Below are 55,512 nucleotides of genomic sequence, written 5' to 3' on the forward strand. Positions count from 1 at the left end.
GTCACGAACACCCCGCCGGGCCGCAGTACGCGGGCGCACTCGGCGACCACCGCGGGCGCGTCCGGCAGCAGGTGCAGCAGCCACACCGCGCTCACCGCGTCCAAGGACGCGTCGGCGAAGGGCAGCCGATGGCAGTTGCCCAGCACCACCGACGTGCCGAGGCGCTCGGCGGCCACCTGGGCCATGCCCTCGGAGGAGTCGACGCCGAACACCCGCAGTCCCGGCCGGTCGAGCAGCCCGGTGACCAGACCCGTACCGCAGCCGATGTCCAGCAGTGTGCCCGCGCGTTCGGGCACCAGGGCGAGGATCGCGCGGGCCGCTGACCGGGCCCGCGGCACACCGCCGCGCGTGGCGTCGTAACGCGCCGCCTCCACGTCGTAGTCCAGCATGTGCGAAATGCTAGAGGCCCCAGGTGAACAGGGGTTCACCCGGGACCTTGCGCGCCGGTTACGTGGTGAGGCCAGTGTTACGTCTGGCCGAAGGGTCCGGATCCGGCCCGAGGCGGGTACCGTTGTCCGGATTCACCGGTTCCGCGCGGCCGGGCCCGACCGGCCCGAGCGCGGCGCGCTCCAGCGCACCGCAGGTGCCGCCGACCGCCCGTCCCCCGCACGGCGCGGACGGGCGCGGCGGGAACCGGACACCGCGATGGCTCGCGCACGCCCTTCGGCCCCACGTCCCGTCAGCGCGCCGCACGTTTCCGTATACGCGTCACACGGCGCCCCTCGGGCTCGGTGGGGGCCCTGCGGGGCTTGTGGGTGCGGAATCCCACGGCTCGGCGGTGAACCCGCCCTGAGAAACGGCGCGTTACCGCGACCGGACGTGACGGCGGCGCGGCAGCCGATAACCTCGCCGGATGACTGAGCTGGACGGCGGCGGTACGCCGACGGGCGCGTCCGGGACCGGGCGGCGGCAACGGCAGGCCCGCGATCTGGGCGGCAGGCCCTTCCCGGACATCGCGGTCGACGGACCGGACGGGCAGCGCGAGGCGCTGGCGCGGCTGCGCGCCTGGGCCGAGCAGGAGGCGCAGGACGCCATCGACTGGTACCAGCGCGACAAGCGGCGCAAGCGCACCGCCTCCCGCACGCTCCAGGCGCTGGCCATCGCCCTCGCGGTGGCCGGTACGGCCGTGCCGCTGGCCACCGCGGCGAGCGGCGGCTCCGGGCAGGGCTGGGGATACGTCCTGCTCGCCCTCGCCGCGGGCTGCAAGGGATTCGACCACTTCTTCGGGCTGTCGGCGGGCTGGATGCGGGACATCACCGTCGCCCACGCGCTGCGCGGCGAGCTGAACGCCGTACGCCTCGAATGGGCCGCCGACGTGCTGCGGGCCGGGCCGGGAGGAGCCGCCGCCCGTACCTCGGGACCGCTCGAACCGGCCGAGGTCGAGCGCCAGTTGGCCCTCATCGCCCGGCTCGTCACGACGGTGCGCGGCCACGTCGAGTCCGAGACCGTCGACTGGCGTACGGACCTGAGCGCGCGCATCCGGCAGCTCAACGAGGCGGACGGCGGCCTGTCAGGCGCTGCGGTACCGGCCGCACCAGGCGGCCCGGCCGCATCCGGCGACCGGCAGCCCCTGGCGTAGGGCCAGCCCCTGACGTGGGCTTCCTGACGCAGGCCCGGCGGGCCGGGCTCCCGTCTCAGCCCCGGTAGAGCGCCTCGATCTCCCGCGCGTACGCGTTCTCTATCGCCCGCCGCTTCAGCTTCAGCGACGGCGTCAAGGTGCCGCGCTCCTCCGAGAACGGCGCCGCCAGGATGCGGAAGGTGCGGATCGACTCGGACTGCGAGACAAGGGTGTTCGCGGCGACCACGGCCCGCCGGATCTCCGCCTCCAGGTCCGGGTCGTGCACCAGCTCGGTGGCGGGCAGATTCGGCTTGCCGCGCATCCGCAGCCAGTGCTCGACGGCCTCCCGGTCGTAGGTGATCAGCGCGGCGACGAAGGGCCGGTTGTTGCCCACGGCCACGCACTGCGCGACCAGCGGGTGCGCCCGGACCCGCTCCTCCAGCGCGACCGGCGACACGCTCTTGCCGCCGCTGGTCACCAGGATCTCCTTCTTGCGGCCGGTGATCGTCAGATAACCGTCCTCGTCGAGCGCGCCCAGGTCCCCGGTGGCGAGCCAGCCGTCCCGCAGTACTTCCTCGGTGGCCTTGGCGTTGTTGAGGTAGCCGTGGAAGACCTGGCCGCCGCTCAGCCAGATCTCGCCGTCGTCGGCGATGGCCACGGTGGTGCCGGGCACCGGCTGGCCGACGGTGCCGAAACGCGTCTGCTCCGGCGGGTTCGCGGTCGCGGCGGCCGTCGTCTCGGTCAGGCCGTAGCCCTCGTAGATCGTGACGCCCGCGCCGGAGAAGAACAGGCCGAGCCGCCGGTCCATCGCCGAGCCGCCCGAGATACCGTGCCGCACCCGGCCGCCGAGCGCGTCGCGGACCTTGCTGTAGACCAGCTTCTCGTAGAGCTGGTGCTGCATCCGCAGGGCCGTGCTCGGACCTGGTCCGGTACCGAAGGCTCGCGCCTCCACCGCCTCCGCGTACCGCACCGCGACGTCGACCGCCTTCTCGAACGGCCCGAGCCTGCCGTCCGCCTCCGCCTTGCGGCGCGCGCCCTGGTAGACCTTCTCGAAGACGTACGGCACGGCCAGGACGAACGTCGGCCGGAAGGCGGCGAGGCTCGGGATGAGTTCGGCGGCCGTCATGCTCGGCTGGTGGCCGAGGCGGATCCGGTGCCGTACCGCGGCGACCTCTACCATGCGGCCGAAGACGTGCGCCAGCGGCAGGAAGAGCAGTGTGGACGGCTCCTCGCCCGGCTTGCTCCGGAAGACCGGCTCCCAGCGGGCCACCACGTTCTCGGTCTCCGCCATGAAGTTGGCGTGCGTGAGGACACAGCCCTTGGGCCGCCCGGTGGTGCCCGAGGTGTAGATGACGGTGGCGACGGCGTCGGGCGTGACGGCGAGACGGTGCCGCTCCACGACGTCGTCGCCGATCTGCCGCCCGGCCTCCGACAGTTCGGTCACGCAGTCGGAGTCGAGCTGCCACAGCCGGGTCAGCGCGGGCAGTTCGTCCACGGCCGCGCCGATCGTCATGGCGTGGTCCTCGTGCTCCACGACCGCCGCCACCGCGCCCGAGTCGTGCAGCATCCACCGCACCTGCTCGGAGGAGGAGGTCGGATAGACCGGTACGGACTGGGCGCCGATCGCCCACAGCGCGAAGTCGAACAGCGTCCACTCGTACCGGGTACGGGACATGATCGCGACCCGGTCGCCGAACCGTACGCCCTCGGCCAGCAGCCCCTTGGCCACCGCGAGCACCTGGTCGCGGAATTCGCTCGTCGTCACGTCCTGCCAGACGCCGTCCTCGTCCGCGCGGCCGAACACCACCTTGTCGGGGGCCTGCCGTGCGTTGCCGAACACGGCATCCGCCAAACCTCCGGCCTGTGGCGTCGTGGCCATGGGGGGGACGGTGAACTCGCGCAACGGGTGCTCTCCTCATACCGCACAGTGCGGGGCCCGTAAGCTATCCGATCCGCCGCACGGGCGGGAGGGCCGTGACAGACCCGTGTTATCGGACATCTGTGCTGGTGGCGGGCGTATGACCGCGTCTCACAAGGGAGTCGTGCCCACGCGGCCGTTTCCGATGCTTCCGCCGCCGTACTTTTATCTCCACCAAATCTGCGCCGACCGGTCACTGGCGCTCCACTGTCCCAGGGGCCCCGTGCGCCCCGCGCCCGGCCCCGCCCGCGGCTCCGCGTCGTTCGGCCCCGCGCCCGGCCCCGCGTCATCCGCCCCGCGTCCGGCCCCGCGCCTGGTCAGGGCAGCGGCTTGTGGAGCCGGTCGCCGCCCGCGAGGATCGCCGCGGCCAGCGCGTCGGCCGCGTCCTGGGCGCGGGCCTGCCGCCGCCCGTGCAGCAGGACGAAGTCCACCGCGCCCAGTTCCGGCAGTCCGGACCGGGCGGGCAGCCGTACCAGCCCGGCGGGCACCAGGCCCTGCGCGTGCGCCATCACGCCGAGGCCCGCGCGGGCCGCCGCGACCAGACCGCTGAGCGAGGCGCTGGTGCACGCCACCCGCCAGGCCCGCCCGTCGCGCTCCAGTACCTCCAGCGCGCGGGCGCGGGTGATGCCGGGCGGGGGGAAGGCGATCAGCGGCACCGGACGGTCCGGGTCCAGGCGCAGCCGCTCGCCGCCGATCCACACCAGCTTGTCGCGCCACACGAGCTGCCCGGGGCCGTTCGGCCCCTGCCGCTTGGCCAGGCACAGGTCGAGCCGTCCCGCGTCGAGCCACTGGTGGAGGGTGCCGGACAGTTCGACGGTCAGCTCCAGGTCGACCTCGGGGTGCTCGCGCCTGAAGCCCTCCAGGATCTCCGGCAGCCGGGTCAGCACGAAGTCCTCCGAGACGCCGAAGCGCAGCCGTCCGCGCAGCCGGGTGCCGGTGAAGAAACCGGCCGCGCGCTCGTTCGCCTCCAAGATCGTCCGGGCGAAGCCGAGCATGGCCTCGCCGTCCTCGGTCAGCTCCACGCCGTGGGTGTCGCGGGCGAAGAGCCGGCAGCCCGCCGCCTCCTCCAGGCGCCGCACATGCTGGCTCACCGTGGACTGCCGCAGCCCCAGCCGCTGCGCGGCCTGCGTGAAGCTCAGCGTCTGCGCCACGGCGAGGAAGGTCCGCAGCTGCACGGGATCGAACATGCCCGCCAGTCTAGTCCGGCTATCGCGTTCCGTGATGACAGTGAGTACGGCAACCGGGCTTCCCGATCGCCGACGCCCCGACGATGCTGGAGCGGTGCCATCAGATACCGCGCCGCAGGACCCGCCAGACACCGCGCCGCAGGCCGTGACAGATACCGCGCCGCGGGCCGCCGCGACGGACTCCGCGCCGCGGGCCCCGAAGCGGTCGGGGCTGCTCAAGCGGCTGCCCGTCGACCCGTACATCGCGGCCCTGCTCGCCACCGTCGCCTTCACCGCGCTGCTGCCCGCGACCGGGACCGCCGCGCACACCGCGAGCCGTGCCAGCAACGGCGCGGTCGCGCTGCTCTTCTTCCTCTACGGCGCCCGGCTGTCCACCGGCGAGGCGCTGACCGGGCTGCGCCACTGGCGGCTGCACCTCACCGTGCTCGCCGCCACCTTCGTCGCCTTCCCGCTGCTGGGCCTGGCCGCCCGCGGCCTGGTCCCGTACGTCCTGGCGCCGCAGCTCTACCCCGGCTTCCTCTTCCTGTGCCTGCTGCCGTCCACCATCCAGTCCTCGATCGCGTTCACCTCGATCGCCCGCGGCAACGTCGCCGCCGCCATCTGCGCCGGGTCCTTCTCCAGCCTCGCCGGGATCGTCCTCACCCCGCTGCTGGCCGCGGCCCTCATCGGCGGCGACTCCGGCGTCGACGCGCACGCGCTGCTCGACATCTCCCTCCAGCTGCTCGCGCCCTTCGTCGCCGGGCAGGTGCTGCGCCGCTGGATCAACGGCTTCCTCACCCGGCACCGCAAGGTGCTCGGCTACGTCGACCGCGGGTCGATCCTGCTGGTCGTCTACACCGCCTTCAGCGCGGGCATGGCCGAGGGCATCTGGCACAAGGTCGCGGTGCCGCGGCTGGCGGAACTGCTCGTCCTGGAGGCGGTGCTGCTCGCCCTGATGCTCGGCCTCACCTCCTTCGGCGCGCGCCGCCTCGGCTTCGGCCGGGCCGACCGGATCACCATCGTCTTCGCCGGGTCCAAGAAGAGCCTGGCGTCCGGACTGCCCATGGCCACCGTGCTGTTCGGGTCCGGCGCCGGGCTCGCCGTACTGCCGCTGATGCTCTTCCACCAGATGCAGCTCATGGTCTGCGCGGTGATCGCGAAACGCTGGGCACGCCAGCCCGACCCGGAGGTAGCGTGGCGCGATGACCAGGACGACGACGCCACGCGACCAGCCGGACCCGCCGCCGCTCCGCGGCGACCTGCGCCCGCCGGGGCTGAACGCGGATGAGCCGACGACGCTGCTGAGCTTCCTCGACTATCTGCGGGAGGCCGTCGTCGCCAAGGCGGAAGGCGTGCCGGACGAGGTCGCGAAGGCGCCGGGCGTCACCTCGGGCACCAGCCTCCTCGGCCTGGTCAAGCACCTCACGGCCGTCGAGTTCAACTGGTTCGTCTGGGCCTACGAGGGCGCCGACCTCCCGCTGCGGGACGACGAGATCCCGCCGTCCGACGACGAGAGCGGCGCCGACCTGATCGCCGCCTACCGCGCCGCCGCCCTGCGCAGCAACGAGACCGTCGCCGCCTGCGCCGACCTCGAACGCCCCGGCGCCCGCTCCCTGCGCGAGACCCCGCCGCCGTCCCTGCGCTGGGTGCTGGTCCACATGATCGAGGAGACGGCGCGGCACGCGGGCCACGCCGACATCATCCGCGAGCGGTACGACGGGGACGTCGGCCGCTGACGGCCCTGTTCAGCGGATCACCCGATGAGCCGGTGACCCGATTACCAGGTCACCCGGTGTGCTCCGCCGCGAGCGCGATACGGGACTCGCCCGCGTACACGTTCATGGAGTTGCCGCGCAGGAAGCCGACGAGGGTGAGACCGGACTCCGCGGCCAGATCGACGGCGAGCGAGGAGGGGGCGGAGACGGCGGCCAGTACGGGGATGCCCGCCATCACGGCCTTCTGCGCCAGTTCGAACGAGGCGCGGCCCGAGACCATGAGGATGTGTCCAGCCAGCGGCAGCCGGCCCTCGCGCAGCGCCCGGCCGACCAGCTTGTCCACCGCATTGTGCCGCCCCACGTCCTCCCGCGCGTCCAGCAGCTCGCCGTGCTCGTCGAAGAGGGCGGCGGCGTGCAGCCCGCCGGTGCGGTCGAACACGGCCTGCGCGGCGCGCAGCCGGTCGGGCAGCGAGGACAGCAGCGCCGGGGTGAGCCTGGGGGAGTCCGGATCGGTGATCGGCAGCCGCGTCGCCGTACGCACCGCGTCCAGGCTGGCCTTGCCGCACAGCCCGCAGGACGACGTCGTATAAACGTTCCGCTCCAGCGAGATGTCCGGAAGCGGGACACCGGGCGCGAGCTGGACGTCCACGACGTTGTACGTGTTCACGCCGTCCGCGGTGGCGCCCGCGCAGTACACCACCGACCTGACATCGTCGGCCGCGGCGAGCACGCCCTCGCTGACCAGGAAGCCGGTGGCCAGCGCGAAGTCGTCGCCGGGCGTGCGCATCGTGATGGCGAGCGGCTTGCCGTTCAGCCGGATCTCCAGCGGCTCCTCGGCCACCAGCGTGTCCGCGCGGTGCCCCGCCACGCCGTCCCTGATCCGCAGTACGCGGCGCCGCTCGGTGACCCGTCCCATGCCTCAAGAGTGACATAGGTAGGGTGATCGGGAACTCGCCGCCGAGCACCACGGACCGACCAGGATGGCAGACCGAGATGAGCGACCAGCCGACCGCCGAGCACTCACTGGTGAGCGACGAGGAGGCGTTGGAAAGACTCCGCGCCCTGCGCGGCAGCATCGACAACCTGGACGCGGCGCTGGTGCACCTGCTCGCCGAGCGCTTCAAGTGCACCCAGCAGGTCGGTGAGCTGAAGGCCGCCCACCACCTCCCGGCCGCCGACCCGGCCCGCGAGGCCGACCAGATCGGCCGGCTGCGCCGCCTCGCGGAGGACGCCAAGCTCGATCCTGCCTTCGCCGAGAAGTTCCTCAACTTCATCATCGACGAGGTCGTACGGCACCACCGTGCCATCGCCGCCCGTCCGAAGCAGGCCCCGAACAACGGTTCCTGACCGGCCCCCTGAACGGCCGCTCCTGACCGTGCGTCAAGTGCCCGGCGCCCGCACCCCGAAACCCGGTGGTGGGGCGCCGCGTTGAACCTGGCACAGCACACGCACACACAGGGAGCCACCACATGAAGCTCACGATCTTCGCGGCGACCGGGGGGATCGGCCGGCTCCTGGTCGATCAGGCGGTCGACGCGGGACACGACGTGACGGCCGTCGTCCGCAATCCGGCGCGACTCACCCGGGACGTCCACTCCGTCACCGCCGACCTCACCCACCCCGACGCCGACGCGCTGCGCGGCGCGGTCGAGGGCGCCGACGGCGTCCTGTCCGCGTTCGGTCCCAGCTCACGGGCCCAGACCGGCATCACCTCGGTCGGCACCCGCGCCATCGTCGAGGCCATGCAGGCCACCGGCGCCCGCCGGATCGTCGTCGTCAGCGCCGCGCCGGTCTCCACCACCCCGTCGCCCGGCCGTCCGAACCCGCCCAAGCACGACCCGGGCGAGGGCCCCCTCATGCGCTATGTCGGCGCCCCCATGGGCAAGCTCTTCCTGGGCAAGCACTTCGCCGACCTCGCCCTCATGGAGGACATCCTCCGCGACAGCGGCCTCGACTGGACCTCCGTCCGTCCGCCCCGCCTCACCGACAAGCCGCTCTCCACCACCTACCGCACCGCCGTCGACCAGAACCTCCGGGGCGGCGCCCTCGCCTCCCGCGCCGACGTCGCCCACTTCATGCTCCACGCCCTCTCCGACCCCGCCACCGTCAAGCAGGCCATCGGCATCGCCACCTGAGCCCCCACCCGCCCCCACCTGCTCCGCAGCGTCCGTCCGGGCCCCGCACCCGGCCGGACCGCCCGCCGCAATCCCAGGTGAGAAGCACTCCGAATCCTTGGTATCGTTGACCCCGTCACCACGACCCGGCGGGTCGCGGTGCCACACCCCGTCCGGGTGGCGGAATGGCAGACGCGCTAGCTTGAGGTGCTAGTGCCCTTTATCGGGCGTGGGGGTTCAAGTCCCCCCTCGGACACCCATGGTTTTCCTGAAAAAGGCCGCCTTCGGGCGGCCTTTTTCAGCCCCCTGCTGACAACGATGTCGCATACGTGTGGTGTGCGGTATCAGGCAATTCGCTGACAGCCGCCGCTCGGGTGTGGGGACAATGGCTCCATGAGCGGGGACGAACCCACAGCGTCAGAGAACCTGATCATGAACGTCCAACTAGGCGGCCACCCCGTCGAATTGGCCGCCGAGGCAGACCGCAGAGACGCCGCGCAGCGGTACGGGCACTACATCGTCCGCGGCCCGCTCTTCGCCCTGGCGGCGTGCGCACCGGGCGACGTCGGATGGCGGTTGCTGACCCCCATGACGGACGGGTTCCCCCAGGCGTCGCGCGACGCCCTCAACTCCCGCCTCTGGTTCCGGGCCAAGGAGGACACCGACGACCCGGCGCTGCGCCGGGAGCTGCTGTCGGCGGTCGACCGCCTGGAGTCGGAACCCCTCGACGAGCTGACCGTGGCCGGGACCCGCTACCGGGTCGTCCGCGGCGACGAGTTCTTCTACACCCACGACGGCAAGGTCGAGCCGCCGCGCCCCACCGACCCCGATCCCGCGGTCCTGGACTGGGACGACCGCGCCGCGGACCCCGAGCTGGACGGCGACGTCGTCATCGACCACGCCGCCGCGACCGGGGTGATGGCGAGCGCCGAACGCCTCGCGCTGCGCGACCTGCACTACCGCAGCCTCCGCTACCCCGCCGACGTACGGGCCGACTCGCGGTCCGCGCTGCGGACGCATCCGGGAGTCGTCCTGCTCCCGGCGGCGTTCCGGGTGGTCGAGCGGACGGACGTCGGCTGGGAACCGGCCATCAACATCCTGGCCACCCCGCACGCCGCCCGCCGGGCCCTGGCCGACGCGCTGACCACCATGTGGCCCCGGATGTACGAGCTGGACGCGGACGAGGAGGCCGACTACGCCCGCGCCGCCGAGGAGTTCCGCGCCGCCGGCCGGGCGAACGAACTCGAGGTCGGCGGCCGGCAGTTCTCCGTGGCCCGCGTCGCGCGGCTGATCCGGGTCGGCGCCGACGGCCCCGAGCCGCCCCGCCCCTCCGACGTCGACCCGTACGGCCCGTCGAAGATCCACCCCACGATGGACGAGCACGGGAACATCACCTACGACGAGTGACCACCGGCCCGGTGCGGCGACGTGCCCACCGGGCCGCCGGGGATTCGTGTGACGGATGCGACGACCGCATTCCGTCTGTCTTGATCATGCTTCTCGCGTGTCACGGGGGCGTCCCGGTGGGATTCCCCGCGCAACCGCCGCCCCTGCCGGGTGCCTCCATCAGCGCAGAAGGTCCGCGACGGGCGGGCCGGCACCCGACTTACGGAGTAGCAATGCGCAGCAGCAAGAGGCTCTCGGTTCTCGCCCTCGTCGTCGTGGCCGCCGGAATGTCGCTCACGGCCTGTGGCCCCGACGACTCCAGCGCCTCCGGTACGACGGCGTCGCCCAGTGCCCCCGGCGCCACGTCGTCGCCCAGTGCCGCGCCCGGCCAGGACAGCTCCTCCGGTGGTTCCGGTGACGGCTCCAGCGGCGGTTCCGACAGCGGCTCCAGCGGCGGTTCGAGCGACGGTTCCGGCGGTACGACCGGAGGCTCCGGGTCGTCGAACGGCGGCTCGTCGAACGGCGGTTCCTCGAACGGCGGGTCGGCGGCCGGCGCCATGTGCAAGACCTCGAACCTGGCCATCTCGGCCGAGCACGGCATCTCGGGCGAGGGCATGGAGCTGATCCACTTCAAGAACACCGGCTCCGGCTCCTGCACGATGCACGGCTTCGCGGGCATCGACCTGAAGAGCGGCACGGACACCGTGAACGTCGCCCGCCGCCCCGGCAGCGAGGTGCCCACCGTCACGCTGGCTCCCGGCGAGCGCACCGAAGCCGTCCTGTACTACCCGTTCAACAACAGCGGCGGCAGCGGCTACACCTTCACCACGATGACCGTCACGCCGCCCAACGAGACCCACTCCACGAGCGTCGGCGCGACCATCAACATCCCGCTCGACAACCCCGACGAGAACGTCCAGACCACTCAGATCCACATGAACGCGGTCGGCGCGGGCAAGTGACCGCATGCTGTGTCCGGTTCAGCCCAGCGACGCGCTCGCCGCGCGCAGCTCATCGAGGGCCGTGACGAGATGCCCGCCCAGGTCGTCCCCGGCGTCGCGGTCGCCCTCGGACCAGACCGCGTAACCCCGCTTGAAGGCGAGGAGGCCGAGTTCGCCCGCGAGAGCGGCGGTCGGACCGGGAATCCCGCGCGCCGCCAGAGCGCTGGTCATCGCGTTGGCGAGGCTGACGCTCTTGAGCGCGTCACGTTCCTGGAGCTCGGCGCTGGCGGCGACGGCCGTCTTGAGGCGGGGGGCGAAGTCGCGGTTCATGGGGCCCATCGCGGTCGAGGCGCGCGCGAGACCGGCGGCGACCGCCTCCAGCGGGCTGGCGTCCGCGGGCGCCTCGGCGATTCCCTCGGCCAGCAGCCGGCTCAGCGTCTCCTGCCCCGCGACCAGCAGCTCGCGCTTGTCGGGGAAGTGCCGGAAGAAGGTGCTCTTGGTGACCCCGGCACGCTCGGCGATCTGCGTGACGGTCGTGGCGTCGTACCCCTGCTCGGTGAACAGGTCGACGGCGGCCACGACGAGGCGTTCGCGCGCCCCTGGTTCCCACCGGCTCATGAGGTCATCCTATCTGACGGGACTCTTGTCCCATCAGTCTGTTACGGTGATGGGACAAGAGTCCCGTCACTTGTGGGAGTGTTTCCATGCGCGTCTTCGTCACCGGCGGCACCGGTCTGATCGGCTCCGCCGTCGTCGCCGAACTGCTCGGCAACGGCCACACCGTCCTCGCACTCACCCGTTCCGACGCGTCCGCGCGAGCCGCGGAGGCGGCCGGGGCCGAGGCGATCAGGGGAGATCTCGCCGACCTGGACGCCCTGCGTACCGGCGCCGGGCGCGCCGACGGGGTGGTCCACCTGGCGTTCGCCAACGACTTCAGCAGCGCCGAAGCGGTCGCGAACGCGGTCGCCGAGGAGACCGCCGCCCTCGCGGCCCTCGGCGAGGCGCTGGTCGGCAGCGACCGCCCCTTCGTCACCGCCTCCGGCACGCCCTACGTGCCGGGCCGCGCCTCCGTCGAGAGCGACCCGGTGCCGACCGAGGGACCCGTCGGCGGTCGCGGTCGGGCGGTCACGGCGGTCCTGGACTTGGCATCGCGCGGGGTCAGGAGTTCGGCCGTGCGCCTGCCGCGTACGGTCCACAACGAGGGCACGGGCGGCTTCGCCGGTCTGCTGACCCACATCGCGCGCCAGAGCGGCGTCTCCGGCTACCCGGGCGACGGCACCCAGCGCTGGCCCGCCGTGCACGCGCTCGACGCGGCGGTGCTCTTCCGGCTCGCGCTGGAAGGCGCGGAGGCCGGGACCGCCTGGCACGCCGTGGCCGACGAGGGCGACCAGGTCCGGGACATCGCCGCGGTCATCGGCCGCCGGCTGAACCTGCCGGTCGAGTCCGTGCCCGCCGAGACGTACGGCACTCTCGGCCCGATCTTCGCGGCCGACCAGCCCTCGTCCAGCGCCCACACCCGCAAGGTGCTCGGCTGGGAGCCGAAGCACCCCGGTCTCCTGGAGGACCTGGAGAACATCCAGCCCTGAGCGGGCGGCGACCCGGTCGGCTTCCCGGTCCGAGGTACGCCAAGGCACTCAGCGACCTCGGCAGCCTCAGGGTTTCGGGGCTCGGTGTTTGCGGGTCTCGTCCCGGTTGGTGCCCGTCCCTACGCCTCGGCCGCTCCGAGCAGTCCCCGGACCTCCTCCGCGGTGGTCTCCTGGAGCTCGTCCGTGACGAGGAGCCAGCGCGTCACACCGATCGACTCCAGGAACGGCAGATCGTGGCTGGCGACGAGCAGGGCGCCCTCGAAGGAGTCCAGGGCGCCGGTGAGTTGACGCAGGCTGGCCAGGTCGAGGTTGTTGGTGGGCTCGTCCAGCATGAGGAGTTGGGGCGCGGGAGCGGCGAGCATCGTCGCGGCGAGCGCGGCGCGGAAGCGTTCGCCGCCGGAGAGGGTGCCCGCGCGCTGCTCGGCCCGCGCGCCCTTGAAGAGGAACCGCGCGAGCTGGGAACGGATGTGGTTGTCGGTGACGCCGGGCGCCCGCCGGGCCACATTCGCCGCGACGCTCAACTCCTCGTCCAGCACGTCGAGTCGCTGCGGCAGGAACCGCAGCGGTACGTGTCCGACCGCCTCGCCGGACAGCGGCGCCAGCTCACCGGCGAGGGTGCGCAGCAGCGTGGTCTTCCCCGCCCCGTTGCGTCCGACCAGCGCGACGCGCTCGGGGCCGCGTAGCTCGAAGGTGCCGTCGAGCAGCCGGCCGTACCGGGGGCGCAGCGCGCGCAGGCTCAGGACCGTACGGCCGGCGGGCACGGCGGTGTGGGGGAGGTCGACCCGGATCTCGGCGTCGTCACGGACCGCGTCCGCTGCCTCCTCGCGCCGCTCGCGCGCCTCGTCGAGCCGGTCCTCGTGCACGCCGCGGAGCCTGCCCGCCGACTCCTGCGCCGACCGCTTCTTCTCGCCCGCGACGATCCGCGGCGCCCGCCGCTGCGCGTCCAGCTTCTTGTCCTGCTTCTGGCGCCTGGCCACCTTGATCTGCGCCTCCTCCAACTCCCGCTTCTGCCGCCGCACATCGGCCTCCGCGGCCCGCAACGTCCGTCCGGCCGCCTCCTGTTGCGCGGCCAGCGCCTCCTGGTACGCCGACCAGCCGCCGCCGTACCAGTTCACGGAACCCGTCCGCAGTTCGGCGATCCGGTCCACGCGCTCCAGCAGTTCACGGTCGTGGCTGACCACGACCAGCACGCCGGAGCGCCAGGAGTCGACGGCCTCGTAGAGCCGCCGCCTGGCCACCAGGTCCAGATTGTTGGTGGGCTCGTCGAGCAGCAGCACATCGGGGCGCTCCAGCAGGAGCGCGGCCAGCCGCAGCAGTACGGTCTCGCCGCCGGACATCTCGCCGACGGCCCGGTCGAGGCCGATGCCGCCGAGACCGAGCGTGCCGAGCGTCGCCAGCGCCCGCTCCTCGACGTCCCAGTCGTCGCCGACCGTCTCGAAGTGCTCCTCGTCCGCGTCACCGGCCTCGATCGCGCGCAGGGCGGCCCGCCGCTCGGCGATGCCGAGCGCCTGGTCGACGCGGAGGCCGGTGTCGAGTGTGATGTTCTGCGGCAGGCAGGCGAGGGTGCCGCCGACGCTCACCGAGCCCCGCGCGGGGCGCAGTTCGCCGGAGAGCAGCCGCAGCAGCGTGGACTTGCCGGTGCCGTTGGCGCCGACGAGCCCGGTCCGGCCGCGGCCGATGGTCAGGGACAGGCCGTCGAACACGGGCGTGCCGTCCGGCCACTGGAAGGACAGCCCCGAGCAGGTCAGGGACGCGCCGGGCGGGGTGGCGGTGGGATGGGCCATGGTGGGTCTCGCAGTCGAAAGCGCGGTGGATGGGGGGCTTCGTATGCGAGCACCACGCGGCGACCTGGCCGGACAGCGGGAGGGTGCGGGCCTCCGTGAGGTGACGGACGGCCCAGGGCACCGAGGTCGCATCTGCGCGGACGTCACGGCGCGGCGGGAACGCCGACTGCCACGTGACGCGTATACGGCGAAGCGAAGGCCGTACCGCGCGATGATCGCGGACCTCAGATGCGCAACGTCCACCTCTATCGGAGACAACAGGACCTGATCACGGTACCGCAGAGGTCCGGCACGACGAACCCGATTTACGGCCCCCGGCCCCCAGCCCCCGCGCCTCCCGGCCCCCCCGCGCCTCCCGGCCCCCGGCGGGCTCGGCCTCCCGGCGACGCTCGCCCCCCTCGGCGCCCCGGCTTCCTCGGGCGCCCTCTACGGCGCCGCGCCGCGCGCCCCCGTCACTTGGTGAGGGACAGCCTCATCTGCTCCTCCTCCACGATCCGCCGCGCGAGCGACTGCTCCGAGATGTCGACCGCGTCGGGAGTCGACTCCGCGAGGTCGCTGCGGCGCGCGTAGGCGTCGAAGAGCACCTGCTTGGTGCCGAGGATGTCGAGCATGCGCTGGTCGACGCTGTCGGCGATCAGCAGCCGGTGCACGCGCACGTGGCGGATCTGGCCCATGCGGTGGGCGCGCCCGATGGCCTGGGCCTCCAGGGTCGGCTTGACCTGCGGCTCGCAGAGGATCACCACCGAGGCGGCCTGCATGTTCAGCCCGGTGCCGCCCGCCTGGATCTGGCTGAGCAGCACCGCGTGGCCGGGCACCGCCGCGAAGGCGTCGACCATTTCCTGGCGCTCGGTGGCGGCGACCGCGCCGGTCAGCGGGCCGAAGGCGGCCGGGCCGAGCGCGTCGTGCACGGTGGTCAGCACATCGCGGAAGAAGGAGAAGACGACGACCTTCAGCTCGTTCTCCTCGGCCTCCTTCACCAGTTCGCGCAGCCGCTGGAGCTTCGCCGAACGATGGGGCGCCGCGTAGGCGGCGCGCCGCATCGCCATGAAGTTCCCCTCCGCGACCGCCGTCCGGTAGGCGGCCAGATCCGTACGGCTGAACTCCTCCCACTCGTCGGACTGCGCCAGCTCCGGCAGTTCGGTGAGCACGTCCTGCTGATTGCGGCGCAGATAGGCCGGGGCGACGGCCCTGCGGAACGCCTGCGAGCCCGCGACCGCGTCGCTGTGCCGGATGTGGGGGAGCAGATCGGGCTGGAGGTGGTGCACCAGACTGCGGAATTCCTCGACGCGGTTCTCCATCGGGGTGCCGGTCAGGAACAGCACGCGGTCGGTCCTGGCCGTCCACAGCGCGACGGTCCGCGACCTGCGCGTGTCCGGGTTCTTCACGTAGTGCGCCTCGTCCACGACGAGCATCCCCAGCGGCACCCCGTCGGGCACGTCCAGCGAACTCAGCGCGTCGTACGTGGTGACGGCCACGCCGCCGTCCCGCACCCAGTCCGCCAGCGCCGCCTTGCGGTACGGGCCGTGCAGCCGGTACGCGTCCAGGGCGCTGCGCGACTCGATCTCCCGCGACCAGTTGACCAGCACGCTCGCCGGGCAGACGACGAGGAAGTGCGTACGGCCCTCCGCCCGCAGGTGGGCCAGGGCCGCGATGGCCTGGATGGTCTTGCCCAGGCCCATCTCGTCGCCGATGATCACCCGCCGCTGGGCCAGCGCGAAGCGCGCGCCGAACGCCTGGTAGCCGCGCAGCGACACCCGGCGGTGCGTGTCGTCAAGACGCTGTCCGCGCACCCGCTCGGAGACCGACGACGGCAGGAAGCCTTCCGCCGCGTCGATGTCCGGGGCGAGTTCGGCGATCTCCGCGAGCAGGACGGTGTACTCCGACGGCCTGACCTCGAAGTCCAGCCACGCCTCGGCGGCGGGCGCCGCCGGGCGCAGCAGGTCGGTGCTCGCCTGGGTCAGCAGCAGCCCGGTGCCGTCGGCGGTGTGCTCCGCCAGCAGCTCCTCGATCCGCCGCACGGCGTCCTGCGCGCGCAGCCGCCCGAGCCTGCCCGCCAGCAGCATCCGCAGCCGGGCGCCCGCCGGGCGGGCGGCGGCCAGCAGCGGTGTCAGCTCGGCGTCCACGCGCGCGGCGGTCTCCACGGCCCGCGGAATCTCGGGACCCGCGTTGACCAGCCGGTTGAGCGCCATCACCAGGGCGGTGGTGTCCGGGTCGTCCCGGTGGGCCGGATCGATACGGACGGCCACGTGCTCCTCGGCCGCCGACGCGATCTGGCGCGCCGCCGCTATGGCCTGGTCGGCGCTCTGCGCGCCCACGCCGGGGACCAGCCGCAGCTCGTACGACCGGGCGCCGTAGACCTTGCCGACCGTGTCGTACCCGGCCTGTTCCATGGCGCCGAGGCGCAGCCTGCCCTCGGTGACGTCCTTGAGCCGGGCGACCGGGATGCCGTCCAGCTCGCGGCGGACCCGTGCCTCCCGCAGCGGGACCAGCGCGGCCCGCACGTCCGCGCGCACCCGTGTGTGGTCCGCGGTGACCGTACGAGCCGAGGCGACGAGCTTCGCGGCCTGGCCGGACACCTTCCGCGCCTGCTTGCCGACCGGCGCCTGCCGCGCACCCGCCTCTTCCTGTCCGACACCCCCGTCCGCGTCCATGGCTCCCCGTCTCCCGCCGATTCCGATGCCGATGCCGATCCCGATGCGGCCGATGCGCGTGTCACCACGGATGCCGGGCCCGTCCGCTGCGGCACATGATTCCACCCCCCACCGACACCGCGACGGCCCCCGGCCAAATCTCCGGTGGCCGGGCTGCCCGGACTCCCGGACCGCCCGAGCCGCCCGCGCGGTCCGGGAGCCGAAAACGGGTGGGCCCAGGCCCCCGCGCCCCGGCAGACTCACCACCCATGAGCGCCCACATCACCCGCGTCAATCCTCCCGCCCTCCACCAGACCCCCGGCTACCACCACATCACCGTCGTCGAGGCCGGGCGGACCGCCTACCTCGCCGGTCAGTGCCCGCTCGACGCCGAGGGCCGGATCGTCGGCCGCGGCGACTACGCCGCCCAGGCCCGCCAGGTGGCCGCCAACGCCCTGATGGCACTCGAAGCCGTCGGCGCCGGGCCGGGCGACGTCGTGCGCTCGGTCATCTACGTGGTGAGCGACGACCGCGAGACGCTGTCCACGGTGTGGGACGCGCTGAACGCCTCGCCGCTGGGCGACGCCTTCGACACCGCGAGCACCCTGCTCGGAGTGGCACAGCTCGGCTTCACCGCGCAGTTGGTCGAGCTGGACCTGACGGCCGCGCTGGCCGGCTGACGGGCCTGTGTGCCGGAAGGGCGGCCGTGCCTAGGGTGAGGTCATGACGCAATCACCGTTCATCGAGATCGACGGCCGGGCCGCGACGGTGGAGGCCATCGCGCCCGCGCTCGGCGGCTACGGCCACTTCACGGCGATGCAGGTACGCGGCGGAAAGGTGCGCGGCCTGGCGTTCCACGTCGAACGCCTCGACGGCGCCACGCGGGAGCTGTTCGGCGCGGGCCTGGACGGCGAGCGCGTACGGGCGCACATACGGCACGCGCTGGCCGGGTCGGGGCGCGCGGACGCCTCCGTGCGGGTCAACGTCTTCCAGCCGGTGGAGGGCGCCGACGAGCCGGTCGCCGTCATGGTCGCCGTCCGCCCGCCCGCCGGTGTCGAACCCGGCCTCAAGCGCCTCAAGTCGGTGCCCTACCAGCGCCCGGCCGCCCACCTCAAGCACGTCGGCGGCTTCGGGCAGGCGTACTTCGGCCGCCAGGTGGCCGCCGCGGGGTACGACGAGGCGCTGTTGGCCGGTCCCGGCGGCGAGATCGCCGAGGGCGCCATCACCAACGTCGGCTTCATCGACGGCGACACCGTCGTCTGGCCGGACGCCGCCCCGCATCTGCGCGGCATCACCCTCCAGGTCCTGGAGCGTGAACTCGTACGGGCCGGTGTCCCGCAGGACCGCCGCCCGCTGCGGCTCACCGACGTGGGGTCGTACGACGGCGCCTTCCTGGCCAACTCGCGCGGCACGGCGGTCATTTCGGAGATCGACGGCGTCCCGCTGCCCACGCGGGCCGAACTCCTGACGCGGGTGGGGGAGTTGTACGAATCCGCGCCGTGGGACGCCATCTGACGGCGCCGGTCGGGCGCTCCGCGACGTGACGGCGGGGGCGCGGTCAGACGGCCCCCATTACGTCTCCGGCCGCCCGCCGACCACGGTCACCGCCTCCGCTCCGGTGCGGCAGCCCGCCGCGAGCGACGCGGCGAGGTCCGCGCCCGCGAGACGAGCGGCCAACAGGCCGCCGGTGAAGGCGTCTCCGGCGCCCGTGCTGTCCACCGCGACGGCCGGGACGCAGGGCACCCGTACCGTCACCTCGCCGTTCACGGCGGCCAGCGCGCCGCCCGCGCCGAGGGTGACCACGACCGTGCCGCCGCCGCGCGCCGCGCTCAACTCGGCCGCCGCGCGGGCCGGTTCGGGCGCACCGGACAGCAGCGCCGCCTCCGCGTCGTTGGGCAGCAGCAGATCCGTACCTGCCACGTCGGCCAGGAAACGGGCCACGCCCGCCTCGCGCAGGAAACCGGCGGAGGCCGGATCGACGCTCACCGGCAGCGACCGGGCGCGCGCCGCCTCGGTGACCACGGCCGCCAACTCGCGTCCCCACTCGGAGAAGTAGAGATAACCGGAGAGGTGGACGTGCCCCATGCCGTCCAGCAGCGCGTCGTCCCAGTCGGCGGGGCCGAGCCGGAAGGCGGCGCCGCTGTCGGTGACCAGGGTCCGTTCGGCCGCCGCGTCGACCAGGGCGATCACCACGGCCGTCGGCGCCTCGTCGTCGACCCGCAGCGCCGGCTCCACGCCCGCGGCCTCAAGGGCGGCGCGGTGCCAGTCGGCGGAGTCGGCGCCCGCGCGGGCCAGCAGCCGCACCCGCGCGCCCCGACCGGCCGCCCAGCAGGCCACGTTGGCCCCCGCGCCGCCCGGCCGCACCGCGATCCGGGCGGCGGTGTCGGTATCGGCGGCGAGGGGCCGCGCGTGCCGCGCCACCACGTCGGTGACGACGTCGCCGACGACGAGGAGTCCGGGAGGCACCGGCTCCACGGCGGCGGGTCCGGCGCTGTCGGACGGCCTCGTGCCATCCGACCGTCCCGTGCCGTCCGACCGTCTCGTGTCGTCCGCCGGTCCCGTGCCGTCGCCCGTCCCGTCGCCCGGTCCGGCGCTGTCGTCGGTCATGCGCGCTGCGACCAGCGCACCGCGATCCCGGCCGCGAGCCGGACATTGCCGCGTACGGCCGCGAGGTTGGACTCCAGGGACGCGCCGCCGGTGTGCTCGGTGAGGTAGCCCAGCAGGAACGGCGTGATCGCCTGTCCCGTGACACCCCCGGCCTCGGCGGCGGCGAGCGCGTCCGCCAGCACCCGGTCGTGCAGCTCCGGGTCGAGCTGAAGCTCCCGCGGCACCGGATTGGCGACGATCAGCGCCGAGTCGTGCCCGCCCAGCGCGTCCTGCGCGGCCATCACGTCCGCGACCTGCCGCGCGGACTCGACCGTCCAGTCCACGGGCTCACCGGAGTCGCTGAGGTAGAAACCGGGGAAGCGGTCGGTGCCGAAGCCGAGCACGCCGATGCCCAGGGTCTCCAGCCGCTGGAGCGTCGCGGGCACGTCCAGGATCGACTTCACGCCCGCGCACACCACCGTGATCCGCGTCCTGGCCAGCAGCCCCAGGTCGGCCGACTCGTCCTGCACGGTCACCCAGTCGCGGTGCACCCCGCCGAGGCCGCCCGTACCGAACACCCGGATTCCGGCCCGCGCGGCCAGGAACGCCGTCCCCGACACGGTCGTCGCCCCGCTCGCACCCGCCGCCAGCGCGGGCGCCAGGTCCCGGAACCCCAGCTTGCGCAGCGACGCGTCCTCGGCGACCCGCTCCACCTGCTCCTTGGTGAGCCCCACCCGTGGCACCCCGTCGAGTACCGCCACGGTCGCGGGCACCGCGCCCTGCTCCCGGACGATCTCCTCCAGCTCGCGTGCCACCCGCAAATTGCGCGGCCGTGGCAGGCCGTGCGCGATGATCGTCGACTCCAGCGCCACCACGGGCGCGCCGCTCGCGACGGCGTCCCGCACCTCGTCGGAGAGGGTGACGGCCGGGATTGCGTTCGCTGCCGTGTTCGGTCCTGATCCAGATGTGCTCATGATCCCTACCTGGCGCGGCGGCGCCCCCGCCAAACCTCCCGGCGCCCTGTGCGCGCGGCGGCCATCGCATCGATTTGGTGTGAGCGCCGGCACCCCGTAGGGTGGTGTTCATCGACGCGGGGTGGAGCAGCTCGGTAGCTCGCTGGGCTCATAACCCAGAGGTCGCAGGTTCAAATCCTGTCCCCGCTACTGAAGAGGAAGGGTCCGGCACTCAGGTGCCGGGCCCTTTCGCTTGTCCCGGGCGCGCACCCGCGGTCGCCGGACCGGTCCTCAGTGCTTTCCCGCGTGCGGCGCCGCCGGGCGGTACGGCGGGGTCGTGCGGCTCGGCTGGTAGCGCGAGCCCTGCCGCATGCGGCGGACGACCAGGACGGCGTCGATCGCGGCCAGCAGCGCGACGGCGGCCAGTACCGCGGCCCAGACCGGCAGACCGGCGAGCGCGAAGCCCACGGCCGCCGCGGTGCCCCAGACCACACCGCACAGCGCGAGCCCTAGCCGCAGCCGCAGCGGGCTGCGCGCCTGGACGGGTTCGTATCCGCTTCTGCGCATCCGTGCCATCTCCCTCACCTCCAGCATCCACCTCGGACGGGCCTGGCGGGAGCCTCTGCCCAGGTGAGCCGGAAATTCGGGGGCGGTACGCGGCGGCGCCGCGTAGGGTGCGGGCCGTGAAGGTGATCATCAGACAGTACGGTCCGGCGGACGCCGAAGCCGTCGCCGCCGTGGGCCGCGAGACCGTCCCGTACATGGTGACGACCGCGCGGACCGTGCACGCGCAGGTCACCGACGCACCCGAGAAAACCCGCTTCCTGATGCTCGTCGCGCAGACCGGCGACGGCCGGATCGTCGGCAGTGCGAGAGCCGGGCTCTTCGCGGACAACGACACCCCCGGAACGGCCTTCGTCAATCTGAACGTGCGCGCGGGGGAGCGCGGCCGGGGCATCGGCGGCGCCCTGCTGGCCGCCGCCGAGTCCCATGTCGCCGGCCTCGGGGCGAGCACCGTCTACGCGTGGGCGATCGACGAGCCCTCGGCGCACGCCTTCGCCGCCCGGCACGGCTACCGGCGCGGCCGGTCCGCGAGCTTCCTCCGCCTCGACCTCACCCCCGGCGCCCCGCTGCCCGGCGTGCCCCCGCTGCCGCCCGGCGTGCTGCTGCGCCCCGCGTCGGACTACGCCGCCGACCCGCGCCCGGTGTACGAGGCCGACGCCGAGACCATCGAGGACGAGCCGGGCGATGTCGCCACCGGCGTCCCCGGCTACGCGGACTGGCGCGCCACCTCCTGGGACCGGTCCGACTACGACCACGACCTGACGACGGTCGCCGTCGTGGACGGTGTGGTCGCCGCGGTCGTCAACGTCCAGACCGACGGCCACGACCGCTACTGGTCGGGGGGCACCGGCACCCGCCGGGCCTTCCGGGGCCGCGGACTGGCCAAGGCCGCCAAGGCCCACTCCCTGCACCGAGCCCGCGCCGCGGGCTACACCGAGGCGTTCACCAGCAACGACGACGGCAACGCCGCGATGCTGGCCGTCAACCGGTGGCTCGGCTATCGACCCTGTGGCAACGAATGGCGGTACTTCCGTGACCTCTCCGATCGACCATGACATCCCCTGGTCCGACGCGACCTGGCTCAACCCGCCCGCCGAGGCCGTCGCCGACAGCACCGGTCTGCACGTCACCGCCAACGAGGGCAGCGACTTCTGGCGCACCACCAGCTACGGCTTCGTCCGCGACGACGGCCACGCGCTGCTCACCCCCTTCCCGTCCGGCACCGCCATCGAGGTCACCTTCGTCGCCGACTTCACCGAGCTGTACGACCAGGCCGGTGTCCTGGTGCGCGTCGACGCCGAGTCCTGGATCAAGGCGGGCGTCGAGATCTCCGACGGTTCGCCCCAGGTCGGCGCCGTCGTCACCCACGGCACCTCCGACTGGTCCCTCGCCCCGGTCCCGGACTGGGCGGGCCAGGAGGTGACCGTCCGGGTCAGCCGCTCGGGCGACGCCGTGACCGTCCGCGCCCGCCGCGCCGACGACCCCTGGCGCACCATCCGCCTGGCCTGGCTCGACCCCGCCGCCGACGCCCGCGCGGGCCTGTTCTGCTGCGCACCCCAACGCCCCGGCCTGCGCGTCCACTTCACCCGCCTCTCCTCGGGACCCGCCGACACCTCCCTGCACTGATGCCGCCCTCACCCGCAGGCCGGGCGCCGACTCCGGCCGCCGCTAGGGCTGTTCGCGCAGGACCGTGTCGAGGACGCGGGACCACTGGCGGACGATTCCCGCGCGGCGGGCGGAGTCGTCGCTGAGGAGGTTGGCGAGGCCGAGGCCGCGGGCCATGTCGAGGGTGGCCTGGACGGTCTCCCTGACGCCGGGCAGGGATTCGTCGGCGCCGAGGAATTCGACCGCCAGGCGGTGGGCCTCGCGGCCGATCCGGGACTCCAGCGCGGCGACGCGGGGGCGGAGCTGTTCCTCGTCGGAGGCGGCCACCCACAGGTGCAGAGCAGCCCGGAACAGCGGGCCGGTGTGGACCGCGACCAGCATGTCGACGACAGCGTAGGTGCGGTCCTGGCCCGCGCGGGGGAGGGCCAGGGCGCGCTCTCTGACGGCGGCGACCCACTCCTCGGCCATGTGCGCGATGGCCGCGGTGAACAGCTCCTCGCGGGTGCGGAAGTGGTGCTGGGCCGCCCCTCTGGAGACACCGGCGCGGGCGCACACCACGGCGACGGTGCTGCCCGACCAGCCGTGCTCGGCGAGGCACGAGACGGCGGCCTCCAGTATCCGCCGACGGGTGGCGCGGCTGCGGTCCTGTTTGGGGGAGCGGTCGGTCACCAGGTCCATGACGGGTCCGGCCGTTCGGTGCGGGCGGCGGCGCCCTCCGTGGTCCGCGCGACCGCGCGGAAGGGCGCTGCGGCGCGGGTGCGTAGTGGTGCGGTGGTCACGGGCGCCTCCTCGGCGGTGTGTCGTCAGTAGGACTTCGGCAGTCCCAGTGTGTGGTGCGAGACGAAGTTGAGGATCATCTCCCGGCTGACCGGGGCTATCCGGCCGACACGGGACGCGGTCAGCAGCGAGGCGAGACCGTACTCGGCGGTGAGGCCGTTGCCGCCGAGGGTGTGCACGGCCTGGTCGACGGCCTTGGCGCCGGCTTCGGCAGCCGCGTACTTCGCCATGTTCGCGGCCTCGCCCGCGCCCATGTCGTCGCCCGCGTCGTAGAGGTAGGCGGCCTTCTGCATCATCAACCGGGCCAGTTCCAGCTCGATGTGGGCCTGGGCGAGCGGGTGCGCTATCGCCTGGTGGGAGCCGATGGGAGCCTGCCACACCTGCCGGGACTTGGCGTACTCGACCGCCTTGTCCAGGGCGTAGCGGCCCATCCCGATGGAGAAGGCGGCGGTCATGATCCGCTCCGGGTTGAGCCCCGCGAAGAGCTGGAGCAGGCCGGCGTCCTCGTCGCCGACGAGCGCTTCCGCAGGTAGTGCGACATCGTCGAGGAAGAGCTGGAACTGCTTCTCGGGTGCGGCCAACTCCATCTCGATCTGCCGGAATTCGAAGCCCGGTGTCTCCCGGTCCACGATGAACAGGCAGGGCTTGAGCTTGCCGGTGCGGGCGTCCTCGGTGCGGCCGACGATCAGTGTGGCGTCGGCGATGTCGACACCGGATATGAAGACCTTGCGGCCGGTCAGCCGCCACCCGCCGGTGTCGGGGTCGCGCCGCGCGGTGGTGGTGATGCGGTGCGAGTTGGACCCGGCGTCCGGTTCGGTGATGCCGAAGGCCATCCGCAGCGAGCCGTCGGCGATCCCCGGCAGCCAGCGCCGCTTCTGCTCGTCGGTGCCGAAGCGGGCGATGACCGTGCCGCAGATCGCGGGGGAGACGACGAGCAGCAGCAGCGGGCAGCCAGCCGCCCCCAACTCCTCCAGCACGATGGACAGTTCCGCCAGACCGCCGCCCCCGCCGCCGTACTCCTCAGGCAGGTTGACCCCGAGGTATCCGAGGCCGCCCGCCTCCTGCCACAACTCGTCGGTGTGCTTGCCCGCACGTACGGTGGCCGAGAAATATTCGCGACCGTAGCGGCGGGCGAGGTCCCCGACGGCCTTGCGCAGGGCGCGCCGCTCGTCGCTTTCCAGCAAGGCGCTGTCGAAGGTTCCCTGAACGGTGCTCATGGCGTGGTTTCCTCCTTGACGACGGCGAGTACGGCGCCGACGTCGACCTGTCGGCCGACCTCGGCGGTGAGCTCCGTGAGTGTCCCGGTGGCGGGAGCGGCGATCACGTGTTCCATCTTCATCGCTTCGAGCCAGAGCAGCGGGCGGCCTTTTTCGACCCGGTCGCCCGGTGAGAATTCACCTATCCGGATGACCGTGCCGGGCATCGGCGCAAGCAGCGAACCCCGCGGCGTCAGATCCTCCGGGGCGGTGAAGCGGGGCAGAGCGGTCAAAGCGCATGACACGAACGGGGAATCGACGAACACCCGTTCGGCGTAAGCGGCGACGTCGAACACCCGCCGCACACCGTCGATGTCGAGGACGACACGCCGGGCCGACGCCGACACCAGCCGGATACCGTCGGCGCCGGTCGCCTCCAGACCGGCGCGGCCGAGCCGGTAACCGACCTCGTACTCCCGGCCGTCCGGCTCGCTGCGGAAGCGTTTCACCTGCGGCTGCGACGGAACGTTCCGCCACCCGCCGAGCCGGACCGGCACCGGCCCGCGCGCCGACGTACGCCCGGCCGCGTCGGCGAGCGCGGCGGCCAGCGCCGCGAACCGCACGGGGCCGCCGTCCCCGTCGGCCGGCCCCGGCGCGTCCGTGGTCGCCCCCGACGCCCCGATGAGCGCGTCCAGGCGGCGCTCCAGGAAGCCGGTGTCCAGCCGCGCGGCGGCGAAGTCCGGGTGCCGCAGCACCCGTACGAGCAGGTCGCGGTTGGTGACGGGGCCGTGCAGCCGGGCCCGCTCCAACGCGTACGCGAGACGGCGTACGGCCTCGGCGCGGGTCGGCGCCCAGGCGATCACCTTGGCGAGCATCGGGTCGTAGTGGACGCCGATCGTCTCGCCGCCGCTCACCCCCGCGTCCAGCCGCAACCCCGCGTCGAGCCCCGGCGTCACGGCGAATTCGGCGTCCACGCCCGGCAGTTCGAACAGATGCAGCGCGCCCGGCTGCGGCTGCCAGCCGCGGGCCGGGTCCTCCGCGTAGAGCCTGGCCTCCACCGCGTGGCCGTGCGGCCGCGGGGGCGAGGGCGGCAGCGCGGCCCCCTCGGCGACACGGATCTGGAGCGCCACGAGGTCGAGCCCGGTGACGCACTCGGTGACCGGATGCTCCACCTGGAGACGGGTGTTCATCTCCAGGAAGTACGGACGCCCGTCCCGCGCGACCAGGAACTCCACGGTGCCCGCGCCCGTGTAGCCGATCGAGCGCGCCGCGCGGGCGGCGGACTCGTGCAGCGTACGGCGCACCTCGTCGCCCAGACCCGGGGCCGGGGTCTCCTCGATCACCTTCTGGTGCCGCCGCTGGAGCGAACAGTCGCGCTCGCCCAGCACCCACACCGTGCCGTGCGCGTCGGCCAGCACCTGCACCTCGACGTGCCTGGCGCCCTCCGCATACGGCTCGACGAACACCTCGCCGTCACCGAAGGCGGCTGCGGCCTCCGACCTCGCGGCGGCCAACTCGCGCTCCAGCGCGTCCAGTTCGCGTACGACCCGCATGCCGCGACCGCCGCCGCCCGCGGACGCCTTCACCAGCAGCGGCAGGTCCGCGGCCGTGACCCGCGCCGGATCGAGCGCGGAGAACAGCGGTACGCCCGCCGCGGCCATCAACTCCTTGGCCCGCGTCTTGGACCCCATCGCCTCGACCGCGTCCGGCGGCGGACCGATCCACACCAGCCCCGCCGCCTCCACCGCACGGGCGAACTCCGCGTTCTCCGACAGGAATCCATAGCCGGGATGCACGGCGTCCGCGCCCGCCGCGAGCGCCGCCGCGATCAGCAGATCGGCCCGCAGATACGTGTCGGCGGGCGCGTTCCCCGGCAGCCGTACCGCCGCGTCGGCCTCCGCGACGTGTGCCGCGTCCGCGTCGGCGTCCGCGTACACCGCCACCGTGGCGATGCCGAGCGTGCGGCAGGTCCGGAAGACACGGCGCGCGATCTCGCCCCGGTTGGCCACCAGCACGGAGTCGATGTCCTTGTGGCGCGCCGGAGGTGACTGCCCGTCAGGGGTAAAGTCTCCGCTCGGCGAAGCGCTGCTCGAATCGGTCATCGGAAAGGGACCCCTCACATCCGGAAGACGCCGAAGCCGCCCCTGGCGCCCTCGATCGGCGCGCCATGGACGGCGGAAAGGCACAGGCCGAGCACCGTACGGGTGTCGCGCGGGTCGATCACGCCGTCGTCGTAGAGCCGTCCCGACAGGAACATCGGCAGCGACTCGGCCTCGATCTGCTGCTCCACCATCGCCCGCAGCGCGGCGTCGCCCTCCTCGTCGTAGGGACGGCCCTTCGCCGCCGCCGACTGCCGGGCCACGATGGACAGCACCCCGGCGAGCTGCGCGGGACCCATCACCGCGGACTTGGCGCTCGGCCAGGCGAAGAGGAACCGCGGATCGAAGGCCCGGCCGCACATGCCGTAGTGCCCGGCGCCGTAACTCGCCCCGATCAGCACCGAGATGTGCGGGACGCGCGAGTTGGCGACCGCGTTGATCATCATCGCGCCGTGCTTGATGATGCCGCCCTGCTCGTACTCGCGGCCCACCATGTAGCCGGTGGTGTTGTGCAGGAAGAGCAGCGGAATGTCGCGCTGGTTGGCGAGTTGGATGAACTGCGCCGCCTTCTGCGACTCCTCGCTGAACAGCACGCCCTGCGCGTTGGCGAGGATTCCGACCGGATAGCCGTGCACCTCCGCCCAGCCGGTGGCCAGGCTCGGCCCGTAGAGCGGCTTGAACTCGTCGAAGGCCGAGGCGTCCGTGATCCGCGCGATGACCTCGCGGGGGTCGAAGGGGGTGCGCAGATCGCCGGGCACGATGCCCAGCAGCTCCTCCTCGTCGTACGCGGGGGGCAGCGGGTCGGGACGCGGATCGGGCCCGGATTTACGCCAGTTGAGGCGGGCGACGACGCGCCGGGCGGTACGCAGCGCGTCCGGCTCGTCCAGTGCGAAGTAGTCGGCCAGGCCGGAGCGCCGGGCGTGCATGTCGGCGCCGCCGAGCGATTCGTCGTCGCTCTCCTCGCCGGTCGCCATCTTCACCAGGGGCGGCCCGCCGAGGAAGACCTTGGACCGCTCCTTGACCATGATGACGTGGTCGGACATGCCGGGGATGTACGCGCCGCCCGCCGTCGAATTGCCGAACACCACGGCCACCGTGGGGATTCCGGCCGCCGACAGCCGCGTCAGGTCGCGGAAGAGGGCGCCGCCGGGGATGAAGATCTCCTTCTGGCTGGGCAGGTCCGCGCCGCCCGACTCCACCAGGCTGATCACCGGCAGGCGGTTGGCGAAGGCGATCTCGTTCGCCCGCAGCGCCTTCTTCAGCGTCCACGGGTTGCTGGCGCCGCCGCGCACCGTCGGGTCGTTGGCCGTGATCAGGCACTCCACGCCCTCGACCACGCCGATGCCGGTCACGAGGGAGGCGCCCACCGCGAAGTCGCTGCCCCAGCCGGCCAGCGGGGACAGTTCGAGGAACGGTGTGTCCGGGTCGAGCAGCAGCTCGATCCGCTCCCGCGCCAGCAGCTTGCCGCGATTCCGGTGCCGCTCCTGGTACTTCTCGCCGCCACCGGCCAGCGCGGCGGCGTGCCCCGCCTCGACCTCGGCCAGCCGTTCCAGCATCGCGGCCCGCCGCTCGGCGAAGTCCGCTCCGCGTGTGTCGACCTGCGTCATGACGTGCTCCCCTCCGCGCCGCCGCGCGGCGGCCGTCCCTTGCCCGGCGGGCCCGCGAATGCCTGCACGATCGACAACCACGCGTCCGCGTCCGGGCCTTGGGCCCGTACCGCCACGTCGTCGCGGTGCCTGCGCCGCACCGCCAGCAGGCAGAAGTCCAGTGCGGGGCCGGTAACGCGCTGCTCGGCGTCGTCCGGGCCGAAGGTCCACAAGGCGCCGTCGGGCGCCGTCAGTTCGAGGCGGAATTCCGTGCCGGGCGGGGTGCGGCCGTGCACCGCGAAGGCGAAGTCCCGTGCCCTGAAGGCGATTCGGGCGACGTGCCACAGGCGGTGGGTCGGTGGGCGCTCGACGCCGAGCGCGTCGGCGATGTCCTCGCCGTGGGCCCATGTCTCCATCAGGCGGCCCGTCGCCATCGACGCCGTGCTCATCGGCGGCCCGTACCAGGGGAAGCGGCTGCCCGGCGGTTCGCCGGTCAGGGTCGCCCAGAGCCGGGCTCTGCCCGACCGCCACCTCTCCAGCAGCTCCGGCGGAGGCAGGATCGCGCCCTCCCGGGCGCCGTCCTCCACGTACGCGTCCAGCCGCGCCGCCGCGTCGCCGACCTCGCGGGCGAACGCCTCCGCGTCCTTGACCGCCAGCAGCGCCTGGGCGTCCGTCCAGGCCAGATGCGCGATCTGATGCGCAACGGTCCAGCCTTCGGCCGGTGTCGGCCTCGCCCACTGCTCGGGCTCCAGCCCGGCCACCACGTCGTCGAGCGCGTCGCTCTCCGCTCTCAGATCGGCCAGGACGGTACGGACGGACTGCGGATCGGCCATGGCCACGAGGGTGGCAGGCGGGGCCCGCAACAATCAAGCATGCGTGCATGATTGTTTCCCGCCCCCACTGGGTCGGTGTCCCTGCGACAGCCGAAGTGCCCCGCTGGGGCCGGTTTTCAGGCCGCGCCACCGTCGTGGCTGGTCGCGCAGTTCCCCGCGCCCCTGAAAAGATCGGGCGTGCCGCCTAGGGCCCGCGCGGCTCTCGGGAGCCGGGTCCCGTCAGGGGCGCGAGGAACTGCGCGGCGAGCCCCCGCCGGGCCTGCGGCCCGAGAACCCACAGCAACTGCCCCGCTGGGGCCGGTTCTGAGGCCGCGCCACCGTCGTGGCTGGTCGCGCCGTTCCCCGCGCCCCTGAAAAGACCGGGCGTGCCGACCTCGGTGAGACAGCCGCGCGGGGCCGCGCCCCCGAGAGCGCCCACCTTCGGGAGGTGGACATCGTAGGGGCGCGGCCCGAAGGGGATTAGGCGCGGGCGGCGCGGCGGGCGAGAAGGGCTTCGCGGCGCTCGTCGAAGCGGGTGGCCTGTTCGTTGAGGCCGCCCATGAAGAGGCCGAGCTCCTGCTGGGCCTGAAGGCCCTCGGGGCCCAGACCGGAGATCTCGAGGACCTTGAGGTGGCGCAGAACGGGCTGGAGGACGTCGTCGTGGTGGATGCGGAGGTTGTAGATGCCGCCGATGGCCATGCGGGCGGCGGCCCGCTCGAAGCCGGGCATGCCGTGTCCCGGCATGCGGAATTCGACGACGACGTCACGGATGGCCCGCATCGCGAGGTCGGGGGCGAGCTCGAGGGCGGCGGCCAGGAGATTCCGGTAGAAGACCATGTGCAGGTTCTCGTCGGTGGCGATCCTGGCGAGCATCCGGTCGCACACGGGGTCACCCGACTGGTGTCCGGTGTTGCGGTGCGAGACGCGGGTGGCCAGCTCCTGGAAGGCGACGTACGCCACGGAGTGGACCATGCTGTGCCGGTGGTCGTGCTCGAAGCCCTCCGACATGTGCTGCATGCGGAACCGTTCCAGCTCGACCGGGTCGACGGCGCGGCTGGTCAGCAGGTAGTCGCGCATGACGATCGCGTGCCGGCCCTCCTCGGCGGTCCAGCGGTGCACCCAGGTGCCCCAGGCGCCGTCACGGCCGAAGAGTGTCGCGATCTCGTGGTGGTAGCTGGGCAGATTGTCCTCGGTGAGCAGATTGACCACGAGGGAGATCCGGCCGACGTCCGTGACCTTGGACTGCTCGGGGGCCCAGGCTTCGCCCCCCATTATTCCGTCGAAATTGCGGCCGTCGCTCCACGGCACGTACTCGTGGGGCATCCACTCCTTGGCCACGCCGAGGTGCCGGTTGAGCTCCCGCTCGACGACCTCCTCCAGCGCGTAGAGCAGCGTCGCGTCGCTCCAGACGTCGGGTTGGGCACGGTCGGGCGAGGTCAAGGTCACGGGGGCTCCTGGGGACGGGAGAGGGGACGGACATGGGACGGGGGTGTACGGGACCCGCACGGGCTGTACGGATCGTACGGACGTACGTACGCGACATGCGATCGGTCGGTCGTACGGCGCCGCGGACGGATCCACGGGCACATACGCACGGCCTACGGGTGCAGCGGAGATTCGCACCTACGCCTACGTAAGTTACGCAACCGTAGGTTAAGGCGGCGTAAGAAGGCAACCAGCCAATATGGCTGCACCGGCCACCCACCTCGCGTCGAGCCGGACCCGTCGGCACGGCGAGACCCGGCGACAGCCCTTGGCCCGACCGGAGGCAAGCCCTCCGCCGACCGGAGGGCAAGCCTCCGCCGCCCGCCGTGAAAGCCCTTCGCCCGCCTCCCGTCGCACCCGATAAACTCCGCCCTCTTATGAGTGCCACTCTCGTCGCCAAGAATCTCGCCGCCGGACACGGCGACCGTGTCCTGTTCTCCGGCCTGGACCTGATCGTCGCCCCCGGCGACGTCATCGGTCTGGTCGGCGCCAACGGCGCGGGCAAGTCCACGCTGCTGCGGCTGCTCGCCGGGCTCGACACGCCCGAGGACGGGACGCTGCGGCTCAGCCCGGCCACCGCCACCGTCGGGCATCTGCCGCAGGAGCCCGAGCGGCTGCCGGGCGGGGAGAGCGTGCGGGAGTTCCTGAGCCGCCGCACCGGGGTCACCGCCGCCCAGGCGGCCCTGGACGCCGCCACCCAGGCGCTGGTGGACGAGGCTCCGGGCGCCGACGACGCGTACGCGACCGGACTCGACCGCTGGCTGGCGCTCGGCGGCGCCGACCTGGACGAACGGGCCGAGGAGGCCGCCGCCTCGCTCGGCCTCGGCGTCGACCTGGACCAGCCGATGTTCTCGCTCTCCGGCGGCCAGGCCGCCCGCGCGGGACTCGCCTCGCTGCTGCTCAGCCGCTACGACGTCTTCCTGCTGGACGAGCCCACCAACGACCTCGACCTCGACGGCCTGGAACGGCTGGAGAAATTCGTCGGCGGCCTGCGCGCCGGTACGGTCCTGGTCAGCCACGACCGCGAATTCCTCACCCGCACCGTCACCCGCGTGGTGGAGCTGGACCTCGCCCAGCAGCAGGTCAGCACCTTCGGCGGCGGCTACACCGCCTATCTGGAGGAACGCGAGACGGCCCGGCGGCACGCCCGCGAGGAGTACGACGAGTACGCCGACACCAAGGCCGGACTCGAAGCGCGGGCGCGCATGCAGCGCGGCTGGATGGACAAGGGCGTCAGGAACGCCATGCGCAAGGCGCCCGACCACGACAAGATCGCCCGCAAGGCGCGCGCCGAGGGCAGCGAGAAGCAGGCCGCCAAGGCCCGGCAGACCGACCGGATGATCGAGCGCCTGGACGTGGTCGAGGAGCCGCGCAAGGAGTGGGAACTGCGGATGGAGATCGCCGCCGCGCCCCGCTCGGGCGCCGTGGTGGCCACCCTGCGCGGCGCCCGCGTGCGCCGCGGCGACTTCGCCTTCGGGCCGGTCGACCTCCAGATCGACTGGGCCGACCGGGTGGCCATCACCGGCGCCAACGGCTCGGGCAAGTCCACCCTGCTCGCGGCGCTGCTCGGCCGCCTCCCGCTGGACGAGGGCCACAGCGCGCTCGGCCCCGGCGTCCTGGTCGGCGAGGTCGACCAGGCCCGCGGCCTCTTCCGCGGGCAGGAACCGCTCCTCGACGCCTTCCGCGCCCCGGCGCCCGACATGGATCCGGCCGAGATCCGTACGCTTCTCGCCAAATTCGGCCTCAAGGCCGCCCATGTGCTGCGCCCCGCCGCGACCCTCTCGCCCGGCGAGCGCACCCGCGCCGCGCTGGCGCTGCTCCAGGCCCGCGGCGTCAATCTCCTGGTCCTCGACGAGCCGACCAACCACCTCGACCTGCCCGCGATCGAACAGCTCGAAGCGGCGCTGGCCGCGTACGAGGGCACGCTGCTGCTGGTCACCCACGACCGGCGGATGCTGGACGCCGTGCACACGACCCGCCGCGTCGAGGTCGCCGACGGCCGCATCACCGAGCGCTGAGCGAACCTTCGAGCGCGCCTGGCCCCGATTTCCCGAGGCGGCCCGCGCCGCGTTCCCGACGGCGCCCCCGGACCCTCCGGGCGGGAGGGAACCCGGTGGCGTCCGGCTGCGTCCCATCCATGACCGGACCCCGAACCGGCCGCCGGAGGAGGACACGATGCGCGCTCGGACATTGGCCGCTGCCGCCGCCGTACTGCTGGTGGCCGGTTGCGGAAGCGCGAGCGGCGTACGTGTCGGGTCGCCCGATCCGAGCGACAGCAGCACCCGGCCGGTCTGCGGTGACGTCACGGTCACGCCCGGCGGCGGGGCCGAAGGCCGCGAGGTCTGCCTGAGTGTCGGCAGCACCCTGCGGGTCGCCACCGCCCCCGGCGACCGGCCGCCCGGCGAGCGGGGCGCCGCCCTCTCCGAGATCTCTCCCGGCGTCTACCGAGGCGCGCGGGTGGGCACCGCCGAACTGAGCGGGTTCCGGCGCGCCTGCCCCGGCGCCACCCCCGGTGTCATGTCCTGCCATGCCATCGCGGGGTGGAAGATCACCGTCGACGTACGGTGATCGGCACCATCGCGGGACCCCGGGTCGGCAGTGGGGGCCGGCCCGGGTCCCGCGATCCCTTCGGCGCGGCACACCGCCGCGGTTGACCCGGTCGGTCTTCGGCGCGGCACGCCGACACGGCTGCCGCCGACTCAGTCTTCGGCGCGGCTCGGCCGGGCGGCGGGCGACAGGCCGTCCATCAGCAGGTCCAGCAGGCGGTCGGCCTTGGCCGCGCGCCCGGGCCGGGGGGCCACGGTGAAGATGCCGATGAGGGCGGCGGCGATGTCCTCGGCGGTGACGTCGGAGCGGAGGTCGCCCGCCGCACTGCCCGCGTCGAGCATCGTCGTGATGGCCGTCAGCAGTTCGGTCCGGGTCCGCGCATGGGTGATCTCGCCCGACTCGATCATCGCGAGGAGCGTGTCGAGCATGCCGTTCTTGGTCGCGATCCAGTCCCCGAACAGGTCCGTCCAGCGCCGCATCGCCGCGGCCGGGGGCAGCTGACCGAGCAGCTCGCGGGCACCGGTCGTCAGTCGTACGACCTGATCCTGGTAGACCGCGTCGACCAGCGACTCGCGGGTCGGGAAGTGCCGGTAGAGCGTGGCGATCCCGACCCCGGCCTCGCGGGCGATCGCCCGCATCGACGGCTCGGCGTCGGCCGACATGAACACGCGGGTCGCCACCGCGAGCAGCTGGTCGCGGTTGCGGGCCGCGTCCGCCCGTGGCGCGCGGGGCTCCGCGCCCGTCGAAACGGAACGCGCTCCGTTTATGTTACGGTCATTCATGTAAACGGAGCATAGTCCGTTTCGGTGTGTTCCCTCGGTCCCAAGGAGACAGACGCACATGAAGGCACAGAGCGATCAGCCTCCCACGGGCGGGAGCAGGGCGGTCCGGCTCGAGTCGTTCGGCGGCCCCGAGGCCCTGGAGGTCCACGAGGTTCCCGCCCCGCAGGCCGGTCCGGGACAGATCCGCGTACGGGTCACCGCGGCCGGACTGAATCCGATGGACTGGATCATGACCGCCGACGCGGACACCGCCGCCCGGTTCGGCCTGAGCCTGCCGGCCGGGTTCGGAACCGACTACGCCGGAGTGGTCGACCTGGTCGGTGCCGAGGTGAGCGGGTTCGCCCCCGGCGACCGGGTGTTCGGGGGCGCCCTGTCCCGCGCGGTCGCCGACTTCGTGGTGATCGACCCGGCCGGGGGGACGGCGGCGAACGAGGCCCACCACACGCCCGACGGCGTCGACGACCGTACCGCCGCCACCCTCACGATCGCCGGCCGTACGGCATCCGCCGCCCTCGCCGTCATCGATCCGGGCCCGGGCGACACCGTGCTGATCGGCGGCGCGGCGGGCGGGGTCGGGGTCTTCGCCGTCCAACTGGCCCGGATCGCGGGAGCGCGCGTGATCGGGACGGGATCGGCGGCGTCGGCCGACTATCTGCGCGAGCTCGGGGCGGAGCCGGTCGTCTACGGCGACGGCCTGGCCGACCGGGTCCGATCGCTCGCTCCCGGCGGCGTCACGGCCGCCGTCGACCTGCACGGCGTGGAGACCGTGCACGCCGCCAGGGAACTCGGCGTCCCGGACGGTCGCATCTGCGCCATCGCCGCGCAGGTCGACGGAGTGCCCGCGGCCAACGGCGCGAACGCGGCTCCCGGCGCTCTGGAGGAGATCGCCCGCCTGGTCGCCGCGGGCCGGCTCCGGGTGCCGATCGCGGAGACCTTCCCGGTCGAGCGGATCCGCCGCGCTGCCGAACTCCAGGCCGGCAGGCACGTGCGGGGCAAGGTCGTCATCGACCTCTAGAGCGTGTCCGTGGCGACGGCGAACGCGGTGCCGCCTTCACCGATGCGGCGAGGAGGGCTTCCCGCCCCTGTGGGGCCGGGGCGGGAAGCCCTCTCGTCGCCGGGTGTCGCCGATCCGGAGGACCCCGGCGGACGACGGGCTAGCCGACGTTGACCGCCGCGTCGTCGATCAGGAACGACGTCGCGAGGCTGGAGTCCTCGGTGCCGGTGAACTTCAGAGTGACCGTCTGTCCCGCGTAGGACGACAGGTTGACCGACCGCTGCACGTAGCCGGTGCCCTTGTTGAGGTTGGAGTACGAGGCCAGCGTGGTGCTGCCCGCGGCGACGGTGAGCTTGTCGTACGCCGTGGTGGTGCTGGTCTCCTGGCTGCTGACGTAGAGGTAGAAGGTGAAGGTGGCGCTGGTGCAGGAGGCGGGGATCGTGACCGACTGGGCGAGCGTGTCGGTGTGGGTGGTCCCGTAGCCGTTCAGCCACGCCTTGTACGAGCCGCTGTGGGCGGGGGCGCCGGTGCTGTTGTCGATGACGCCGGAGGACGTCGTCCAGCCGGTGTTGCCGCTCTCGAAGCCGGGGTTGGTCAGGAGCTGCGCGGTGGTGCAGCCGCCGCCGCCCGACCCGGTGACCGTCCAGGTGAAGGACGCGCTGCCGGAGGCGCTGGTGGTGTCCGTGGCGGTGACGGTGACGTTGTACGTGCCCGCCGCCGTCGGGGTGCCGCTGATCAGACCGGTGGAGGAGTTGATCGACAGACCGGTCGGCAGGCCGGAGGCGCTGTAGGTGAGGGTCTGGCCCGAGGCCGAGTCGCTGGCGCTGATCTGGAGCGAGGCCGCGGTGTTGACCGCGGTGGACTTGGCGCCCGGGTTGGTGACCGTCACCGTGTTGCCGCCGGTCGAACCGCCGTTGGTGAAGGCGGCCGTGCCGTTCGGCGTGCCCAACCCGGTCGGCCCGTCGTATCCGGCCTTCGCGGTGCACAGGTAGGAGCCGCCGCACGAGCCGTTGGAGCCGCTGGTGACGTCGTTCAGCGAGCCGGTGTGGGAGTACGGGTAGGAGGCGGGGGTGGTCCCGGCCGCGGGGGTGCCGGCCAGGGCGTAGACGGAGGCGATGATCGGCGACGAGGCGCTCGTGCCGCCGTAGACCTGCCAGCCGGACGCCTGGTAGCTGTCGTAGACGGCCAGGCCGGTGGCCGGGTCGGCGACGGCGGAGACGTCGGCGATGGTGCGCTTGGCGCAGCCGGTGTCGGTCTGCCAGGTGGGCTTGGCGTCGTAGGCCGAGCAGCCGGAGCCGGTGCCCTCGGTGCTCGAGGTGTTCCAGACGGACTCGGTCCAGCCGCGGGCGGTGCCGCTGGCCCGGCTGAGCGCGGTGCCGCCGACGGCGGTGACGTACTTGGACGCGGCCGGGTACTCCGCGCCGTAGCCCTCGTCGCCTGAGCTGACGGTGATGGCGACGCCCGGGTGGTTGAAGTACTGCGAGTCGGCGGTGGTGTCGGAGGAGTCCTCGCTGCCGCCGTAGCTGTTGGAGACGTACTTCGCGCCCTGCGTGACCGCCTGGTTCACCGCGGTGCCCAGGTCGTCCATGCTCGCCGAGGTGGCCTCGACCAGCAGGATGTGGCACTGGGGGCAGACCGCGCTGACCATGTCCAGGTCGAGTGAGATCTCACCGGCCCAGCCGGAGTCGGCGCTCGGCAGCGACGTGGTCGAGCCGTTCTGGTTGATCTTCTTGAAGCAGCCGTTGGCCGTGGTGCAGGCCGGCAGCCCGTACTGCGCGCGGTACGTGCTCAGGTCGGCCGCGGCGTTGGGGTCGTCCTGCGCGTCCACGATCGCGACGGTGGCTCCGGCGCCCGCGGACGACGGCAGCGCGTACGCGCTCTGGAGGTCGGTGGGGCCGTAGCCGGAGGGGGTGGCGTTCGGGGTGATGCCGAGGTGGTGGACGACGTCGGTACGGGTCAGCGCCATGCAGGCCATCTGGCCCTTCTTGGCGGGGACGGCGCACAGGCGCTGGGTGGGAGCGGCCGACGACGCGGACGCGGACGCGCCGGACGACGTGCTCGCGGACGTGCTCGACGACGCGGAGGTGTGCGACGACGCGGCCGTGCTCGACGACGCGGAGGTGGCTGCCGCGCCCGACGCCGGGGTGCTGGCGACGGACGGCGCCGCGGTGGCCAGCAGACCGCCGGTGACGAGAGCCGCCGCCGACAGTACGGCGACCGCCGTGCGGCGGACGGCCCGTCTGGCCCGGCCGGGGTGTGACGACTTCAATGAACTGCCCTCCATGGGGGGATCGGCTCCCGAGGGCGTCCGCCGCTGACCTTCATGTCAAGGTCATGACAACCGATCATGCGACGGCGACGCCTGGGACTTCGTGTGGCGCACGTTCACTGGTGATCCGGATGTCATCTACTGCCGACTGCCACCACCGTGAGTGGTGACCGATGCTGAACGTAGTGACCGAGGGCCCAAGTAACTACCGGCCTATGGCAAAGAGTTGCCCTCGGATCGGCCTGGATCCGACCCCGGCTCGCTTCCGCAAGTCGATCTCCGCCGTATACCTTGTGGCGCCATGGAGACGGAGGAAGAACCGGTCAACGACCTTGTCGCGCTGGGTCTCGCGCGGTACGAGGCGCGGGTCTATCTCGCCCTCGTGCGACGCGAGTCGTACACGGCGGCGGAGGTCGCGCGGGCGGCGGACGTACCCCGGCAGCGGGTGTACGACGTGCTCGACACGCTGGTACGGCGGCGGCTGGCGACCGCGCACCCCGGCCGGGTCGCCACCTTCTCGGCCGTCGCGCCGGAACTGGCCGTCGCCCGCCTCATGGCCCTTCAGCGCGAGACCCTCGAACGCCTCGACCGCGTCTCCTCCGCGCTGACCGCCGCCCTCGTCCCGGTCTGGGCCGACGGCCGCACGCAGACCGTGCCGATCGACTACGTCGAGATCCTGCGCGACCCCAAATCGATAGCCGAGGCGTTCACCGACATCCAGGGCCAGGCCAAGACCGAACTGCTCAGCTTCTGCAAACCGCCCTTCGTCGCCCCGGCCGCGAACACCCCCGGCATCAAGGTGGTGCGTCGGCTGCGCCGCTCGGGCGGCTCGGTGCGGGCGATCTACACCCACGACTCGCTCGACGACACGGAGGTGCTGGAGAACGTACGGCGCTTCGGCGCGGCGGGCGAGGAGCACCGTTTCACCTCCGCGCTGCCGCTGAAGCTGGTGGTCGCCGACGCGTCGCTGGTGCTCTGCGACATGCCGGACCCGGTGGCCGGGACCGGCGCGACGACCGCGCTCTACATCGAGCACCCGGCGCTCGCCGCGTGCCTGCGGCTGGCGTTCCTCACCGTGTGGGAGAGCGCGGAAACGGTTCCGAACGCGCGGCCGTGACCCGTACGGCGGCTGCGGGGCGCCCTGTCGCCCGGCTGTCGGCCGGCTGGCGCTCGGCTGTCCGCCGGGCCGGCCGGCTCCCGTGGGACCGCTGTCCGCGAGCTGTTCGTGAGCTGTCGGTGAGCTGTCCGCGTCGCTGTCCCGAAGGCGACGCGGACCTGTGGCGAAGCCCACGGAACCCCTCGATCCCGCGGTCAGTGCCTATACAGTGACCGCGTGGCCGTGTTCCTGCTGGGAGTCAGTGCCGCGTGCTGCCTCGGCCTAGGTTTCGTGTTGCAGCAGCGTGCGGCCGCGCGTGCCTCGCTCGCGGACTTCCTGTCCTTCCGGCTGCTGCTGCACCTGGTGCGGATGCCGGACTGGCTGCTCGGTGTCGGCCTCATGGTCTGCGGCCAGGTGCTCGGAGCCGTCGCCCTCGTCTACGGCGAGGTCTCCCTGGTCGAACCGCTCACCGCCACCAATCTGCTCTTCGCTATGGCGCTCGCCCGCTGGCTCACCCCACGCCAGTCCCTCGGCCTCAGCGGCTGGGGCGGCGTCGTCCTGCTCGCCCTCGGCGTGACCGCCTTCATCGTCGCGGGCCAGCCGGAGGGCAGCGCGGCCGAGGCGGGGGCGCTGCGCCACTGGCTGGTCTTCGGCATCGTCGCCGGGCTCGCGCTGCTGCTCACCGGCGCGGCCAAGCGGCTGCCGCCGTCCTCCGAGGCCACGCTCCTCGCGCTGGCCGCGGGCCTGCTCTACGGGCTCCAGGACGCCCTCACCCGGATCTGTAGCCAACTGGCCGGTGACGAGGGTGTGGCCGCCCTCGCCGTGCACTGGCAGCCGTACGCCATCGCCGTCATCGGCCTCACCGGCATGCTGCTCGTCCAGAGCGCCTTCGAGACCGCCTCGCTGCGGATGTCGCTGCCCGCGCTGACCGCCGCCCAGCCGCTGGCCGGAATCGCCTGCGGCATAGGTTTCCTCGGCGACCGCCTGCGCGTCACCCCCGGCGCCCTCGCCTGGGAGGCCGCCGGTCTCGCCGCCATCACCATCGGCGTGATCCTCCTCGGCCGCCACCCGGCCATGCCGCCGGGCGCCGCCGACCGCGTGGCGGTGGGCGCGACCCGCATGCGCTGAAGCCTTCAGCCGGGCCGTGAGGGGACGCCCGCGACACCAGCCTCCACTCCGCCGGGGACCGCGTGCGGGTGACCCGTAGGCACTGAGCCCTGAGGGCGACGCCTGCAACCCCCGCGCCCACTCCGGCGCGGACCGCGTGCCGGTGCGACCCGTATGCGCTGGGCGTTCAGCCGGGCCGGTTATGGGGACGCCTACAGTCCCCGCGCCCACTCCCACGCGGCCTCGGTGCCCAGGAAGCGGCCGATGTCGGCGACCTCGGCCGTGATGCCGGCGGCGACCGGGGCGGGGAGGGGGCCGGTCAGCGGCTCGACGCGGAGCGTGAGGCGGCGGCCCTGCCAGGTGTGGCGCCAGGTGGCGACCACCGCGCCGTCGCGCAGCACGCAGGGCATGAGCATGCCGCCGCCCGTGGCGATACGGGTCGCGAAGGCCGGGTCGAGCAGGGCGTCGCGGTCCTGGTAGCCGAGCAGATACGGGTCGAAGTGCCCGGTCAGCCGTACCTGCGGCCGGTCCGCGGGCCGCGCCGGAGGCGGCGCCGTGCCGGCCGCCGCCCACAACGGCTCGCCGTCTGGGCCCGCGACCTGCGCGAGCCGGTCCGTCGCCGCGCGGTGGCCGCGCCTGGCCTGGCCCAGGGGCAGCCCGGACCAGCGCGCGAAGTCGGCGACCGACGCGGGGCCGTAGGCGGTGGCGTGCCGGACGGCCAGTTCGGCCAGCGCGTCGTCGCCGGTCGGGCCGTCGTCGGGGACGTCTTTCAGCCACCGCTCACGCAGGACATACGTGGACACGTCGCCCGCCGCCTCGGGGCCGCGGCACAGCACGCCCCTGGCCGCCGCGAAGAGTACGAGGTGCGCCGGGGCCTGGCCGCCCGGGTCCACGGCCACCCCCTCCGCCGCGAGCAGGTCGACCAGTTCGGCGCGCGGTACGGGCGGCCGGTCGGCCAGCACCCGCTCCAGGGCGGGCAGCGCCCGCTCGCACAGCTCCTCGTCGAGGCCCAGCCGGGCGCGGCGCCCGCGGTACGCGTCGGCCGCGCGCGGGCCGAGCAGCGCGGTCAGCCAGCGCACGTCCTCGGCCGCCACCGCGTGCAGGGTGCCGCGCATCAGCCAGGTGCGGACGACGGCGCGGCGGTCCGCGCCGCACGCCGTGTCCACGTCGGCCGCGGTCGGCGCGCCGTGGGTGCCGCCGGTCCGCGCCCTGACCTGGAGGCGGCACGCCTTCGCGTCCTGCGCCTGGAGACCGGCCGAGAGCCGGACGGCGTCCGCCACCGTACGATCGCTGCCGCTGCCGCTGCCGCTGCCGCTGCCGCTGCCGCTGCCGCTGCCATCGCTTTCGCCCGCGCTGCCGCCCGCGGCGTCGCTTCCGTCCTCGGTCAGGCCCTGGGAGCGGGCGCGCCAGCGGCGGACCTCGGCCGTCGTGAGCCGTGCCATCGACTTCGTTCCTCCGCTCGGTCGGCCGCGCAATTGCTTCAGTCCGCTGCCGGGGTCCAGGTGAAGCGCGGCTCGCGGCGTTCGAGGAAGGCGGCGACGCCCTCGGCGGTGTCGCCGCTGAGGGCGGCCTGCCGGGCCCAGTGGGCGGCGCGGGCCGCGTCGTCCGACGCGTCCGCCGTCGCGGTGAACTCCTTCGCGGCGGCCTGGGTGAGCTGCGAGCGCGACCGCAGCACCCCGGCGAACTCCGTGACCCGCTTGTCCAGCTCGTCCTCCGGCAGCACCTCGTCCACCAGGCCGGTGCGCAGCGCCCGCTCGTCGTCGATCAGCTCGGCCGAGAACAGCAGGTGTTTGGCGGTACCGGGCCCCGCGAGCCGCACCAGGCGCCGGGTGGAGGCGGCGCCGTAGACGATGCCCAGGCGCGCGGGCGTGATCCCGAAGCGGGCGCCCCGCGCGGCGAAGCGCAGGTCGCAGGCGACGGCGAGCTGGCAGCCGCCGCCCACGCAGTAGCCGCGTACGGCCGCGATCGTCGGCTTGGGGAAGGCGGCCAGCGCCTCCTCCGCGGCCATGGCGGCGGACTGCGCGCCGCTCGACGAGACGGGGTCGGCGAGGTCGGTGATGTCGGCGCCCGCGCAGAAGGTGTCGCCCGCGCCGGTGAGGACCAGCACGCGGACGGCGGGATCGACCGCGAGGTCGTGGAGGAGTCCCGGCAGCGACTGCCACATGGCCGTCGTCATCGCGTTGCGCCGGGCCGGATTGCTGATCGTCACGGTCGCGGTGCCGTCCGCGGCGCTGACGAGCAGCCCAGGGCCGGAGGTGGACATGCGTGCTCCTTCACGGGGGCGACATGCGCTGGCCGGTGCCGACAGATCCTATCGACCGGCGCGCGGCCGGCCGGGGGCGCACGGCGCCCGCGCCGGGAGGCACCGGTACGCCGTGCCAGGACGCACCGGTACGCCGGTGCACGTGCAGATGATCTCGGTCGAAGAGTTCGGGAAGCGTCCGAAGACTGCCGCGAATCGATCGAAAAAACGAAGTCGGCGATCGTTTCCGGTCAAAAATTACTGAAAGGTGCGGACTTACGGTTTCCTGCCTGTTCGGCTCCCGCCGTTACGGACACTCGACCTGTGAGGCGGAAGCTGCCGGGGTTGTCGGCAGGGGCCGCGGGGACACGTCACGCGAAAGCGACGGTGGGTGCGGTCATGGAGGTGCGCGGGAGCGTCCCGCCCGATCAGGCTCCGGCTCCGAGACCGTACGAGGGGGTGTGGCGGTTCACCGCCCCGGCTCTCGACTCGTCCGTGCCCCAGGTGCGGCGCGGGGTGCGCGCCCTCGTCGCCGACCAGGGGGTGCCGATCGACGAGGACCTGCTGTACGGACTGCTGGTCATCGTCTCGGAGCTGGTCACCAACGCGGTGAAGCACGCGGCCGTGCTGTCGCCCGAGATCACCGTCGAGGTCGCGGTCGGCGCCGACTGGATCAGGATCGCCGTCGAGGACAACCACCCGTACCGCCCCAGGGCGCTGGAGGCCGACCACGGGCAGACCGGCGGGCGCGGGCTGCTGCTGGTGAAGACGATCACCGCGGAGGCGGGCGGCCAGTGCGACATCGCGCAGACCGAGACCGGCGGCAAGGTGATCTGGGCGGCGCTCCCGCTGCGGACCACCGCCCTCTGAAGCCGCGGCCCGTCCTGCGCTGACCTGCGTGCCTGTCCCGCGCTGCCCTGCCCGTCCTGCCCGGTGCCGGACGGGGCCCCGCCTGACGGGGATTACCAGCCCGCCGTACCGCCGGTGACCTCGCGCACGGTCGGCAGCGCCGCGTCGAGCACCGTCTGGAACCACGCCGAGAAGGGTCCGTCCGCGCGCAGTCGCGCCAGCTCCTGCGGGCCCACGAACGCCGTGTCGTCGATCTCCTCGGGGTCCGGCCGCAGCGCGTCGCCGATCAGCCCGACGAACAGGTGGTTGTACTCCTGCTCCACCAGACCGGAGGCCGGGTCCGGGTGGTTGTAGCGGACCGTGCCCGCCTCGCGCATCAGCACCGGCGCCGCGCCCAGCTCCTCGGCGGTGCGCCGGGCCGCGGCCACGAACGGCTGCTCACCGGGGTACGGGTGCCCGCAGCAGGTGTTGGACCAGACACCGGGGGAGTGGTACTTGCCCAGCGCGCGGCGCTGCAACAGCAGCCGGCCCTCGCCGTCGAAGAGGAACACCGAGAAGGCGCGGTGCAGGCGTCCGGGTGCCTGGTGCGCGGACAGCTTCTCCGCGGTGCCGATGGTCCGGCCGTCCTCGTCGACGAGTTCGAGCAGGATCGGTTCCGCCACGGCTTGACCCGCCGGGGTCTGCTCGGCATCTGCCAGGGTCTGCGCGGCAACACCATTGGGCGACGGTACGGCGGTGGGGGAGCCGGGTCGGCCGGTGGCAGGACTGGTGGGCATGTCCATCCTTCGCTTTCGACGACAGGCCCTCAGTCTGCCTCACTTCGCGTGCCGCTCAGTGGCAGAGCCGCGCCTCGTGCTCCGCGTGCCCGACCGGCTCCAACTGGAAGGTGCAGTGCTCCACATCGAAATGCGTGCCGAGGCAGCCCTGAAGGTCGTGCAGCATCTTCTCGTAGCCGACCGCCTCCAGGACCTCCTGGCTGACCACCACGTGCGCTGACAGCACCGGCATCCCCGAGGTGATCGTCCACACATGCAGATCGTGCAGGCCCTCCACACCGGGCAGCCCCTCGATGTGGCTGCGGACATCGCCCATGTCAACGCCCTTGGGCGCGGCCTCCAGCAGGACGTCGACGGCCTCGCGCAGCAGCTTCCACGTGCGCGGCACGATCATCAGACCGATCAGCAGTGACGCCACCGGGTCGGCCTGCCGCCAGCCGGTGGTCATGAACACCACGGCCGCCACGATCACCGCGAGCGACCCGAGCGCGTCCGCCATCACCTCGAGGAAAGCGCCCCGCACATTGAGGCTCTCGCGCTGCCCGCGCATCAGCACAACGAGTGACACGGAGTTCGCGACCAGACCGATCGCGCCGAAGACGACGGTGCCGCCCGCGTCGATGTGCTGCGGGCTGATCAGCCGCCGTACGCCCTCGTAGAAGATGAACGCGCCGACGCCGAAGAGCAGCACCGCGTTGAGGACCGCCGCCAGGATCTCGGCGCGCGCGAAGCCGAAGGTGCGGCGCTCGCTGGCGGGGCGGTTGGCGATGTGGATGGCGAGCAGCGCCATCGCGATACCGGCCGCGTCGGTCGCCATGTGACCGGCGTCGGCGAGCAGCGCGAGGGAGTCGGTGACCGCGCTGCCGACCACCTCGACCGCGAGCACGAAGAGCGTGATGCCGAGCGCGATCCGCAGCCGGCCGCGGTACGCGGAACCGGCCGTGCCGTCGGCGCCCGGCCGCAGACCGTGGCTGTGGTCGTGACCGTGGCCCCTCTTCCGGCCGCCGTCGCCGTCCTTCCGATCGTCGCCGTCCTTCCGCTCGCCGCCGCGCTCCTGGCCGCCGCTGCGCGTGCGACCTTCGCCGTGGCCGTGCGCGTGGCCTGACCCCATGGCCGCGTCCCCCTCTCGTCGGACCGCCGTGCCATCCGGTGTGCGGCGGTCAGTCAACACCGGTTACCCACCGTGGGCAAGCCGGTACTGGAGACCGTTGTCATGTGCGGTGACCTGCGGTGATGAGGCGCGCAGAAGGGGCGCGGGGAACACCGCCCGCCTCACTCGTACGGGTGAGCGCGTCCGTCGTTTGTCCGGGCGCCCGTGATCAACGATGATGATCACGCCGGGCACGCCAAGTTCAGGCGAACGGGCGGTGAACGGTGGCGGACGTGGATCCGATAGCCTCTGCCGTCGTGCCTGGCCCGGACTTGCCGACCGCGGCCCTTACAGGCAAGCCCTTCGCACGCATCCAGGGAGTGAGTTCCTCTGTCGACCGCCATTCTCACCGGCCCGCCCGCCGCGGGATCAGCGTCGCCGCTCGCGGACGACCTGCGGGCGCTGGGATTCCAGGTGGTCGAGGCGGACACGCCCGTCGCCGTCGCCGCGCGGCTCGCCCAGGTGCCCGCCGCCGACCGGGTCGCCGTCGTCGACCGCCGCTTCGTCGGCCACCGGCACGCGCTGCGCCTGGCCCTGACCGACCCGCGCTTCGACACCGCCGCGATTCCTGGCGCCGTGTCCGCGAAGGCCGCAGGCCGCCAGGCGCTCACCGCCGCCGTCACCGGGCTGACCGCGCAGGGCGGCGCCACCGTCCCGTCGCAGACCGCTCCCTCCGTACCGGCCTCGTCCGTATCGGCCCCCGGCGGCACCCTGCTGTCCGCCGCCGACGGCGACACCGCCCCCGCCGCCCGCGCGGCCACCTCGGCCGCCGTCGTCCCCGACGCGCTGGCCGCCGCCCTCGACGCGCAGGGCGCCGCCCCGCACCGCCCCGAGCTGGGCGTCCTGGTCGCGGCCGTCCCCGCCGACGCCGCCGAGCGCGCCGCGACGGCCGAGGCCGTCGCCGCCGTGGACGAGGAGGCGGTACGGCTGCGCAGCGCGGTGAAGTCCCGCGACGGCTTCTTCACCACCCACTGCATCAGCCCGTACTCGCGCTACCTGGCCCGCTGGTGCGCCCGCCGCGGCCTCACCCCGAACCAGGTCACCACCGCGTCGCTGCTGGTCGCGCTGATCGCCGCGGGCTGCGCGGCCACCGGCACCCGGACCGGATACGTCGCGGCGGGCGTCCTGCTGCTCGCCTCGTTCGTCCTGGACTGCACCGACGGCCAGCTCGCCCGCTACTCCCTCCAGTACTCCACGCTCGGCGCCTGGCTCGACGCCACCTTCGACCGGGCCAAGGAGTACGCCTACTACGCGGGCCTCGCGCTCGGCGCCGCCCGCGGCGGCCACGACGTATGGGCGCTCGCGCTCGGCGCGATGGTCCTCCAGACCTGCCGCCATGTCGTCGACTTCGCCTTCAACGAGGCCAACCACGACGCCACCGCCAACACCAGCCCCACCGCCGCGCTGTCCGGCAGGCTCGACAGCGTCGGCTGGACGGTGTGGGTACGGCGGATGATCGTGCTGCCGATCGGCGAGCGCTGGGCGCTGATAGCCGTGCTCACCGCGGTCACCACCCCGCGCGTCACCTTCGTCGTCCTGCTGGTCGGCTGCGGCCTCGCCGCCTGCTACACCACCGCGGGCCGCGTCCTGCGCTCACTCACCCGCAAGGCCCAGCGCACCGACCGGGCCGCCCAGGCGCTCGCCGACCTCGCCGACAGCGGGCCGCTCGCCGAGGCCGGGGCCCGGATCCTGCGCCCGCTCGCCGGTCGTATGCCGTCCTTCGCGGCGCCCGCGGTCGCCCTGCTCGGCGCCGCCGCGGTCACCGCCACCGCCGCGCTCTCCTCCCGGGGCAGCTGGTGGCCGCCGCTGGTGGCCGTGGTCTACGTCCTGACCTCGTCCTTCGCCGTCTCCCGGCCGCTCAAGGGGGCCCTGGACTGGCTGGTCCCGCCGATCTTCAGGGCCGGTGAGTACGGCACGGTGCTGGCCCTCGCGGCCGTCTCCGGGGTAAACGGGGCGTTGCCCGCCGCTTTCGGTCTGGTGGCCGCGGTCGCCTACCATCACTACGACACGGTGTACCGCATCCGCGGCGGCACCGGGGCGCCGCCGCGGGCCCTGGTACGGGCGGCCGGCGGACACGAGGGCCGCACCCTGGTGGTCGCCCTCCTGGCCGCCGTCGCACACCACACAGGCTTCACGGTCGCGCTGACGGTGCTCGCCGCGGCGCTCGCGCTGCTGGTCCTCACCGAGAGCGTCCGCTTCTGGGTGTCCGCAGGGGCTCCCGCTGTACACGACGAAACAGGAGAACCCGCATGATCGGCCTCGTGCTGGCGGCCGGCGCCGGAAGACGCCTGCGCCCCCACACCGACACCCTGCCCAAGGCACTGGTGCCGGTCGTCGGTCCCGAAGGGGCTGCGGACAGCCTGACCGTCCTGGACCTCACCCTGTCCAACTTCGCGGAGATCGGCCTGACCGAGGTCGCCGTCGTCGTCGGCTACCGCAAGGAAGCGGTCTACGCGCGCAAAACGGCGCTGGAGGAGAAGTACGGCCTCACCCTCACCCTGATCGACAACGACAAGGCCGAGGAGTGGAACAACGCCTACTCCCTGTGGTGCGCGCGCGACGTCCTCAGGCACGGGGTGATTCTGGCCAACGGCGACACCGTGCACCCGGTGTCGGTGGAGAAGACCCTGCTGGCCGCGCGCGGCGGCGGCAAGCGGATCGTGCTGGCCCTGGACACCGTCAAGCACCTCGCCGACGAGGAGATGAAGGTCGTCGCCGAGCCCGGCAGGGGAGTGCGGCGGATCACCAAGCTGATGGACCCGGCCGAGGCCACCGGTGAGTACATCGGCGTCACCCTCATCGAGGGCGAGGCGGCGGCCGAGCTGGCCGACGCGCTGAAGACCACCTTCGAGCGCGACCCCGACCTGTACTACGAGGACGGCTACCAGGAGCTGGTCAACCGCGGCTTCACCATCGACGTCGCCCCGATCGGTGACGTCGCCTGGGTCGAGATCGACAACAACGACGACCTCGCCAAGGGGCGGGTGATTGCGTGCCAGTACTGACCAGGCTCATCCCCTCCCCGGTCGTCGTCGACATCAGGGGCGGCGCGATCGCCGACCTGGCCGTACTCCTGGCCGATCAGCGGATCTCCACCTCCGGCAAGCTCGCCTTCGCCGTCAGCGAGGGCTCCGGGCTCAAGCTGCGCGACCGGCTGGCCCCCGAGCTGCCCGGCGCGGACTGGTACCCGGTGCACGGCGGCACCATCGACGCGGCCGTGAAGCTCGCCGACTCCATGCGCGGCAAGCGCTACGACGCGGTCATCGGCCTCGGCGGCGGCAAGATCATCGACGTCACCAAATACGCCGCCGCGCGGGTGGGCCTTCCCATGGTCGCGGTCGCCACCAACCTCTCGCACGACGGCCTGTGCTCACCGGTCGCCACCCTGGACAACGACAACGGGCGCGGCTCCTACGGTGTCCCGACGCCGATCGCGCTGGTCATCGACCTCGACGTGATCCGCGAGGCGCCCGCCCGCTACGTCAGGGCCGGCATCGGCGACGCGATCTCCAACCTCTCCGCGCTCGCGGACTGGGAGCTGTCGCACCGCGAGAACAGCGAGCCGATCGACGGCCTGGCCGCGGCGATGGCCAGGAGCGCCGGCGAGTCCGTGCTGCGGCACCCCGGCGGCATCGGCGACGACGACTTCCTGGTCACGCTCTCCGAGGGCCTGGTGCTGACCGGTATCGCCATGTCGATCAGCGGTGACACCCGCCCGTCGTCCGGTGCGTGCCACGAGATCAGCCACGCCTTCGACCTGCTCCACCCGCAGCGGGCCGCCGCCCACGGCGAGCAGGTCGGCATCGGCGCCGCCTTCGCGATGCACCTGCGCGGCGCGCGCGAGGAGTCGGGCCTCATCGCCGAGACCCTGCGCCGCCACGGACTGCCCGTTCTCCCCGAGGAGATCGGCTTCACGGAACCGGAGTTCGTCGAAGCGGTGCGCTACGCGCCGCAGACCCGCCCCGGCCGCTTCACGATCCTGGAACACCTGGACCTCTCCGCCACCGAGATCAGGGACGCATACGCCGACTATGTCAAAGCCATCAGTAGCTGAACTGCGCCCGGTCGTTCACCCCCCGGGGGTCAAGGACCGCCGCAGCGGCGAACACTGGGCCGGCCGGCTCTACATGCGTGAGCTGTCGCTGCGCATAGACCGGCACCTCGCGCCCACCCGCGTCACGCCCAACCAGTTGACGTACCTCATGACCGTCTTCGGCGTCCTCGCCGCCCCGGCGCTGCTGGTGCCCGGGATCGCGGGCGCCGTCCTCGGCGTGCTGATGGTGCAGCTCTACCTGCTGCTGGACTGCGTGGACGGGGAGATCGCCCGCTGGAAGCAGCAGTTCTCGCTGTCCGGCGTCTACCTCGACCGCGTCGGCGCCTACCTGTGCGACGCCGCCGTCCTGGTCGGCTTCGGGCTGCGCGCCGCCGACCTGTGGGGCAGCGGCCGGATCGACTGGCTGTGGGCGTTCCTCGGCACCCTCGCCGCGCTCGGCGCGGTGCTGATCAAGGCCGAGACCGACCTCGTCGGGGTCGCCCGGCACCAGGGCGGGCTCCCGCCGGTCAAGGAGGCGGCGTCCGAGCCGCGCTCCTCCGGAGTGGCGCTGGCCCGCAAGGCCGCCGCCGCGCTGAAGTGGCACCGCCTCGTGCTGGGCGTCGAGGCGTCCCTGCTCATCCTGCTGCTCGCGATCGTGGACCAGGCGCGCGGCGACCTGTTCTTCACCCGGCTCGGCGTCGCCGTGCTGGCGGGCATCGCGCTGCTCCAGACCCTGCTGCACCTGGTCTCCGTCCTCGCCTCCAGCAGGCTGAAGTGAGCACGCAGGGGACGCCGCTGCGCGTCGGCGCGGTCATCATCACCATGGGCAACCGCCCCGCGGAGCTGAACGACCTGCTGGACTCGGTCGCCAAGCAGCAGGGCCCGCCGGTGACGGTCGCCGTGGTCGGCAACGGGTCACCGCTGCCGCCGCTGCCCGCCGAGGTGCGCACCGCGGAGCTGCCCGAGAACCTGGGCATCCCCGGCGGGCGCAACGTCGGCATCGAGATGTTCGGCCCCGGCGCCGAGGAAGTGGACGTCGTCCTCTTCCTGGACGACGACGGGCTGCTGCCGGGCGACGACACCGCGGAGCTGGTCAGGCGGGCCTTCGAGGCCGACCCCGAGCTGGGCATCATCAGCTTCCGGATCGCCGACCCCGAGACCGGGCAGACGCAGCGCAGGCACGTCCCCCGGCTGCGCGCCGCCGACCCGATGCGGGACTCGCGGGTCACCACCTTCCTGGGCGGCGCGTGCGCCGTGCGCAGCCGCGTCATCCAGCAGGTCGGTCCGCTGCCCGCCGAATTCTTCTACGCGCACGAGGAGACAGATCTGGCCTGGCGCGCTCTTGACGCGGGTTGGCTGATCGACTATCGGCATGACATGGTGCTGTTCCACCCGGCGACCTCGCCCGCCCGGCACGCGGTGTACCACCGGTTGGTGGCCCGTAACCGGGTGTGGCTGGCCCGGCGCAATCTGCCCTGGCCGCTGGTCCCGGCGTACCTCGGCGTCTGGTTCGCGCTGACGCTGGTGCGCCGGCCGTCCGGGCCGGCGCTGCGAGCGTGGCTCGGCGGATTCCGTGAGGGATGGACAACCCCCTGCGGCCAACGGCGGCCGATGCGCTGGCGGACCGTCTGGAGGTTGACCCGGCTAGGCCGACCCCCGATCATCTGACAAGCTCGGACCTGAGAGCATCAGGCGCAGCCCGGGATTCCCCTGCCCCGGCGCGCACCTTGAGGACGAAAGTGTCAACTGTGAGCGAGACAACGCACAATGGTGCGGTCGCCGTCGGTGTCCCCCCGGCACCCACGGCCGATGACGGCCTCAGCCCCGCCCAGGTAGCGGCCAAGTACGGCTTGTCCGTCAGTGGCGCCCGGCCTGGCCTGGTGGAGTACACGCGGCAGCTCTGGGGCCGTCGACATTTCATCAACGAGTTCGCCAAGGCGCGCACCCAGGCGCAGTACACCCAGGCCCGCCTCGGCCAGCTCTGGCAGGTGATGACGCCCCTGCTGAACGCGGCGGTGTACTACCTGATCTTCGGTCTGCTGATCGGCACCAGCAAAGGCATCGACAACTTCATCGCCTTCCTGGTCACCGGCATCTTCATCTTCACCTTCACGCAGTCCTCGGTACTCAGCGGCGTGCGCGCGGTGTCCGGCAACCTCGGTCTGATCAGGGCGCTGCACTTCCCGCGCGCCTCGATGCCGATCGCCTTCACGCTGATGCAGCTCCAGCAGCTCATCATGTCGATGTTCGTCCTGCTGGCGATCGTGCTGATGACCGGTGAGGTGCCGAACGCCTCCTGGCTGCTGATGTTCCCCGCGCTGATCACGCAGTGGGTCTTCAACACCGGCCTGGCGCTGATCGTGGCGCGGCTGGGCAGCAAGATGACGGACCTGGCGCAGCTCATGCCGTTCATCCTGCGCACCTGGATGTACATGTCCGGCGTCATGTACAGCATCGAGAAGCTGACCAGCGACGCGCCGCACTTCGTACGCATCCTGCTCGACATCAACCCGGCCGCGGTCTACATCGATCTGATGCGCTTCGCGCTCATCGACAGCGTGACCTCCTCCCAGTTGCCGCCGCACGTGTGGGCGTCCGCGGTCGGCTGGGCCGTGCTGGTGGGCGTCGGCGGCTACGTCTACTTCTGGAAGGCGGAGGAGCAATATGGCCGTGGCTGAGCAGCAGAGCGTCGAGAGGGCACAGCAGCCCTCCGACAGCCGCGTTCCCACCGTGATAGTGGACGACGTGCACATCGTCTACACGGTGCACGGCGCGGGCACCGGCAAGGGCAGCGCGACCGCCGCCCTGGGCCGGCTGATCTCCCGCAAGGGCTCGCCGAACGTCCGCCGGGTGCACGCGGTCAAGGGCGTCAGCTTCACCTCGTACCGCGGTGAGGCGATCGGCATCATCGGTTCCAACGGCTCCGGCAAGTCGACGATCCTGCGCGCCATCGCGGGTCTGCTGCCGCCGGAGCGCGGGAAGATCTACACCGACGGCCAGCCGTCGCTGCTGGGCGTCAACGCGGCGCTGATGAACGACCTCACGGGTGAGCGCAACGTCATCCTGGGCGGTCTGGCCATGGGCATGACGCAGGACGAGGTGCGCCGCCGCTACCAGGGGATCGTCGACTTCTCGGGCATCAACGAGAAGGGCGACTTCATCTCACTGCCGATGCGGACGTACTCCTCCGGCATGGCGGCGCGCCTGCGGTTCTCGATCGCGGCGGCCAAGAACCACGACGTGCTGATGATCGACGAGGCGCTGGCCACCGGCGACCGCGCGTTCCAGCGCCGGTCCGAGGCCCGGATCAGGGAACTGCGCAAGGAAGCGGGCACGGTCTTCCTCGTCAGCCACAACAACAACTCCATCCGCGACACGTGCGACCGCGTGGTGTGGCTGGAGAAGGGCGAGCTGTTGATGGACGGTCTGACCGACGACGTGCTCAAGGCGTACGAGGAGCACACCGGCAAGTAGCGTTCCCTGCCTGCTCGCAGGCGTACGAGGTCCCCGTCGGACGATCCGGCGGGGACCTTGTATGTCAATCCCACCACGTGTCACGCCCCCGGCGTACGCCGCAGCATCACCGGTCGTAAGCTGTACCGGTGCTGGGAGCCTGGAGATGATCGAAACCGCTGACCGACACCCGGGTGCAACACCCGGTGCGGCGTGTCCGAAATGGGAAGTATCTGCTGGGCGGTGTAGAACGGGGGGTGTGGCGGCCATGATGATCGGGACCATCCTGCTCCGGGGCACGCTCGCCGCCTGTGTGCCGGGAAGAGCATGGTGACCGGGGACGCCGAGTCCCGGGCCGTCCTGGACAAGGCCGCGCGCGAGAACTTCCCCGTGGCACCGGTGTTCCTGCCGCGTGCCTGGCGCCGGGACCTGATGGCGGTCTACGGATTCGCCCGGCTGGTGGACGACATCGGCGACGGCGACCTGGCGGGGGGCGGCCGGGAGGACGCGCTGCGACTCGGACTGTCCGCCGACTCCGCCGACGACCGGCTCGCGATGCTGGACGCCTTCGAGGCCGACCTCAACCGCGTGTTCGACGGCACTCCCCGGCATCCGCTGCTGCTCGCGCTCCAGCCCACCGTCCGCCGCCACCACCTCAGCCCCGAGCCCTTCCTCGGTCTGATCGCCGCCAACCGGCAGGACCAGCAGGTGCGGCGGTACGCGACCTACGACGACCTGCTGGCGTACTGCGAATTGTCCGCCAATCCGGTCGGCCGGCTGGTGCTGTCCATCACCGGCACCTCGACGCCCGAGCGCGTCCGGCGCTCGGACGCGGTCTGCACCGCGCTCCAGATCGTGGAGCATCTCCAGGACGTGGCCGAGGACCTCGGCCGCGACCGGATCTATCTGCCCGCCGAGGACATGAAGCGTTTCTCGGTCGAGGAGGCCGATCTCGCCGCCGCGACGGCCGGCGCACAGGTGCGCGCCCTGGTCGCGCACGAGGCGGAACGCGCCGGATACTTGTTGGATGAAGGTACCCCCCTGGTGGGCAGCGTCCGTGGCAGGCTCAGGCTGCTGCTCGCCGGATTCGTCGGCGGCGGCCGTGCCGCGCTGAAGGCGGTCGAAGCGGCGGGGTACGACGTACTGGCGGTATCGCCGAAAGCCACCAAGCCCAGCCTGCTGCGCGAGGTGGGGTCGACATTGCGAAGAGAGGGGTGAGCCGGACCGTGAACGGTTCCGCCCACACGTCCGGTCCCGTGCTCGCGGCCTACCGCTACTGCGAGGCTGTGACCGGCCACGAGGCCCGCAACTTCGCGTACGGCATCCGCCTGCTGCCCGCCCCCAAACGGCAGGCGATGTCCGCGCTGTACGCGTTCTCCCGCCGGGTCGACGACATCGGCGACGGTGAACTGCCGCCGCGGGAGAAGGCCGAGCGGCTCGACGGCACCCGCGCGCTGCTCACCCGCGTCCGCGCGGGAGAGGTCGCGGAGGACGACACCGACCCGGTCGCGGTCGCGCTCGCCGATTCCGCGCGCCGCTTCCCGCTGCCGCTCGAAGGGCTCGACGAACTCATCGACGGCGTCCTGATGGACGTCCGCGGCGAGACGTACGAGACCTGGGACGACCTCGCCGTGTACTGCCGTTGCGTGGCCGGCGCGATCGGACGGCTCTCGCTTGGCGTGTTCGGCACCGCGAATGGGCACGATCATGCGCGTGCCGCAGAATATGCCGACACGCTCGGCCTCGCCCTACAACTCACCAACATCCTCCGGGACGTCCGCGAGGACGCCGCGAACGGACGGACGTACCTGCCCGCCGAGGATCTCGCCAAGTTCGGCTGCGCGGCCGGTTTCCACAGCGATACCGCGCCGCCCGGCTCCGACTTCCCCGGCCTGGTGGAATTCGAAGTACGGCGCGCCCGCGCCCTGTTCGCCACCGGATACCGGCTGCTCCCCATGCTCGACCGGCGCAGCGGCGCCTGCGTCTCGGCCATGGCCGGGATCTACCGCAGGCTGCTCGACCGGATCGCCGCCGACCCCGAGGCCGTCCTGCGCGGCCGGGTGTCACTGCCCGGACGGCAGAAGGCGTACGTCGCCGTCCGCGGCCTCGCGGGGCTCGACGCCCGCCGTACCGCCCGCTCCCCACGAGGTGACGCGTGAGACCGTCCCGCGACGGCGCGGGTCCGCGCGCACGGCACGGGGCACGGTACGCGCACGACGAGGCAACCACCGGGACACGTACGGCGTCACTGCCAGCAACGGTTCGCCGTGCTGGACACGGCGGGGCCGAAGGGGGGAGGACGCATGACCGCGCATGAGCGGATCACCACCGACGGCGGCGGCATGCGCACCGCCGTCGTGGTCGGCGGCGGACTCGCCGGTACGACGGCCGCGCTCGCGCTGGCCGACGCCGGGGTGCGCGTGACCCTCGCCGAGGCCAGACCCCGGCTCGGCGGCCTCGCCTTCTCCTTCAAGCGCGGCGAGTTGACCGTCGACAACGGCCAGCACGTCTTTCTGCGCTGCTGCGACGCCTACCAGTGGTTCATCGACCGGATCGCGGCCCGCGACCTGGTGACCCTTCAGGACCGGCTGGACGTACCGGTGCTGGAGGCCGACACGCTCCGGCTGGGGCGGCTGTCCAGGACCGCGCTGCCGGTGCCCCTGCACCTGGCCGCGAGCCTGGTCCGCTACCCGCATCTGAGTCCGCGTGAGCGGGCCTCGGTGGGCCGCGCCGCGCTCGCGCTGGGCCGCCTCGACCTGGACGACCCGGCCCTGGACCGTACGGACTTCGCGAGCTGGCTCAGTGCGCGCGGGCAGTCGGCGCGCACCATCGAGGCGCTGTGGGACCTGGTCGGTGTGGCCACGCTCAACGCGCGGTCGGCCGACGCCTCGTTGGGCCTGGCCGCGAAGGTCTTCAAGACCGGACTGCTCTCCGACCCGGGGGCCGCCGACATCGGCTGGGCCTCGGCGCCGCTGGGCGACCTGCACGACGGCCGGGCCCGCGCCGCGCTGGACACCGCGGGCGTACGCACCATGCTGCGCTCCCGTACCACCGGCATCAAAGAGGCGGCGGACGGCGGCTGGCACGTCTCGATCGAGACCGGACCGGGACGCGGCGAGCAACTCGACGCGGACATCGTGGTGTTGGCGGTCCCGCAGCGCGAGGCGCACGGCCTGCTGCCCGCCGGATCGCTCGAAGATCCGGAAAAGCTCTTGCGCATCGGTACCGCTCCGATCCTCAATATGCATGTGATCTACAACAGACAGGTGCTCCGACAGCCGTTCTTCGCGGCACTCGGCAGCCCCGTCCAGTGGGTCTTCGACCGCACCGTCAGTTCCGGGCTCACCGGCGGCGGTCAGTACGTGGCCGTGTCCCAGTCGGCGGTGGAGGACGAGATCGACCTCCCCGTGGCCGAGTTGCGCGCCCGCTACCTGCCCGAGCTGGAACGGCTGCTGCCCGCGGCCCGCGGCGCGGGCGTCCGCGACTTCTTCGTCACCCGGGAACGCACCGCGACCTTCGCGCCCACTCCGGGTGTCGGGAGCTTGCGGCCCGGTCCGGTGACCCGCGCCCCCGGCCTCTACCTGGCCGGGTCGTGGACGGCCACCGGCTGGCCCGCGACCATGGAGAGCGCGGTGCGCAGCGGCCTGCACGCCTCCCGAGAAGCGTTGTCCGCGCTCGGGATGCCATTCGACAACGGCGTCCTGGAGGCGGCATGAGTGCTATTGGTGCAACCAGAGGAGAGAACGTGACCGC

Annotated in this window: 52 protein-coding genes and 2 tRNA genes (2 of these 54 only partly in view); 32 read left to right on the top strand and 22 right to left on the bottom strand. The window is 72.8% G+C overall.

Features of this window, described 5'->3' with window-relative positions; genetic code table 11:
• On the bottom strand, positions 1 to 389 hold the 5' portion of the coding sequence (locus ABZX65_RS16415) for a class I SAM-dependent methyltransferase (protein WP_355339340.1). Its footprint begins 343 nt before the window's first position; only the first 389 of its 732 coding nucleotides appear in the window; its start codon is at positions 387 to 389; the stop codon falls past the left edge of the window.
• A 464-nt stretch (positions 390 to 853) separates the two neighbouring features.
• Here ABZX65_RS16415 and ABZX65_RS16420 point away from each other — a divergent pair, with 464 nt between their 5' ends.
• Positions 854 to 1,579: an SLATT domain-containing protein gene (locus ABZX65_RS16420; protein WP_355339343.1), complete on the top strand. Its 726-nt coding sequence runs from the start codon at positions 854 to 856 to the stop codon at positions 1,577 to 1,579.
• A gap of 55 nt (positions 1,580 to 1,634) precedes the next feature.
• Here the strand turns inward: ABZX65_RS16420 and ABZX65_RS16425 are convergent, their stop codons facing one another.
• Together ABZX65_RS16425 and ABZX65_RS16430 are read right to left on the bottom strand one after the other, a co-directional pair.
• Positions 1,635 to 3,461, bottom strand: coding sequence for an AMP-dependent synthetase/ligase (locus tag ABZX65_RS16425; protein ID WP_355339346.1), 1,827 nt, complete (start codon positions 3,459 to 3,461; stop codon positions 1,635 to 1,637).
• Positions 3,462 to 3,793: 332 nt separating this feature from the next.
• Positions 3,794 to 4,663: a LysR substrate-binding domain-containing protein gene (locus ABZX65_RS16430; RefSeq protein ID WP_355339349.1), complete on the bottom strand. Its 870-nt coding sequence runs from the start codon at positions 4,661 to 4,663 to the stop codon at positions 3,794 to 3,796.
• Between the two features lie 211 nt (positions 4,664 to 4,874).
• Here ABZX65_RS16430 and ABZX65_RS16435 point away from each other — a divergent pair, with 211 nt between their 5' ends.
• The gene (locus tag ABZX65_RS16435) at positions 4,875 to 5,930 is read left to right on the top strand and encodes a bile acid:sodium symporter family protein (RefSeq protein ID WP_355339532.1); all 1,056 of its coding nucleotides are present in this window, start codon (positions 4,875 to 4,877) and stop codon (positions 5,928 to 5,930) included.
• Entirely contained in the window at positions 5,845 to 6,378 is a 534-nt protein-coding gene (locus ABZX65_RS16440) for a DinB family protein (RefSeq protein WP_355339352.1), read from the top strand. The genes ABZX65_RS16435 and ABZX65_RS16440 overlap by 86 nt, the downstream gene beginning before the upstream one ends.
• Positions 6,379 to 6,427: 49 nt before the next feature.
• Here ABZX65_RS16440 and fdhD read toward each other — a convergent pair whose 3' ends face one another.
• Positions 6,428 to 7,273 (bottom strand): formate dehydrogenase accessory sulfurtransferase FdhD, encoded by an 846-nt coding sequence (gene fdhD, locus ABZX65_RS16445; RefSeq protein WP_355339355.1) that lies wholly within the window; start codon positions 7,271 to 7,273, stop codon positions 6,428 to 6,430.
• A 77-nt stretch (positions 7,274 to 7,350) separates the two neighbouring features.
• On the opposite strand from fdhD, the gene ABZX65_RS16450 reads away from it, so the two are divergent.
• The 5 genes from ABZX65_RS16450 to ABZX65_RS16470 all read left to right on the top strand — a co-directional run bounded on the left by ABZX65_RS16450 (position 7,351) and on the right by ABZX65_RS16470 (position 10,819).
• Positions 7,351 to 7,704, top strand: coding sequence for a chorismate mutase (locus ABZX65_RS16450; protein ID WP_188281279.1), 354 nt, complete (start codon positions 7,351 to 7,353; stop codon positions 7,702 to 7,704).
• Positions 7,705 to 7,826: 122 nt separating this feature from the next.
• A complete protein-coding gene (locus ABZX65_RS16455; RefSeq protein ID WP_355339358.1) occupies positions 7,827 to 8,492 on the top strand; it encodes an NAD(P)H-binding protein in 666 nt (221 codons plus the stop codon).
• Between the two features lie 150 nt (positions 8,493 to 8,642).
• Positions 8,643 to 8,727: transfer RNA gene (locus ABZX65_RS16460), tRNA-Leu, on the top strand.
• A 137-nt stretch (positions 8,728 to 8,864) separates the two neighbouring features.
• Entirely contained in the window at positions 8,865 to 9,878 is a 1,014-nt protein-coding gene (locus ABZX65_RS16465) for a DUF5954 family protein (RefSeq protein ID WP_355339361.1), read from the top strand.
• A gap of 212 nt (positions 9,879 to 10,090) precedes the next feature.
• A complete protein-coding gene (locus ABZX65_RS16470; RefSeq protein ID WP_355339363.1) occupies positions 10,091 to 10,819 on the top strand; it encodes a DUF4232 domain-containing protein in 729 nt (242 codons plus the stop codon).
• A gap of 18 nt (positions 10,820 to 10,837) precedes the next feature.
• Here ABZX65_RS16470 and ABZX65_RS16475 read toward each other — a convergent pair whose 3' ends face one another.
• Positions 10,838 to 11,416, bottom strand: coding sequence for a helix-turn-helix domain-containing protein (locus ABZX65_RS16475; RefSeq protein ID WP_355339366.1), 579 nt, complete (start codon positions 11,414 to 11,416; stop codon positions 10,838 to 10,840).
• 86 nt (positions 11,417 to 11,502) lie between these two features.
• Here ABZX65_RS16475 and ABZX65_RS16480 point away from each other — a divergent pair, with 86 nt between their 5' ends.
• Positions 11,503 to 12,384, top strand: a complete 882-nt coding sequence (locus ABZX65_RS16480) for an SDR family oxidoreductase (protein WP_355339369.1) — start codon at positions 11,503 to 11,505, stop codon at positions 12,382 to 12,384.
• A 119-nt stretch (positions 12,385 to 12,503) separates the two neighbouring features.
• Here the strand turns inward: ABZX65_RS16480 and ABZX65_RS16485 are convergent, their stop codons facing one another.
• Complete coding sequence (locus ABZX65_RS16485; RefSeq protein ID WP_355339372.1) at positions 12,504 to 14,168, bottom strand: ATP-binding cassette domain-containing protein; 1,665 nt, start codon at positions 14,166 to 14,168, stop codon at positions 12,504 to 12,506.
• A 452-nt stretch (positions 14,169 to 14,620) separates the two neighbouring features.
• Positions 14,621 to 16,819 (bottom strand): DEAD/DEAH box helicase, encoded by a 2,199-nt coding sequence (locus ABZX65_RS16490; protein ID WP_355339375.1) that lies wholly within the window; start codon positions 16,817 to 16,819, stop codon positions 14,621 to 14,623.
• A gap of 248 nt (positions 16,820 to 17,067) precedes the next feature.
• On the opposite strand from ABZX65_RS16490, the gene ABZX65_RS16495 reads away from it, so the two are divergent.
• Together ABZX65_RS16495 and ABZX65_RS16500 are read left to right on the top strand one after the other, a co-directional pair.
• On the top strand, positions 17,068 to 17,478 hold the full coding sequence (locus tag ABZX65_RS16495) for a RidA family protein (protein WP_355339378.1): 411 nt from the start codon (positions 17,068 to 17,070) through the stop codon (positions 17,476 to 17,478).
• Between the two features lie 43 nt (positions 17,479 to 17,521).
• The gene (locus ABZX65_RS16500; RefSeq protein WP_355339380.1) at positions 17,522 to 18,313 is read left to right on the top strand and encodes an aminotransferase class IV; all 792 of its coding nucleotides are present in this window, start codon (positions 17,522 to 17,524) and stop codon (positions 18,311 to 18,313) included.
• Between the two features lie 57 nt (positions 18,314 to 18,370).
• On the opposite strand, the gene ABZX65_RS16505 is transcribed toward ABZX65_RS16500, so the two are convergent.
• On the bottom strand, positions 18,371 to 19,264 hold the full coding sequence (locus tag ABZX65_RS16505) for a PfkB family carbohydrate kinase (protein WP_355339535.1): 894 nt from the start codon (positions 19,262 to 19,264) through the stop codon (positions 18,371 to 18,373).
• 137 nt (positions 19,265 to 19,401) lie between these two features.
• Positions 19,402 to 20,358, bottom strand: a complete 957-nt coding sequence (locus ABZX65_RS16510) for a pseudouridine-5'-phosphate glycosidase (RefSeq protein WP_355339383.1) — start codon at positions 20,356 to 20,358, stop codon at positions 19,402 to 19,404.
• A 115-nt stretch (positions 20,359 to 20,473) separates the two neighbouring features.
• On the opposite strand from ABZX65_RS16510, the gene ABZX65_RS16515 reads away from it, so the two are divergent.
• Positions 20,474 to 20,547 (top strand) — tRNA-Met (locus tag ABZX65_RS16515).
• Between the two features lie 81 nt (positions 20,548 to 20,628).
• On the opposite strand, the gene ABZX65_RS16520 is transcribed toward ABZX65_RS16515, so the two are convergent.
• A complete protein-coding gene (locus ABZX65_RS16520; RefSeq protein WP_355339386.1) occupies positions 20,629 to 20,904 on the bottom strand; it encodes a DUF6343 family protein in 276 nt (91 codons plus the stop codon).
• 116 nt (positions 20,905 to 21,020) lie between these two features.
• On the opposite strand from ABZX65_RS16520, the gene ABZX65_RS16525 reads away from it, so the two are divergent.
• Together ABZX65_RS16525 and ABZX65_RS16530 are read left to right on the top strand one after the other, a co-directional pair.
• Entirely contained in the window at positions 21,021 to 21,956 is a 936-nt protein-coding gene (locus tag ABZX65_RS16525; RefSeq protein ID WP_355339389.1) for a GNAT family N-acetyltransferase, read from the top strand.
• Positions 21,934 to 22,527, top strand: a complete 594-nt coding sequence (locus ABZX65_RS16530) for a DUF1349 domain-containing protein (protein ID WP_355339392.1) — start codon at positions 21,934 to 21,936, stop codon at positions 22,525 to 22,527. Before ABZX65_RS16525 ends, ABZX65_RS16530 begins: the two co-directional genes overlap by 23 nt.
• 42 nt (positions 22,528 to 22,569) lie before the next feature.
• On the opposite strand, the gene ABZX65_RS16535 is transcribed toward ABZX65_RS16530, so the two are convergent.
• The 6 genes from ABZX65_RS16535 to ABZX65_RS16560 form a co-directional block, all read right to left on the bottom strand.
• Entirely contained in the window at positions 22,570 to 23,184 is a 615-nt protein-coding gene (locus tag ABZX65_RS16535; protein WP_355339395.1) for a TetR/AcrR family transcriptional regulator, read from the bottom strand.
• Positions 23,185 to 23,309: 125 nt separating this feature from the next.
• Positions 23,310 to 24,500 (bottom strand): acyl-CoA dehydrogenase family protein, encoded by a 1,191-nt coding sequence (locus ABZX65_RS16540; RefSeq protein WP_355339398.1) that lies wholly within the window; start codon positions 24,498 to 24,500, stop codon positions 23,310 to 23,312.
• Positions 24,497 to 26,494 (bottom strand): biotin carboxylase N-terminal domain-containing protein, encoded by a 1,998-nt coding sequence (locus ABZX65_RS16545; RefSeq protein ID WP_355339401.1) that lies wholly within the window; start codon positions 26,492 to 26,494, stop codon positions 24,497 to 24,499. Before ABZX65_RS16545 ends, ABZX65_RS16540 begins: the two co-directional genes overlap by 4 nt.
• Before the next feature lie 101 nt (positions 26,495 to 26,595).
• Positions 26,596 to 28,185, bottom strand: a complete 1,590-nt coding sequence (locus ABZX65_RS16550; protein WP_355339404.1) for a carboxyl transferase domain-containing protein — start codon at positions 28,183 to 28,185, stop codon at positions 26,596 to 26,598.
• Entirely contained in the window at positions 28,182 to 28,997 is an 816-nt protein-coding gene (locus ABZX65_RS16555) for a TIGR03084 family metal-binding protein (RefSeq protein ID WP_355339407.1), read from the bottom strand. The genes ABZX65_RS16550 and ABZX65_RS16555 overlap by 4 nt, the downstream gene beginning before the upstream one ends.
• Positions 28,998 to 29,456: 459 nt before the next feature.
• Complete coding sequence (locus ABZX65_RS16560; RefSeq protein ID WP_355339410.1) at positions 29,457 to 30,422, bottom strand: acyl-ACP desaturase; 966 nt, start codon at positions 30,420 to 30,422, stop codon at positions 29,457 to 29,459.
• 416 nt (positions 30,423 to 30,838) lie between these two features.
• Here ABZX65_RS16560 and ABZX65_RS16565 point away from each other — a divergent pair, with 416 nt between their 5' ends.
• The gene (locus ABZX65_RS16565; protein ID WP_355339413.1) at positions 30,839 to 32,479 is read left to right on the top strand and encodes an ABC-F family ATP-binding cassette domain-containing protein; all 1,641 of its coding nucleotides are present in this window, start codon (positions 30,839 to 30,841) and stop codon (positions 32,477 to 32,479) included.
• Positions 32,480 to 32,636: 157 nt separating this feature from the next.
• Positions 32,637 to 33,029 carry a hypothetical protein gene (locus ABZX65_RS16570; protein WP_355339416.1) on the top strand — a complete coding sequence of 131 codons (393 nt, stop codon included), beginning with the start codon at positions 32,637 to 32,639 and terminating at the stop codon, positions 33,027 to 33,029.
• A 131-nt stretch (positions 33,030 to 33,160) separates the two neighbouring features.
• Here ABZX65_RS16570 and ABZX65_RS16575 read toward each other — a convergent pair whose 3' ends face one another.
• Entirely contained in the window at positions 33,161 to 33,790 is a 630-nt protein-coding gene (locus tag ABZX65_RS16575) for a TetR/AcrR family transcriptional regulator (protein ID WP_355339419.1), read from the bottom strand.
• 58 nt (positions 33,791 to 33,848) lie between these two features.
• Between ABZX65_RS16575 and ABZX65_RS16580 the strand changes: the two genes are divergently transcribed.
• Positions 33,849 to 34,805 carry an NADP-dependent oxidoreductase gene (locus tag ABZX65_RS16580; protein WP_355339422.1) on the top strand — a complete coding sequence of 319 codons (957 nt, stop codon included), beginning with the start codon at positions 33,849 to 33,851 and terminating at the stop codon, positions 34,803 to 34,805.
• Between the two features lie 139 nt (positions 34,806 to 34,944).
• Here ABZX65_RS16580 and ABZX65_RS16585 read toward each other — a convergent pair whose 3' ends face one another.
• The gene (locus ABZX65_RS16585; protein WP_355339425.1) at positions 34,945 to 36,759 is read right to left on the bottom strand and encodes a putative Ig domain-containing protein; all 1,815 of its coding nucleotides are present in this window, start codon (positions 36,757 to 36,759) and stop codon (positions 34,945 to 34,947) included.
• On the opposite strand from ABZX65_RS16585, the gene ABZX65_RS16590 reads away from it, so the two are divergent.
• From ABZX65_RS16590 to ABZX65_RS16600, 3 genes are all read left to right on the top strand, one after another.
• The gene (locus ABZX65_RS16590) at positions 36,749 to 37,102 is read left to right on the top strand and encodes a hypothetical protein (protein WP_355339428.1); all 354 of its coding nucleotides are present in this window, start codon (positions 36,749 to 36,751) and stop codon (positions 37,100 to 37,102) included. The genes ABZX65_RS16585 and ABZX65_RS16590 overlap by 11 nt on opposite strands.
• Positions 37,103 to 37,354: 252 nt before the next feature.
• A complete protein-coding gene (locus ABZX65_RS16595; RefSeq protein WP_355339430.1) occupies positions 37,355 to 38,170 on the top strand; it encodes a helix-turn-helix domain-containing protein in 816 nt (271 codons plus the stop codon).
• Positions 38,171 to 38,386: 216 nt separating this feature from the next.
• On the top strand, positions 38,387 to 39,277 hold the full coding sequence (locus ABZX65_RS16600) for a DMT family transporter (protein ID WP_355339433.1): 891 nt from the start codon (positions 38,387 to 38,389) through the stop codon (positions 39,275 to 39,277).
• 191 nt (positions 39,278 to 39,468) lie between these two features.
• On the opposite strand, the gene ABZX65_RS16605 is transcribed toward ABZX65_RS16600, so the two are convergent.
• Both ABZX65_RS16605 and ABZX65_RS16610 read right to left on the bottom strand, forming a co-directional pair.
• Positions 39,469 to 40,698: a winged helix DNA-binding domain-containing protein gene (locus ABZX65_RS16605; RefSeq protein ID WP_355339435.1), complete on the bottom strand. Its 1,230-nt coding sequence runs from the start codon at positions 40,696 to 40,698 to the stop codon at positions 39,469 to 39,471.
• 38 nt (positions 40,699 to 40,736) lie between these two features.
• Entirely contained in the window at positions 40,737 to 41,519 is a 783-nt protein-coding gene (locus tag ABZX65_RS16610; protein WP_355339437.1) for an enoyl-CoA hydratase/isomerase family protein, read from the bottom strand.
• A gap of 378 nt (positions 41,520 to 41,897) precedes the next feature.
• On the opposite strand from ABZX65_RS16610, the gene ABZX65_RS16615 reads away from it, so the two are divergent.
• Positions 41,898 to 42,368, top strand: coding sequence for an ATP-binding protein (locus ABZX65_RS16615; RefSeq protein WP_355339439.1), 471 nt, complete (start codon positions 41,898 to 41,900; stop codon positions 42,366 to 42,368).
• 92 nt (positions 42,369 to 42,460) lie between these two features.
• On the opposite strand, the gene idi is transcribed toward ABZX65_RS16615, so the two are convergent.
• Both idi and ABZX65_RS16625 read right to left on the bottom strand, forming a co-directional pair.
• On the bottom strand, positions 42,461 to 43,123 hold the full coding sequence (gene idi / locus ABZX65_RS16620; protein ID WP_355339441.1) for an isopentenyl-diphosphate Delta-isomerase: 663 nt from the start codon (positions 43,121 to 43,123) through the stop codon (positions 42,461 to 42,463).
• A 55-nt stretch (positions 43,124 to 43,178) separates the two neighbouring features.
• On the bottom strand, positions 43,179 to 44,234 hold the full coding sequence (locus ABZX65_RS16625) for a cation diffusion facilitator family transporter (protein ID WP_355339444.1): 1,056 nt from the start codon (positions 44,232 to 44,234) through the stop codon (positions 43,179 to 43,181).
• A gap of 369 nt (positions 44,235 to 44,603) precedes the next feature.
• On the opposite strand from ABZX65_RS16625, the gene ABZX65_RS16630 reads away from it, so the two are divergent.
• From ABZX65_RS16630 to ABZX65_RS16680, 11 genes are all read left to right on the top strand, one after another.
• Positions 44,604 to 46,526 (top strand): DUF5941 domain-containing protein, encoded by a 1,923-nt coding sequence (locus ABZX65_RS16630; protein ID WP_355339538.1) that lies wholly within the window; start codon positions 44,604 to 44,606, stop codon positions 46,524 to 46,526.
• Entirely contained in the window at positions 46,523 to 47,278 is a 756-nt protein-coding gene (locus ABZX65_RS16635; protein ID WP_355339445.1) for a phosphocholine cytidylyltransferase family protein, read from the top strand. The genes ABZX65_RS16630 and ABZX65_RS16635 overlap by 4 nt, the downstream gene beginning before the upstream one ends.
• Complete coding sequence (locus ABZX65_RS16640) at positions 47,266 to 48,327, top strand: iron-containing alcohol dehydrogenase family protein (protein ID WP_355339448.1); 1,062 nt, start codon at positions 47,266 to 47,268, stop codon at positions 48,325 to 48,327. Before ABZX65_RS16635 ends, ABZX65_RS16640 begins: the two co-directional genes overlap by 13 nt.
• The gene (locus ABZX65_RS16645; protein ID WP_188282694.1) at positions 48,305 to 49,084 is read left to right on the top strand and encodes a CDP-alcohol phosphatidyltransferase family protein; all 780 of its coding nucleotides are present in this window, start codon (positions 48,305 to 48,307) and stop codon (positions 49,082 to 49,084) included. Before ABZX65_RS16640 ends, ABZX65_RS16645 begins: the two co-directional genes overlap by 23 nt.
• Positions 49,085 to 49,128: 44 nt before the next feature.
• Positions 49,129 to 49,974 carry a glycosyltransferase gene (locus ABZX65_RS16650; protein WP_355339541.1) on the top strand — a complete coding sequence of 282 codons (846 nt, stop codon included), beginning with the start codon at positions 49,129 to 49,131 and terminating at the stop codon, positions 49,972 to 49,974.
• 80 nt (positions 49,975 to 50,054) lie between these two features.
• Complete coding sequence (locus ABZX65_RS16655; RefSeq protein ID WP_355339451.1) at positions 50,055 to 50,984, top strand: ABC transporter permease; 930 nt, start codon at positions 50,055 to 50,057, stop codon at positions 50,982 to 50,984.
• Positions 50,971 to 51,780 (top strand): ABC transporter ATP-binding protein, encoded by an 810-nt coding sequence (locus ABZX65_RS16660; protein ID WP_355339454.1) that lies wholly within the window; start codon positions 50,971 to 50,973, stop codon positions 51,778 to 51,780. The genes ABZX65_RS16655 and ABZX65_RS16660 overlap by 14 nt, the downstream gene beginning before the upstream one ends.
• A 306-nt stretch (positions 51,781 to 52,086) precedes the next feature.
• Positions 52,087 to 52,977, top strand: coding sequence for a squalene synthase HpnC (hpnC, locus tag ABZX65_RS16665; protein ID WP_355339457.1), 891 nt, complete (start codon positions 52,087 to 52,089; stop codon positions 52,975 to 52,977).
• On the top strand, positions 52,974 to 53,918 hold the full coding sequence (hpnD, locus tag ABZX65_RS16670; RefSeq protein ID WP_355339460.1) for a presqualene diphosphate synthase HpnD: 945 nt from the start codon (positions 52,974 to 52,976) through the stop codon (positions 53,916 to 53,918). Before hpnC ends, hpnD begins: the two co-directional genes overlap by 4 nt.
• A gap of 144 nt (positions 53,919 to 54,062) precedes the next feature.
• Positions 54,063 to 55,475: a hydroxysqualene dehydroxylase HpnE gene (gene hpnE, locus ABZX65_RS16675; protein WP_355339463.1), complete on the top strand. Its 1,413-nt coding sequence runs from the start codon at positions 54,063 to 54,065 to the stop codon at positions 55,473 to 55,475.
• A protein-coding gene (locus tag ABZX65_RS16680; RefSeq protein ID WP_188282688.1) for a polyprenyl synthetase family protein crosses the window boundary here: on the top strand, positions 55,472 to 55,512 show its 5' end (the start). Its footprint extends 1,030 nt past the window's final position; the window shows 41 of its 1,071 coding nt (coding positions 1–41); its start codon is at positions 55,472 to 55,474; its stop codon lies beyond the right edge, outside the window. The genes hpnE and ABZX65_RS16680 overlap by 4 nt, the downstream gene beginning before the upstream one ends.

The organism is Streptomyces sp. NPDC003300 (genome assembly GCF_040610915.1).
GTDB lineage: Bacteria > Actinomycetota > Actinomycetes > Streptomycetales > Streptomycetaceae > Actinacidiphila.

Bases quoted from the DNA above. Each gene is read 5' to 3' on its own strand.
- idi (WP_355339441.1), bottom strand. From the start codon at position 43,123: ATGCCCACCAGTCCTGCCACCGGCCGACCCGGCTCCCCCACCGCCGTA.
- ABZX65_RS16575 (WP_355339419.1), bottom strand. From the start codon at position 33,790: ATGAATGACCGTAACATAAACGGAGCGCGTTCCGTTTCGACGGGCGCG.
- ABZX65_RS16495 (WP_355339378.1), top strand. From the start codon at position 17,068: ATGAGCGCCCACATCACCCGCGTCAATCCTCCCGCCCTCCACCAGACC.
- ABZX65_RS16485 (WP_355339372.1), bottom strand. From the start codon at position 14,168: ATGGCCCATCCCACCGCCACCCCGCCCGGCGCGTCCCTGACCTGCTCG.
- ABZX65_RS16510 (WP_355339383.1), bottom strand. From the start codon at position 20,358: ATGAGCACATCTGGATCAGGACCGAACACGGCAGCGAACGCAATCCCG.
- ABZX65_RS16420 (WP_355339343.1), top strand. From the start codon at position 854: ATGACTGAGCTGGACGGCGGCGGTACGCCGACGGGCGCGTCCGGGACC.
- ABZX65_RS16465 (WP_355339361.1), top strand. From the start codon at position 8,865: ATGAGCGGGGACGAACCCACAGCGTCAGAGAACCTGATCATGAACGTC.
- ABZX65_RS16660 (WP_355339454.1), top strand. From the start codon at position 50,971: ATGGCCGTGGCTGAGCAGCAGAGCGTCGAGAGGGCACAGCAGCCCTCC.
- hpnC (WP_355339457.1), top strand. From the start codon at position 52,087: ATGGTGACCGGGGACGCCGAGTCCCGGGCCGTCCTGGACAAGGCCGCG.
- ABZX65_RS16555 (WP_355339407.1), bottom strand. From the start codon at position 28,997: ATGGCCGATCCGCAGTCCGTCCGTACCGTCCTGGCCGATCTGAGAGCG.
- ABZX65_RS16605 (WP_355339435.1), bottom strand. From the start codon at position 40,698: ATGGCACGGCTCACGACGGCCGAGGTCCGCCGCTGGCGCGCCCGCTCC.
- ABZX65_RS16475 (WP_355339366.1), bottom strand. From the start codon at position 11,416: ATGAGCCGGTGGGAACCAGGGGCGCGCGAACGCCTCGTCGTGGCCGCC.
- ABZX65_RS16535 (WP_355339395.1), bottom strand. From the start codon at position 23,184: ATGGACCTGGTGACCGACCGCTCCCCCAAACAGGACCGCAGCCGCGCC.
- ABZX65_RS16470 (WP_355339363.1), top strand. From the start codon at position 10,091: ATGCGCAGCAGCAAGAGGCTCTCGGTTCTCGCCCTCGTCGTCGTGGCC.
- ABZX65_RS16550 (WP_355339404.1), bottom strand. From the start codon at position 28,185: ATGACGCAGGTCGACACACGCGGAGCGGACTTCGCCGAGCGGCGGGCC.
- ABZX65_RS16585 (WP_355339425.1), bottom strand. From the start codon at position 36,759: ATGGCCTGCATGGCGCTGACCCGTACCGACGTCGTCCACCACCTCGGC.
- ABZX65_RS16650 (WP_355339541.1), top strand. From the start codon at position 49,129: ATGGGCAACCGCCCCGCGGAGCTGAACGACCTGCTGGACTCGGTCGCC.
- ABZX65_RS16635 (WP_355339445.1), top strand. From the start codon at position 46,523: ATGATCGGCCTCGTGCTGGCGGCCGGCGCCGGAAGACGCCTGCGCCCC.
- hpnE (WP_355339463.1), top strand. From the start codon at position 54,063: ATGACCGCGCATGAGCGGATCACCACCGACGGCGGCGGCATGCGCACC.
- ABZX65_RS16440 (WP_355339352.1), top strand. From the start codon at position 5,845: ATGACCAGGACGACGACGCCACGCGACCAGCCGGACCCGCCGCCGCTC.
- ABZX65_RS16615 (WP_355339439.1), top strand. From the start codon at position 41,898: ATGGAGGTGCGCGGGAGCGTCCCGCCCGATCAGGCTCCGGCTCCGAGA.
- ABZX65_RS16480 (WP_355339369.1), top strand. From the start codon at position 11,503: ATGCGCGTCTTCGTCACCGGCGGCACCGGTCTGATCGGCTCCGCCGTC.
- ABZX65_RS16590 (WP_355339428.1), top strand. From the start codon at position 36,749: ATGCAGGCCATCTGGCCCTTCTTGGCGGGGACGGCGCACAGGCGCTGG.
- ABZX65_RS16565 (WP_355339413.1), top strand. From the start codon at position 30,839: ATGAGTGCCACTCTCGTCGCCAAGAATCTCGCCGCCGGACACGGCGAC.
- ABZX65_RS16540 (WP_355339398.1), bottom strand. From the start codon at position 24,500: ATGAGCACCGTTCAGGGAACCTTCGACAGCGCCTTGCTGGAAAGCGAC.
- ABZX65_RS16610 (WP_355339437.1), bottom strand. From the start codon at position 41,519: ATGTCCACCTCCGGCCCTGGGCTGCTCGTCAGCGCCGCGGACGGCACC.
- ABZX65_RS16520 (WP_355339386.1), bottom strand. From the start codon at position 20,904: ATGCGCAGAAGCGGATACGAACCCGTCCAGGCGCGCAGCCCGCTGCGG.
- ABZX65_RS16580 (WP_355339422.1), top strand. From the start codon at position 33,849: ATGAAGGCACAGAGCGATCAGCCTCCCACGGGCGGGAGCAGGGCGGTC.
- fdhD (WP_355339355.1), bottom strand. From the start codon at position 7,273: ATGGGACGGGTCACCGAGCGGCGCCGCGTACTGCGGATCAGGGACGGC.
- ABZX65_RS16625 (WP_355339444.1), bottom strand. From the start codon at position 44,234: ATGGGGTCAGGCCACGCGCACGGCCACGGCGAAGGTCGCACGCGCAGC.
- ABZX65_RS16595 (WP_355339430.1), top strand. From the start codon at position 37,355: ATGGAGACGGAGGAAGAACCGGTCAACGACCTTGTCGCGCTGGGTCTC.
- ABZX65_RS16570 (WP_355339416.1), top strand. From the start codon at position 32,637: ATGCGCGCTCGGACATTGGCCGCTGCCGCCGCCGTACTGCTGGTGGCC.
- ABZX65_RS16450 (WP_188281279.1), top strand. From the start codon at position 7,351: ATGAGCGACCAGCCGACCGCCGAGCACTCACTGGTGAGCGACGAGGAG.
- ABZX65_RS16455 (WP_355339358.1), top strand. From the start codon at position 7,827: ATGAAGCTCACGATCTTCGCGGCGACCGGGGGGATCGGCCGGCTCCTG.
- ABZX65_RS16645 (WP_188282694.1), top strand. From the start codon at position 48,305: ATGTCAAAGCCATCAGTAGCTGAACTGCGCCCGGTCGTTCACCCCCCG.
- ABZX65_RS16500 (WP_355339380.1), top strand. From the start codon at position 17,522: ATGACGCAATCACCGTTCATCGAGATCGACGGCCGGGCCGCGACGGTG.
- ABZX65_RS16430 (WP_355339349.1), bottom strand. From the start codon at position 4,663: ATGTTCGATCCCGTGCAGCTGCGGACCTTCCTCGCCGTGGCGCAGACG.
- ABZX65_RS16490 (WP_355339375.1), bottom strand. From the start codon at position 16,819: ATGGACGCGGACGGGGGTGTCGGACAGGAAGAGGCGGGTGCGCGGCAG.